Origin of the sequence: Bradyrhizobium sp. STM 3843 (assembly GCF_000239815.1) — a bacterium.
In the GTDB taxonomy this organism is placed as follows: domain Bacteria; phylum Pseudomonadota; class Alphaproteobacteria; order Rhizobiales; family Xanthobacteraceae; genus Bradyrhizobium.
The window spans coordinates 1-57,671 of sequence record NZ_CAFK01000314.1; the positions used below are offsets into that span (position 1 = coordinate 1).

Consider the following 57,671-nt stretch of genomic DNA (forward strand, 5'->3'; position numbering starts at 1 on the left):
CGGGGATGCGGTGGCCGTAACCGCCCTGGCAAGCGTGATCATTCGCGCGGACGAACAGGGTGATGCGGACGTGAAATCGTGTGGTCCTGGCGCCCCGACGCTGGCGCTAAGCTCTTGGGTGACGATGATCCCAAGGGCGACGGTGGCTAACAAGCCCGGCACACCGAGGAGAGCGCGACATAAGCGTTAAGACCATCGCGCGGGGAATGCCGGGTTGATCCGGCTGAACCTGTGGTACCTGCCGCCTGCTTTCTTTGATGCAGGCGGGCCATGGGTGAGGCCATCACCCGGCATTCCCTGCACCCTCTCGCATGCGAGCAGGGTGAACTCTCGATCAACTCGGGCGCATCGCGCGGCGAGAACGTATAGTCTCGCGCAGTGATGAAGGCTCCGGAGGCAGGCATGGAACATTTGCTGCGCCCGGACGTAACCCCGTCGGGAGGTGCCACATGGACGAGACCAGGTTTGCACAGCTGCTTGGGGCAGCCGCGATCAGCGTGTGGGGCGACATGCCGCGCGACATTCAGGAAGCGCTGTTCGAGACCGCGATGCGCAGTCACGAGGAGCTGCGTCACGACCTCGCAAAGCTTCTGCACGATCGGCACCCGCGTACCGAGCACCCGCCGCGCCCGGCATTTTGAGCAACCCGCTGCATCGGCGGAAACAGCGGGGCCGCTGGCCTCAGTCCCGGCGATCGTCCGAACGGAAATGCGCGGCTTCGTCATAGCCGCGGCGGCTGCTGTAGAACACCAGCGCCATCAGCCCGATGCCCACGATCAGCGAGAACACGACGCCGAGCGTCAGCGCGATCCAGCCTTGTGTCGGCATCGGCTCGCCCGGTACCGTCAGCCCGAGATAGGCGAAAGCCACCGCGCCTGCCAGAATGATCAACAGCGCCGCAATGGCCGCAATGGATCCTGCTCGCATGCTTTTGCGCTCCCTTTGAGCCCCAACCGGGCGCGATCCCGATCGTTCCTGATCGTATCACGTGCACTCTCCGACAGTTCCAAAATCCGAGCCGGCAACGAGGCTGCTGCGCTGCAGAAAGCGGCATGCTGCACAGCGCGATGCACAGCGCGTGCTCAAATTTGCGAATGCGGAGGCGGTCTCCTGGTGGCCCGCATGGCTGCTACTTGCGAGCGCGCTAGGCGCGACAAAGCGAAGCTGATAACCATGGCCTCCTCCAAAATGCATCACACTTCAGGGACCTAAGATGGACAACCGTAGCGACATCTGGCGCGGCGTCGACGCGATCAAACCCCGTTTCATCGAGCTCAGTGACAAAGTCTGGGGTATGCCGGAGGTCTGCTACACCGAGGCGCGCTCGGCCGCAGAGCACCTCGCCGAGCTGCGCCATCAGGGCTTTCGGATTACCGAAAAGGTCGCGGGCATTCCGACCGCGCTGATGGGCGAATGGGGTGAAGGCGGCCCGGTGATCGCGTTTCTTGGCGAATACGACGCCCTGCCCGGCCTGAGCCAGGAGGCCGGTGTTGCCGAGCATCGGCCGGTCGAGACCGGTGGTCACGGTCACGGCTGCGGCCACAATCTGCTCGGCTCCGCCGCGCTGCTCGCCGCCACCGCCGTCAAGGACTGGCTCGCGACCAACAAGGTGCCGGGGCGCGTGCGCTATTACGGCTGTCCGGCCGAGGAAGGCGGCGCCGCCAAGGCCTTCATGGTGCGCTCCGGCGCCTTTTCGGATGCCGACATCGCGATCACCTGGCATCCGTCGAGCTTCTGGGAAGTGGTGATGACGCCGTCGCTCGCCAACACCCGCGCCGATTTCACCTTCACCGGCCGCACGTCGCACGCCGCCGCCTCGCCGCATCTCGGCCGCAGCGCGCTCGACGCAGTCGAACTGATGAATGTCGGCGTCAACTACATGCGCGAGCACATGCCGAGCGACGCGCGCGTGCATTATGCGCTGCTGGATACCGGCGGCATTGCACCGAACGTGGTGCAGGCGCATGCGCGGGTACGCTATTCGATCCGCGCCCGCGACCTGCCCGGCATGAACGAGCTGGTCGGGCGCGTGCACAAGATCGCGCAAGGCGCGGCGCTGATGACCGAGACCAAGGTCGAGATGAAGATCATCTCCGCCGTCTCCAACATCATGCCGAATACGCCGCTGGAGCAGGCGCTCCACAGGATCATGGAAGAGCTCGGGCCGCCGCATTTCGACGACACCGATAAGAATTTCGCAGGCCAGATCCAGGCGACGCTGACCGACAAGGACATCTCGTCGGTCTACTACTCGATCGGCATGGAGCCGACCGACCGGCCACTTGCGGATTTCCTGGTGCCGCTCGATGCCAAGCGCAACCCGCAGATCGGCTCGACCGATGTCGGCGACGTCAGCTGGGTGGTGCCGACCGTGCAGGTGCACGCGCCGACGGTCGCGATCGGCACGCCGTTCCATACCTGGCAGGTCGTGGCGCAGGGCAAGTCGCCGGCCGCGCACAAGGCCATGGTGCAGGCGGCCAAGGCGATGGCGTCGCTCGGCGTCAAGGCGCTGAACGAGCCCGCGCTGATCGCCGCCGCCAAGGCCGACCTGAACAAGCGCACGGCGCGGACGCCCTATGTCAGCCCGCTGCCGGAAGAGGTCGAGCCGCCGCTGACCATGTCGGTGGCGTGAGCAAAAGGTGCAGGCGGCGGCCCGCGAAAATGGAAACGAAGTTTCCATCGGCAGCCGCTGCCTCACCTCGTCACGTGCACGTCGCGGGCGCGCGACGATGATGTCATGGCGCACGCCTATGTCGACTTGCAGCAACGAATATGCGTTGATGCGCGAGTCGAACGGGTGCAGCGGATTTGCCTGACATGAGCAATGAGGTCTTGATCGGTGACAGCGAGGTCGCGCGGCTCGCGCCGCACCCGCTGCGAACGGCCGTGCTTGGCGAGGTCCACGCCCGGCCGTCGCATCCGGTGACGGTACCGGCGCGCATCCTGCATTTCGGCTTCGAGACCTCCGGCCCGCGCGCCGCTGCCGACCGCGCGCACCTGATCGACCTGTGCAAGTCGCGCGGGCTGCCGCCGCCCCCGCCGCAGGACAAGCACTTCCGGATGTCACTCGGCGGCACCGTGCTGCGCTGGGAGCAGCATTCCGAGTTCACGACCTATACCTGGGACGTGCCGGTCGACCCGAATGCCGGCGCGTTTCATCCATCCGCAGCGTCGCTCGCCGCGCCGATGCGGCTCGTGCCGCAGCCGGGGCCGCTGCTGGTCGCCGTCGATCTCAACGTGCTAGCCGACGACGAGGTCAGGACCAGCCAGCTGGCGATGTTCGATTCCGTCAGCCTCGCAATGGCCGAGATCGCCGACGGCAACGGCCTCTATGCCACCGACTTCCAGGCCAATCCGGAAGGCTATGTGCGCATCCTGCTGCTCGATCGCGGCATGAGCCCGGCGCGGATCGGCAGCACGGTCCAGCATCTCCTGGACATCGAAACCTACCGGAACCTGGCGCTGCTCGGCCTGCCCGAGGCGCAGCGGCTGTCGCCGTCGATCAACGCTGCCGAGAAGCGGCTCGCCGAAGTCACCGAGCGCATGCGCAGTGCAACCGATCTTTCCGACAACAACCAGATGCTCAGCGAGCTGACGGCGCTCGCCGCCGAGGTCGAGGCTGGAGCCGCCGCCAGCCTGTTCCGGTTCGGCGCCAGCCGCGCCTATGACGAGATCGTCACGCAACGGCTCGACAGCATCGGCGAGCGCAAGACGCCGGGCTTTCCGACCTGGTCATCGTTCCTGGTTCGGCGGATGGCGCCGGCGATGCGCACCTGCATGGCGACCGAAGCGCGCCAGGGCGCGCTCTCGCTGCGGCTGGCGCGCGCCGCCAATCTGCTGCGCACGCGGGTCGACGTCGAGCTGGAGCAGCAGAACCAGGAGCTGTTGAAATCGATGAATGCGCGGACCCGGCTGCAGCTGCGGCTGCAGACCACGGTCGAAGGCCTCTCGGTCGCTGCGATCACCTATTACCTGACCGGGCTGTTCTCTTACCTGGTCAAGGCCGCGCACGAGACCGGCGCGCTGCATGTCGAGCCCGGCTATGCCATCGCCGTGTTCGTGCCGCTGGCGGCGTTGACGATCTGGCTCAGGGTGCGCCACATCCGTCGCTCGCACATCAACGAGCCGATGTGATCAGAGCATCAAGGCGCAAGTTCGGTGAGATCATCGACGACCGCAAGCGCACCGTCGAAAGCGTCGTCACCGAAATAACGGCTGCGGGTGATCAGCGCCGGAATGCCGGCGCGCGTCGCTGCGATCAGGCCGTTACGGGAATCTTCGATAGCCACGCAACTCGATCCCGAGAGGTCGAGCTGCGACAGCACCTCAAGATAGGCATCAGGCGCCGGCTTCTTGCGTGCGACATCGTCGGCCGCGACCACCGCAGCAAATTTCGCCTCCCAGGCCGGGCCCAGCGCCGGCGCGAGCAGCGCGTCGATATTGCCCCGTGTCGTGGTGGTCGCAATAGCCAGTGTCTGCCCGCGCGCAAGCGCGGCATCGAGCAGCGACCGAACTCCCGGCCGCAATGGACAGCCCTTCTCGGCCATCAGGACAGCGAACCGCTCGGTTTTGACATGGTGCAGTCTGGCAATGGCGGCATCGGTCAAGGGCGGGCCGGATCGCCGCCTCTGATCGAAGGCGCGGATGCGCTCCTTGCCGCCGGTCACACGCAGGAGCTCCTTGTAGATGCGCCGTCCCCAATGCCAGTCGAGCCCGAGCTGCACGAAGGCCTCGTTGAAGGCTTCGCGATGCAGCTCCTCGGTCTCGGCCAAGGTGCCGTCGACGTCGAAGATCAACGCGGCGGCCTCGGCGAGCCGGCGTCGAATCCTGTCGGTCGGTGTGATCGCCCTTACCAATGCGAGGCTCATGCTTACTGCTCCGCGTTGCGAAACACCCGGCTTGCCAGCACGTCGGCCGCCTCGATCGACATCACGTCGTTCGAGGTCAGCACCCGGTCGAGCCGCGAGACCAACCGGTTGGCCTGGCGCAGCCGGACGCGATCGAGCGCGTTGCGGATCGAGCGTGCGTTGGAAAACAGCGGCTGCGTCCTGCGCACCGAGATGTATTTCTCAAATGCAGCACGGGCCTCGGGAGTGAACCGATAATTCTGCCCTTCCAGCATCAGCTCGGCGATGGTCAGCAGCTCGCCTTCCGAATAATCCGGGAAATCGATGTGATGGGCGATGCGCGAGCGAAAGCCCGGATTGGACGAGAAGAATTTCTCCATCCGATCGGCGTAGCCGGCGAGAATGACCACGAGATCCTCGCGCTGGCTCTCCATGATCTGCAGCAGGATCTCGATTGCCTCCTGGCCGTAATCGCGCTCATTCTCGGGCCGATAAAGATAGTAGGCCTCGTCGATGAACAGCACACCGCCCATCGCCTTCTTCAGCACTTCCTTGGTCTTGGGCGCGGTGTGGCCGATATACTGCCCGACCAGATCGTCGCGCGTCACGCTGATGACGTGGCCGCGGCGGACGAAGCCGAGCCGGTGCAGGATGCCGGCCATGCGCAGCGCCACCGTGGTCTTGCCGGTGCCGGGATTGCCGGTGAACGACATGTGCAGGGTCGGGAACGTGGTCGTAAGCCCCATCTTCTGCCGGATGCGCTCCATCAGCAGCAGCGAGGCGATCTCCCGGATCCGCGTCTTGACCGGCGCCAGCCCGACCAGTTCGCGGTCGAGCTGCTCGAGCACCGGCGCGATCTCGACATCCTCGAATTCGCGACGCAGGTCGATGGTGTCGACCGGCGCCACCTGGTTTGCATCCACCTGCGCCGTCTGCATCATGAGGAATACCGCTCGCCTTCGGGTCGCTCGGTGGCATAGGCATGCGTGGCGTAGCGGAGGTTACGGCCGACAGTTTCCTGCCGGTCGAGCCGGAAGCCCGGCTCATGCTGCGGCCGGTTGACGATGAATGAGATGCGCAGCGATTCCCAGCCGTGGCTGGAATCGAAGCCGGAGATGCGGATATAGCGGTCGCCATAGATCTTCCGGCAATCCGCAAGCTCGCGCATGATGCCGGCCGCATCGCGCAGGTCGAACATCGGCAATCCCCACATCTCCCAATAGGTGTTGCGGGGATGCGGATCATCGGTGAACTCGATGTTCACCGCCCAACCTTTGTCGAGACAATATTGGACCTGCGCCGTGATCTGCTCGTCGGTCAGATCGGGGAGGAAAGAAAAGCAGCCCTGAGTGACGCGCATAGTGATCTCCTCTTACACCGCAGCCGTGACGGTCGGAACGAAGTCCGGCGTATCGGTCGATTCATAGTTGAAGGTGACGTCCTTCCAGACCTCGAGCGCCTCACGCAGCGGCGTGCAGCTCTGCGCCGCCCTGGCCAGGATCTCCGGGCCCTCATGCACGTAGTCGCGCCCCTCATTGCGGGCGAGGATCATCGCTTCCAGCGCGACGCGGTTGGCGGTCGCGCCGGCGGCGATGCCGCGAGGATGGCCGATGGTGCCGCCGCCGAACTGCAGCACCACATCCTCACCGAGCAGATCGAGCAGCTGGTGCATCTGCCCGGCGTGGATGCCGCCGGAGGCGACCGGCATCATCTTGTTGAGGCTGGCCCAAGGCTGGTCAAAGAACACGCCGTGCTCGAGCCGCATCGGGTTGAAATCCTCGCGACAGATGTCGTAGTAGCCGCGCGTGGTGTTCGGATCGCCTTCGAGCTTGCCGACCACGGTGCCGGCATGGATGTGGTCGACACCGGCGAGCCGCATCCATTTGGCGATGACGCGGAACGAGACGCCGTGCGAGCGCTGCCGCGTGTAGGTCGAATGTCCGGCGCGGTGCAGGTGAAGGATCATGTCGTTCTTGCGCGCCCACTTCGCCATCGACTGGATCGCGGTGTAACCGATCACAAGATCGATCATGACGATGCAGGAGCCGAGTTGCTTGGCGAACTCGGCGCGCTCATACATGTCCTCCATGGTCGCCGCGGTGACGTTGAGATAGGTGCCCTTCATCTCGCCGGTCGCCGCCTGCGCCTTGTTCACAGCCTCCATGCAGTAGAGGAAGCGCTCGCGCCAATGCATGAACGGCTGCGAATTGATGTTCTCGTCGTCCTTGGTGAAATCGAGTCCACCCTTCAGCGCCTCATAGACCACGCGGCCGTAGTTGCGTCCGGACAGGCCCAGCTTCGGCTTGACGGTGGCCCCGAGCAGCGGCCGGCCGAACTTGTCGAGCCGTTCGCGCTCGACCACGATTCCGGTGGCCGGCCCCTGGAAGGTCTTCACATAAGCGACCGGCAGCCGCATGTCCTCGAGCCGCAGCGCCTTCAGCGGCTTGAAGCCGAACACATTGCCGATGATCGACGCGGTCAGATTGGCGATCGAGCCCGCCTCGAACAAGTCGAGATCATAGGCGATGTAGGCGAAATAGCTGCCCGGCGAGCTCGGAACAGGTTCGACCCGGTAGCATTTGGCGCGATACTTCTCGGCCGCTGTGAGCCGGTCGGTCCACACCACGGTCCAGGTCGCAGTCGACGATTCGCCGGCAACCGCAGCGCAAGCCTCGGTCGGATCGACGCCATCCTGCGGCGTGACGCGGAAGAGCGCGATGACGTCGGTGTCCTTGGGCTGATAGGATGGCTCCCAATAGCCCATGCGCTTGTATTCCATCACGCCGGACTTGTAGCGATCCTTGCCGCGCACGGTGATCGACTGATCGTTCATGTGTTCCTCCTGTTCGTTGTGGGTCTACTTCACGCAGCCTCGGTCATTCCCCCGATCCGTGGGTCGAGCGCGCCGGAGCGGTATCGCTTGGCCATCTCCGCCTGGGGGATCACCCTGATCTTCGACGCGTTGCCGGCGGTACCGAACTGCTCGAACCGTTCGCGGCACAGCTCACGCATCTGGTCCATCGCGGGCTTTAGGAATTTACGCGGGTCGAACTCGACCCCCGACTGCGACGCCACTTTCCGGAATATTGCGGTCATGGCGAGCCGGCAGTCGGTATCGATATTGACCTTGCGCACGCCGTGCCGGATGCCGCGGACGATCTCCTCGACCGGTACGCCCCAGGTCTGCGGCATCTCGCCGCCGAAGGCGTTGAACATGTCCTGCAGGGACTGCGGTACCGAGGACGAGCCATGCATGACCAGATGCGTGTTCGGCAGCCGGCGATGGATCTCCTCGATCACATGCATGGCGAGGATGTCGCCATCCGGCTTGCGCGAGAATTTGTAGGCGCCATGCGAGGTCCCCATCGCAATTGCGAGCGCATCGACCTTGGTCGCACGGACGAAGTCGACGGCCTGCACGGGATCGGTCAGCAGCTGATCGTGGCTCACCTTGCCTTCGACGCCGTGACCGTCCTCCTGCTCGCCGCCGCCATGCTCGAGCGAGCCGAGCACGCCGAGTTCGCCCTCGACGGACGCCCCGACCCAATGCGCCATCTCGACGACGCGCCGCGTGATATCGACATTGTAGTCGTAATCGGCCGCGGTCTTGGCATCGGCCTTGAGCGAGCCGTCCATCATGACGGAGGTGAAGCCGTACTTGATCGCGGTCGCGCAGGTGGCCTCGTCATTGCCGTGGTCCTGGTGCAGGCAGAGCGGTATCTGCGGATACATCTCTTCCAGCGCGTCGATCATCTTCGCCAGCATGATGTCGCCGGCATAGGAGCGCGCGCCGCGCGAGGCCTGGATGATCACGGGGGCGTCGACGGCGGCCGCCGCCTCCATGATCGCAAGCCCCTGCTCCATATTGTTGATATTAAACGCCGGCACGCCGTAGCCGCGCTCGGCGGCGTGGTCCAGCAACTGCCTCAAGGTGATCCGCGCCATTTGTCCGTCTCCGTCCCGTGTTGTCTGAATCTTCAGGTCGCTTGCGCGCGGATGATGCTGCGCAAAGCTGCATCGGCGACCGCGGCGGCTGTAATGCCGAATTCACGGTAGAGGACGTCGGCAGGCGCCGATGCACCGAAGCCGTGCATACCGACGAACTCGCCGCTGTCGCCGAGCCAGCGCCCCCAATCGCCTTCGACGGCGGCTTCGACACCGATCCGCGGCGCCTCTCCGAGAACGCCAGCGCGATACTCGGAAGGCTGCTGACGGAACAGTTCGAAACATGGCGCCGAGACCACTGCGGCGCGCACGCCGTCGGCAGCAAGCAGCCTGGCGGCCTCACGCGCGATCGCGACTTCCGAGCCGGTCGCTATCAGCGTGACGTCGCGTCCGCTCTCGGGCTCATCGACGACGTAAGCGCCGAGCGCCACGCGATTGTGGTCGGACGGCTCTGTCCGGAACGGCGGCAGCGCCTGACGCGAGAGACAAAGCACCGAAGGCGAGGTCTCGGCCCGCAGCGCGCAATCCCACGCCTCGGCTGTCTCCACCGCATCGGCAGGGCGAAATACCAGCAGGTTCGGGATGGCGCGCAAGGCCGGCACATGCTCCACGGGCTGGTGGGTCGGGCCATCCTCGCCGAGCCCGATCGAGTCATGCGTCATCACATGGATGACCCGGATGCCCATCAGCGCCGCGAGCCGGATCGCGGGACGGCTGTAATCGGCGAACGCCAGGAACGTGCCCCCATACGGAATGAACCCGCCGTGCAGCGCGATGCCGTTCATCGCAGCCGCCATCGCATGCTCACGCACGCCGTAATGGATATAGTTGCCGTCCATCGTATCGGGCGTGACTGGCTTTTGCGTCTTCGCCTTGGTCAGGTTGGAGTGGGTCAGGTCCGCCGAACCACCCAACAGATTGGGCAACGCCTGGGCGATCACGTCGATCACGATCTGCGACGCCTGGCGCGTCGCGATCTTCGGTCCTTCGGTCGTGAGTTGCGCCAGCAACTGCGACATCTGCTCGACGTAGGCTGCGGGCAATTTCTTGTTCAACGCATCATGACAGGGCGATCGTCCACCCGCGCAGAGCCGCCGCGTTCGCTCCTTCCACGCCTCACGTTCGGCGCGGCCGCGCGCGCCGACCTCGCGCCAGCTCACCAGCACGTCGGCCGGGACTTCGAATGGTCGATGCAGCCAGTTCAAGGCTACGCGCGTCTTCTCGACCTCCTCCGCACCGAGCGGCGCGCCGTGCGCCTTTTCAGATCCCTGCCGTCCCGGCGAGCCGAAGCCGATCGTCGTTCGGCACGCAATCAGGCTGGGACGATCACTTTGTCGCGCCTGTGCGATCGCATCGGCAATCGCCGCGGGATCGTGGCCGTCGATCCGACGCGTCGCCCAGCCCGATGCCGCGAAGCGCGCCAGCTGATCATCCGAACAGGCCAGCGAGGTCGAGCCGTCAATCGAGATATGATTGTCGTCGAACAGCACGATCAGGCGGTTGAGCTTGAGATGTCCCGCCAGCGAGATCGCCTCATGGCTGATGCCTTCCATCAGGCAGCCGTCGCCAGCGATCACATAGGTGTGGTGATCGACCAGGTCGTCACCGTAACGCGCATTCATCATCCGCTCGGCCAGCGCCATGCCGACCGCGGTTGCAATGCCCTGGCCCAGCGGCCCGGTCGTGGTCTCGACCCCCGGCGTGTGGCCATATTCGGGATGCCCCGGCGTCTTCGCGCCCCATTGCCGAAACGATTTCAGCTCATCGAGCGTCACGGCCTCGTAGCCCGTCAGATGAAGAAGCGCATAGAGCAGCATCGAGCCATGGCCTGCCGACAGCACAAAGCGATCGCGATCCGGCCAGGTTGGATCGGCGGGGTCGAATTTGAGAAATTGCGAGAACAGCACGGTCGCGACATCGGCCATGCCCATCGGCATGCCAGGGTGCCCCGACTTTGCTTTCTCGACCGCGTCGATCGCAAGAAAGCGGATGGCGTTCGCCATCTCGGCGTGCCTGATCTCCGGCTTCGCAGCCACGGTTTGCAGGGCCATTGCGGTCATAGCGTGCGCCTCTTTCGTTCCATCAGTTGCAGGATCATCGGCGTCAAAATCAGCTGCATCGCGAGGTCCAGCTTCGCGCCGTGAATGACGATCGAATTGGCCCGCGACATGAAGCTCTGCGGGATCATCGAGAGCAGATAGGGGAAATCGATGCCGCGGGGATTCTTCAGGCGGATCACCACCATCGATTCGTCCGGAGTCGGGATCCAGCGCGCGATGAAAGGATTTGACGTGTCGACGGTCGGCACGCGCTGGAAATTGATGTCGGTCTCCGAGAACTGCGGAATGATGTAGTTCACGTAGTCCGGCATGCGCCGGAGGATCGTGTCGGTCACCGCTTCGGTCGAATAGCCGCGCGAGGCGCGATCGCGATGCAGCTTCTGGATCCATTCGAGATTGATGACCGGGACGACGCCGATCTTCAGATCGGCATATTTCGCGATATTCACCTTCTCGGTGACGACGGCGCCGTGGAGCCCTTCATAGAACAAGAGATCGGAGTCGCCGGGCAGCTGCGTCCATTCCGTGAATGTGCCTGGGCGCCCGTCATAGAGGCGCGCTTCCTCTTCATCATGCACGTAGTGGCGCGTCATGCCGGTGCCGGATTCGGAATAGTCGCGAAAGGTCCTTTCCAGCTCCTCGAACAGGTTGGTATCGGGGCTGAAATGGCTGAAATGCTTGTTGCCCCGCTCCTGCTCCTCAACCATCTTGCGCCGCATTTCCTCGCGGTCGTAGCGATGGAACGCGTCGCCTTCGATATAGGTCGCCTTGACGTTCTCGCGGCGGAAGATGTTCTCGAACGTCTTCTTGACCGACGTCGTGCCGGCGCCCGAGGAGCCTGTGATCGAGATGATGGGATGACGACGTGACATGGAGCCCTCCTCAGCGGAACAGGCCGCGGCGCGCGAACAGCGGCGCATCGCTGCTTTCGAACAGCGGCTCGACGCCCTCATGCAGGATGTCGAGGTCGCGCACCGCGCGTGCGTCGCCCATCATCAGCGGCGCGCGCTGGTGCGGCGAGCGGGCCGACAGTTCAAGGACGCGCGAGCGGCCGTTCGACGCTGCGCCTCCCGCCCATTCCATGATCAGGGCCATCGGATGCGCCTCATACACCAGCCGCAGGCGGCCTTCGCGATAGCCGGGACGCAGATCGGCCGGATAGAGGAACACGCCGCCGCGTATCAGGATGCGATAGGCTTCAGCCACCAGCGACGCGATCCAGCGCATGTTGAAGTCGCGGCCCCGCGGCCCGGCCGTGCCGGACAGACATTCGTCGACATAATTGCGGACCGCGCCGTTCCAGTGCCGCCGGTTCGAGGCATTGATCGCGAATTCAGGCGTATCCTGCGGAATGCGCACGTTCGTCTTGGCAAGCACGAACTCGCGCAGCGACGGATGGAGCACGAACAGATCGACGCGCCGGTCGATCGCCAGCACCAGCGATGTCTGCGGTCCATAGATGAAGAAGCCCGCCGCGCGCTGCGCGGTGCCCGGCTCGAAGAAGCTCGAGACGACGTCACGGCCACGTGGCCTGATCGAGAAGATGGTGCCGACCGAGACGTTGTTCTCGAGATTGGCCGAGCCGTCCAACGGATCGATCGCGACGCAGAGCGGCGCCAGCGCATCCACCGTTTCCGGCAGATCGACCTCCTCGGACAGGATGCCGGCCACCGGCGCCTGGCGCAGCGCCTCCCGCATCAGGCCGTCGGCGACGAGATCAAGCTGCTTTTGTCCGTCGCCGTCGGCATTGAACCCGGCGACGCCGTCATTTCCGTCCGAGAGGGGGGCAACGGCAATCAGCCGAGCGATATCGCGCACGGCTGCGGCCAGGGCTTCGATAACCGCAGCACAGGACGTTTCGGCGCCTTGCGCGGCGAGATGAGCCTGCAATGTCAGATGTTGGTCCATGTGCCCCCTCCCGTACCGCCCGCCCCTCTTGTTCGGGCTTGACGCTTGCGACGTTTCAGCATCGTCGCACGCCTATCAAGGCGCGAATTGCGCGATTAGGGAAATTTCTTTATCTTTGGATCGACAAAAGTTTTTTTTATGGGAGGAGGATCATGGCTAAGCGCTTTTCGCGCGATTTGACCATCCGGCAGCTCCGCGCGCTCGCGGCAGTCCAGACCTCCGGCTCGGTGACGTCGGCGGCCGGCCGCCTCCATTTGACGCAACCGGCCGTAACCCTGCAGATCCGTAACCTGCAGGAGCTTGCCGGCCTGCCGCTGATCCAGCGAACCGCGGACGGCATGGTCCTGACCGACGCCGGGCGCAGCGTGCTCGTGCTGACCGAACGTGTCGAAGCTGCAATGCTCGATTGCGAACAGGAACTCGAGATGATCGCCGGCCGCAGCGGCGGGCGCGTGTCGATCGGCGCCGTCAGCACGGCGAAATATTTCGTACCGTTCGCGATCGCTGAATTTTCCCGCCGCTTCCCGAAGATCGACGTGAGCTTGCGGGTCGGCAATCGCGACACGATCCGCGAGGCGCTACGGGGCTACGACCTCGATATCGCCATCATGGGGCGGCCGCCCGCTGACATCCAGGTCGATATGCGGCCGCTCGGCAAACACCCGCACGTCGTGATCGCACCGCAGGGGCACTGGCTCGCCAGGAAGCGGCGGATCGCGCCCACCGATCTCGCGGGCGAGGTCTTCATCATCCGCGAGGTCGGGTCGGGGACGCGCATGCTGATGGAGGATTTTTTCCGTAAGAACCGATTGCAGCCGAAAATCAGCATGGAGATGGACAGCAACGAGACCATCAAACAGGCTGTGATCGCGGGTCTCGGCATCGCCTTCATCTCACAGCACACGGTGTCCCACGAGCTCGAAGAGGGCCGGCTGATCGCGCTGAAGATTCCAGGACTGCCAATCATCCGCCAATGGCATGCGATCCGGCGGGCCGACAAGCTTTTGTTACCGCCCGCCCAGGCAATGCTGGATTTCCTCGGCAAGGAGGGGGCGCGCTATCTGCCGGATGCGGTCAAGGGCTGACCGCTCGCGCGCGATTGGGCCTGACGTCGGCAGTTTGTCGCATTTCCGACAGGCCGTCCGCTCGCCCGGACGGCCTTTCCGCAAGCCGCTTGACGACAACGATCGTTGACGCGCCCGGTCCAGGCCGTTTACCGTCATGTATACGGGATGATATAGCATATTGCGGGCAGAGCCGATGTGATCCATGGGAATGGAATGGCACTTGCACCATATCTTGGACGCAGATCGCACCGTCGGCTTTGCGACATCGGCGATGGAAGCGCCGGGCGGAGCGAACGGTCCTCTGGGCCGACGTCTGTCGGCGCGATGAAGGAATGAGGTTGAACGTGATGAAACTGATCCGCTCGGCGCTGGTCGCCGCTCTTTGCGCCACGGCCTGCCTGTTCAGCAGCGCAGCTGCATTCGCCGGCAGCGCGAACATTGCCGTGGCCGCGAACTTTACCGAGCCCGCGAAGGAGATCGCCGCGCTGTTCAAGGCCAAGACCGGCCACGAGGCCGTACTGAGCTTCGGCGCCTCCGGTCAGTTCTACACCCAGATCAAGGAAAATGCGCCGTTCGCGATCCTGCTCTCCGCGGACGATGAGAGACCGAAAAAACTGGTCGACGAAGGGCTGGGCGTGGCCGACAGCCGCTTCACCTATGCGATCGGCAAGCTGGTGCTTTGGAGCAAGGATCCCAATGCCGTAAAGGGTGAAGAGACCCTGAAAGCGGCCGCCTTCAACAAGATCTCGATAGCCAATCCGACCGCAGCACCCTACGGCGCCGCAGCGGTGGAAACCTTGAAGGCGCTCAAGCTCTATGACACGCTGCAGCCCAAGATCGTGATGGGCAACACCATCTCGCAGGCCTTCCAGTTCGTGGACACCGGCAATGCCGAAATCGGCTTCGTGGCGTTGTCGCAGCTGATGCCGAATGCCGGCGGATCACGCTGGCTGGTGCCGCAGGACCTCTATAGCGAAATCCGGCAAGATGCCGTGCTCCTGAAATCCTCGGCCGGCAACGAGGCCGCCACCGCCTTCCTCGCTTTCCTGAGAAGCCCCGAAGCCCGCGCCGTGATCGAAAAGTTCGGCTATGCGCTCGATCCGAAGTCGGGCTCGTAGGCGGAAATGGGTGTAGATCGGCTCGGAATCGTAAGAGCTGAGCTGTCACCCTCCCCTGGAGGGGGAGGGTCGAAAAAACATGTCCGCACGCCATGACTCTCTCCGGCGATATCTGGCAACCGGTCCGGCTGACGCTCGAGCTGGCCTCGCTTACGACGATCATCCTTCTGCTGGTGGGAACGCCGGTGGCCTGGTGGCTGGCGCGCTCGAAGCGCTGGTGGAAGGAGGCTGTCGCGGCGCTGGTGGCGATCCCGCTCGTGCTGCCGCCGACGGTGCTCGGCTTCTACCTTCTCGTTGCGCTCGGTCCGAACGGACCTGGCGGCCTGCTGGCCTCGCTTTGGGGCGCACGCACCCTAGCCTTCACGTTTCCGGGCCTGGTGATCGGCTCGGTCCTGTTCTCGATGCCGTTCGTGGTGCAGCCGATCCGCAACGCCTTCGACGCGATGGGCGACAGGCCGATGGAAGCCGCAGCCACCCTGCGCGCTTCACCCTGGCGTGCGTTCTGGACCGTCGCGGTGCCGCTGGCGAGCCCCGGCTTCCTGACCGGCGCCATTCTCGGCTTCGCCCACACCGTCGGCGAGTTCGGCGTGGTGTTGATGATCGGCGGCAACATCCCCGGAAAGACCAAGGTGCTGTCGATCGCGATCTATGATTACGTCGAGACCTCGCAATGGGCCGAGGCTTCCGTGCTCGCGCTCGGCATGGTCGTCTTCTCCTTCAGCGTCATTCTCGCCATGATGCTGATCGAGAAGAAGGTCACCCGAATAGCGCCATGACTGCCAACACGATCAAGGTCGATTTTCGCGGGCGCCTCGGACGCTTCGAGCTGAACGCGCAATTCGAGCTGCCGGCGCGCGGCGTCACCGCGATCTTCGGTCCCTCGGGCTGCGGCAAGTCGGCCGTGATGCGCTGCATTGCCGGCCTCAATCGCATGAAGACAGGCTTCTGTTCGGTGGCCGGCGATGTGTGGCAGGACGAAAAGACCTTCCGCCCGGTGCACCAGCGGCCGATCGGCTACGTATTCCAGGAAGCCAATCTGTTTCCGCATCTCTCGGTTCACCGCAACCTGATGTACGGGTATCCCGGGCAAGCCGGCGTCGGCGCGATTGCTTTCGACGAGGTCGTCGCCCTGCTCGGGCTTGAGAAGCTGCTGGAGCGCTCGCCGCGCAACCTCTCCGGCGGCGAACGCCAGCGCGTCGCCATCGGCCGCGCTCTGTTGAGCCAACCGAAGCTCCTGCTGATGGACGAGCCGCTCTCGGCCTTGGATCAGATGACCAAAGACGAGATCCTGCCCTATCTGGAGCGGCTGCATGCGGCGCTCGACCTGCCGATCCTCTATATCAGCCACGACATGGCAGAGGTTGAACGGCTCGCCGATCAGCTCGTGCTGATGCGAAGCGGCGGCGTGATTGCCGCCGGGTTGCTCACCGAGCTGCAGGCCGATCTGTCGCTGCCGCTCTCCGTGTCGCGCGATGCCGCGGTCAGCCTCGACGCAACGGTCATTGCCCAGAACGAAGCAGATGGCACGGCAACGCTCGCGGTCCCCGGCGGCCAGTTCCTGGTGCCGGCCGAACCTTTGCGGATCGGCGACAGCCGTCGCCTGCGCGTGCTGGCCGATGATGTCAGCCTGGCGCGCGAACAGCCGAGCCGGAGCACCATCGTGAACGTGCTCCCGGCCAAGATCCTCAGCATCCGCAGCCAGTCCGATCACCGGGTCACCGCCCTGCTCGGCTTGGGCGCAAACGGCGCAGGCGCAAGGCTGCTCTCGCGCGTGACCGAGCGCTCCTGGAACGAACTCGATCTCAAGACCGGCCTCGAGGTCTATGTCCAGGTCAAAGGCGTCGCGCTGGTCCGGCGCGAGCCTTCCGCCTGAGGCACCGCCTGCCCCTCTCATGAACAGTGCCGCTTCGCGCTGTTATATCCGCGACAATATAGGATGCATTGTTATATACTGAACAATATAGCTGAAAACCTTGCGAGCGGGGCAGAACTGGATTTTCTTGCAAGAACTCAAGTGGTTGAAATCGGTTCGGGAGACTGGCGCGCCGCTTGCTACGACGGTTCTCGCAACACGAGGACCCCCGATGAAGCCCGCGGCCATCACCTGGCATCCGAACGCACCCAAACCCCTCGCGCTTGTGCTTGGCACAAACGAGATCGCGTCCGCAGTCGCGAGCAAGCTGAGTGACGCGCGGTTTGCAGTCGTGATGTGTTACGACGCATTCCCGCCGGTGATCCGCCGCGGCATGGCGTTTCACGACGTGCTGTTCGGTGAGCATCGCGAGCTTGCCGGAGTCGTCGCCGTGCGCGCCGACGCAGTCGCCGACATTGCGCGGATTCACCGGGAGGGCGACCGCATTGCGGTGACCGAGATGCACCTGACCGACATCATCGCCTTCCGCTATCCCGCGGTGATCGTCGACGCGCGGATGCAGAAACATCTCACCACGCCGGACCTGCGCGGCGTCGCCGGCATCGCGGTCGGGATCGGGCCGCGCTTTGCGGTCGGTCTCAACTGCGACGTGGCGATCGAGACGCATCCCTGCGCAACCGGAACGGTCGTTTCGCATGGCACGACGCAGCTTGCGGATGGCAAGGCGCGCAGTCTTGGTGATGCGGGCCGCGAACGCTTTGTCTATTCGGATCATGAGGGCGTCTGGCATACGCCGGTCGATATCGGAACACGCGTCTATAAAGGGCTGCAGCTCGGCTCTCTCAGCGGCGCGCCGGTGTTTGCGCCGCTCGACGGCGCGCTCCGCGGCATCGTCCGCGATGGCTCGCGTGTGTCCGCAAATGTCAAGCTGCTGGAGATCGATCCGCGCGGACGCCACGCATCGTGGAGCGGCATCGACGAGCGCGGCCATGCCATCGCGACCAGCACGGTCGCGGCAGTCACCAGCATGATGCAGAACGATAAGGCGGGCCGCGTCTCCGCCCATGTATGAGGAGAACTGCCATGAGTATTGCCGAGATCGCGACGTGCCAGATCGTGGCGCTGCAAGGCGCTGCCTCCGCAATCATCCAGGGCCTGTTGCGCGACTTCGCCGCGCAACTCACCGACACCGGCCTGCGCGTCGCCGGCGTGGTCGAGAGTGCAGCCGATAGCGACCATCCCTGCAAGTCCATGGCCTTGCGCAGCCTTGAGGATGGCCGCCTGTTCTCGATCTCGCAGGATCTCGGTCCCGGCTCGCAGGCGTGCAATCTCGATCCGGAAGGGCTGGTGCTGGCTTGCGCCGCCGTGCAGGACCATATCGCGCGCGGCGCCGACATCGTCATCCTGAGCAAGTTCGGCAAGCAGGAAGCACTCGGCCGCGGCCTGAGCGACGCCTTCGGCGCCGCGATTGCCGCAGGGCTGCCGATCATTACGTCGGTCTCTCCCGCGTTGACGAAAGAGTGGCGAAACTTCGCCGGCGAGCTTGGCGAATGCGTGCAGGCAGACGTCGCGCAACGCCCCGGCTGGATCAATGCCTGGTCGCGCCAAGTGGTGACAGCCCCTCATGCACGTGACATGATCAAACCGGTCAATGACTGGATCGGCACGGGATGAAGGGCGCAGCGCAGATCGAACTGACGATCAATTTCAACAATGGCGGCCGCCTCACGCCGGAAGATCTGCTGCTGATCGAGACGATCAGGAAGGAACGCTCGATTCTCGGCGCGGCGCGGGCCAGCGGCATCTCCTACCGCAAATGCTGGCTGATGGTCGATGCGCTCAACCGCACCTTCGAGACGCCGGTGTTCGAGACCTTTCCTGGTCGGCGCGGCGGCGGCGCGGAAATCACCGCGTTCGGCGAGCGGCTGATCGCGCTGTACCGCTCGATGGAGCGACGCACGCGGACCGCCACTGCGGCCGCGCTTGGCGAACTGCAGAAGGCTACCGATCCGGACTATCAGAAGCGGGCCAGTGGCGCGGCCGAGGCAGCTCCGAAGGCCGAACCGCGCCGGGCCCGATCGCGACGCTCTTGATCATCGCCCAGGCCGACAAGCCTTTTTCCAGCGCCAGACGCTCGACCGATTCCAATGTCACCAGCGCATGCAGCCGGGTGGTTCCGAGATCGAAGGTGACACGGACATAAGGCGGCTCCAGTGGCAGGATCTCTTCGATCTGGCCGGGCAGCCGATTGGTGATCGAAACATCCATCGGCCGTGACAATGCGATCGAGACGTCGCGCGCTTCGATCGTGACGGAGACGCCGGCGTCGACCGGCGCATCAACCACCGGCACCCGCAATTCGCCATCGGCAAAGAACAGCGTCGACATCCCGTATTGCGGGTCGTGCCGCAGCACCCGCGCCGGCACGGTCGTCGAGAGAACCACGGAAGCCGATGGACCATGACCAGTCATCGCCATGGGCCTCGGGCCTCACGGCCGGTCGTGATCATACAGCACGCGGACCCGGATCGTGCCTTCGACGGCGCGCAGTTCGGCCAGCAGCGCCTCGCCTTCGCCGCCGACCACGTCGGTCTCCAGCACGACATAGCCGACCTCCGGATCGGTCTGCAGATATTGCGCCAGGATATTGATGTCATGGCGAGACACCGCTTCGTTGATCTGGCGCAGCACGCCCGGCACGTTGCGGTGGACGTGGATGAAGCGCGTGCCGGTCGGGCGCGCCGGCAGCTGCACCTGCGGGAAGTTGACCGCGCCGAAGGTCGAGCCGACATCGGAATAATCGATCAGCTTGCGCGCGACCTCGCCGCCGATCCGGTCCTGCGCCTCCTCGGTCGAGCCCCCGATATGCGGGGTGAGGATCACGTTGGGCAAGCCCTGCAGCGGCGAGACGAACGGATCAGCGTTCGAAGCCGGCTCGACCGGAAACACGTCGACCGCGGCCCCGGCGAGCTTGCCCTCGCGCAACGCGCTGGCGAGCGCGTCGAGATCGACGACGGTGCCGCGCGAATTGTTGATGAGATAAGCGCCGTCCTTCATGTGCCTGATCTGCCGCTCGCCGATCATGTTGGCGGTGGCCGGCGTCTCCGGCACGTGCAGCGAGACCACGTCGCTCTGCGCCAACAGATCATCGAGGCTTTCGACCGGCTCGGTGTTGCCGTGGCGGAGCTTGTCGGTGAGATCATGGAAGATCACGCGCATGCCCATGGCTTCGGCGAGGTTCGACAATTGTGAACCGATATTGCCGTAGCCGACGATGCCGAGCGTCTTACCGCGCACCTCGCGGCTGCCAGCCGCCGACTTGTCCCAGCCGCCGCCGTGCGCCGAGACCGAGCGCGGGAAGATCCGGCGGAGCAGCATCACCACTTCGGCGATGGTGAGTTCGGCCACGCTGCGCGTGTTGGAATATGGCGCGTTGAACACGGGGATACCGAACCGACGCGCCGCGTCGAGATCAACCTGGTTGGTGCCGACCGAGAAGCAGCCAACGACCATCAGCCGGTCGGCGGCCTCCAGAATCTCTGCCGTGAGATGGGTCCGCGAGCGAATGCCAAGCATATGCACGCCGGACAGCATCCGCTTCAACTCAGCCGCGCCAAGCGCCTTCGGCAGCCGATCGACCTCGGTATAACCGTTGGCCTCGAACATGCGGACGGCCGAGTCGTTCACACCTTCCAGAAGCAGGACGCGGATCTTTTGTTTCGGCAGCGATAGCGGCATGGGCGTACCTGAATCAGTCTTCGGTTTGCGACAGTGTAGCGATTCTGACGGGCGTGCGACGTTAAACTTCGTGAACGGCACCGCCGCAAGGCGCTTTCTGTCGCTTTCACAAGCGCTTGTCTACACGCGCGACCGATTTTCACCGGCAATGCAAAATCGACGCCGCAAGGATCAGATCGCAATGCAGCAATCATAGATTGCCCTTTCGGCTGATGACAAACCCGGCGCGCAGAACTAGCCTCCTATCAACCATAAAATCATCGGGAGGAATCGGATGTCTGACGCAATGGTCGCGGCACGTGCTCCGGAGTCCATCCACGGCGAGACCCAACAGGTCGACGTCGCGGTGGTCGGTGCTGGCTTTGCCGGTCTCTACACGCTCTATCGGCTGCGCAAGGCCGGTTTTTCGGCTGTTGCTCTCGATGCGGCCGACGATGTCGGCGGCACCTGGTACTGGAACCGCTATCCCGGGGCGCGCTGCGACATCCAGACCATCGATTACGGCTACACTTTCGACCCCGAGCTCGACACCGCCTGGCAGTGGTCGGAGAAATATGCCACCCAGCCTGAGATCCTGCGCTATTTCGGTTTCGTCGCCGACCGCTACGATCTGCGCCGCGACATCCGCTTCGGCACCAAGGTCGTCGAGGCCAAGTGGGACGAGACCAGCGAGCGCTGGCTTTTGACCACCGACAAGGGACCTGCCGTCTCCTGTCGCCACTACATCATGGCGACCGGTTGTCTGTCGCAGCCGAAGCCTCCGGAGATCGATGGCGTCACCGACTTCAAGGGTGAGATCTACTTCACCAGCCGCTGGCCGAAGCACGAGGTGCAACTCGCCGGCAAGCGCGTCGCCGTGATCGGCACCGGATCGTCCGGAATCCAGTCGATTCCCGTGATTGCAGAGCAGGCGGCGCAGCTGGTCGTATTCCAGCGCACGCCCAATTTCGCCATGCCCGCCCATAACGGGCCGGTACCGGACGATCGCGCCACTCAGTTCGCGCAGGATCGCGCCGCCTTCCGCGAACAGGCACGCTGGTCGCTCACCGGCGTGCCGTTGCCACCTGCAACCGAATATAGCTGGCAGATGAGCGAGGCCGAGCGCCGGGCTCGCTTCGAGAAGCTGTGGGCCTCCGGCGACCTCGTCGGCATGCTGACCCAGCTCTGGGCCGACCAGGGCGTCGATCCCGATGGCAATGCCCTCGCAGCCGAGTTGATCCGCGAGAAGATCCACGAGATCGTCAAGGATCCCGAAACCGCTGCCGCACTGACCCCGCACGATCATCCGTTCGGCGCCAAGCGGCCCTGCCTCGACACCAACTACTACGCAACGTTCAACCGGCCGAACGTCACTTTGGTCAATCTGCGCCAGGAGCCGATCACCGCGATCACCGCCACCGGCATCACGACAGAGAAGCGCAGCTTCGATATCGACATCATCGTGTTCGCAACCGGCTTTGACGCGATGACCGGCGCGATCAGGGCCGTGCATCCGATCACTGGGCGCGGCGGCCAGTCGCTGTCCGATCTCTGGGCGAATGGCCCCGAGACTTACCTCGGCCTGACCGTTGCCGGCTTCCCAAATCTGTTCCTGATCACCGGCCCCGGCAGCCCGTCGGTGCTGTCGAACATGGCGGTCTCGATCGAGCAGCATGTCGACTGGGTGGTCGATCGGCTGACCGCGATGCGCGAGTCTGGCTTCACCACGATGGAAGCAACCGAGGCCGCGCAGGCCGGCTGGGCGCGGCACATGGCGGATTGCTCGATGGTGACGCTGCATCGACTTGCCAACACCTGGTACACGGGCGCCAACGTGCCCGGCAAACCGCAGGGCGTCATGCCTTACACGGGCGGCGTCGGCCCCTATCGCAGCATCTGCAACGAGATCGTCAGCCGCGGCATGCTCGGCTTCAAGCTGACCGGCCCGAACGGCGCCACTCAATGCAACGACGGCGAGATCGTCCGGCTGCAACCGGACGTGCGGCTGGTGCTGAACATGTTGGCCGAGATGAACCTGCCGCCGCTGGAGTCGTTCGGCGCGCAGGGCGCACGCGATTTCGTGACGCAGTTCAATGCAGCACGCCCGCCGGGTCGGCCGGTCGGCGAGGTCCGGGATGGCGTATTGCAGGGCGCCGAGGGTCCCCTGCCCTATCGGCTCTATCGTCCAGCCACGCCGGGACCGCATCCGATCGTGGTCTATTTCCATGGCGGCGGCTGGGTGCTCGGCGACGAGCAGTCCGATGATCCGTTTTGCCGCGACATGTGTCGCCGCGCCAACATGATCTTCGTCAGCGTCGGCTACCGCCACGCGCCGGAGCACCGCTTTCCGGCCGCGGCGGAAGACGGCTATGCGGCGACGCGCTGGGTCGCCGAACACGCCGCTGAGCTCGGCGGCCGCGACGGCCCGCTGCTGGTGGCCGGCTGGAGCGCCGGCGGCAACATCGCCGCGGTGACCTGCCAGCTTGCGCGCGACCGCGGCGGACCGGAGATCGGCGGGCAGCTGCTGGTTTGCCCGGTGACGGATTGCCGCTTCGATCGTCCGTCTTACGAGGAGAACGCGACTGGCTACTTCCTGACGCGCTCCTTGATGTACTGGTTCTGGGACATCTACTGCTCGCCGGCCGATCGTACCGATCCGCGCGTCGCGCCGCTGCGCGGCGAGCTCGCTGGCTTGCCGCCGGCCTATATCGTCACTTGCGAGTTCGATCCGTTGCGCGATGAAGGCGTCGCCTATGCCGAGGCGTTGGCAGCGGCCGGCGTTCCCGTCGGACAGTTGAAGGCGCATGGTCACTTCCATTCGTCCTTCACGATGGTCGACGTCGTCATCACCGGCGTCAGCGGCCGCATCCAGATGGCCGAGGCGCTGGCCGTGTTCGCGCGATCGAAAGACGAGACCGCCAGCGCCGCGCCGGAAATCCACGCCGCGGCGAGCTGATAAGCGAGGCGCCCTGCAGGCTCTCAACAAACTGCAGGGCGCCGTCGTTCGCACGCATGGGCTCGACGGCGCTCAATGCTGTGATGCCTCCACCTGCGACAATGATTTGGGCCGTGAATGCAGACGATCGCGCGCGGCTCTGGAGGCTCCGGCCGCGCGGCGATGCATCGCCATCCGCCATTTCTGACGGGCCCACCAGGCGCAGACCGAAACAACGAGCCACGCGCCCGATGCGGCGACGAAGGCTGCGGCGATGCTGTGGCGGACTAGCAGCAGGAAACAAACGGCAAACGCCAACATGCCCAGACTGCCCAGCGCGGCGCCCACCGCGTCCAATGCGGCAGCCTGTTGCCCGCGTCTGACGCCGACCAGGCCGGCTTCGCGCTTGCGCCGGATCTCATGCGAGCAGATCAGCGTGGCGCTCGCGCAGAAGATCGCGGGCAGCGCCAGAAACAGGCCGCCGAGCGCGGGCCCGAAGCCGCGGGCGATCAGTCCGGTCGCAACCGTCGCGGCGCCGCCAAGGGCAAAGCGGACGACATGCTCGTACCAGCGGCCCTCCTTCAGCGATGACAGCGAGACGCCGACCAGCATCAGGCGCCTCCCGGAAACAACGCCTGCAGGCCGAGTGCAGCGATCAACCAAATGGCGATGGCGAGCAGGCTCGCCGAGAGTGCGCGCATGCGCGCGCGCATCAGGAGCTGACAGACCACGATGCAGTAGATCGCGAGCGCGATGGCGCCAAACATCATCGAGCGACTCTGGATGGCCGCGTAGTCGGTCCCGTGGATAGCAACTGCGATGCCGAGTGTTGCCAGCGCGACCGACGGCGCCGCGCCGAACAGGCCGGCAAAACTCTTCGGGCGCAGCACGTCGCCGAGCACCGCGAACGCGGAAACGACGAGACCGCCGATGACAAAGCGAATGAGATATTCGGTCATGACCGCCTCCCCGGCTTGCTCGGCGCCACGGTTGCCTGTCTCGATCGTGGAAGCTGCGACGGACAGCCGGTGAATGGCCGCAACAGGCGATCGAGCGCCGCGCCCATCAGGAAGCCGGCGACCACGTCGCTTGCCCAGTGCGCGAGAATGAGCACCCGCGTCAGCGACAGGCCGACCGCGATGCCGCGGACCAATGCGCGAGGTCGCGGCGGCAGCAGGCTAGCTGCGGAGGCGACCGCTCCCATATGCAGCGCATGGCCGGAAGGGAACGCATCCTCGCGTTTGCCGGAGAAGGACACCCCGTTGAGGTGGCCGAGCACGGTCTCGCGATCGGGGCGGGTCTGATTGATGTAGCGCTTCATCAGATGCGGCAGGGCTGATGCCGCAGCGATCAGCAGCAGCATGTGATCGGACACACGGCGGATGGATCGGTCCTGCCCGCGCGCACCAAGCCAGCCCACCAGGGCCAGCGCGAGCAGCACATGCTCGTCGGCGCCCCAAGAGAGAGCCCGCCCGAGCTTTTCGGGCACGGGCCGCGCGTGATGCGCGATCGCATCCGCAATGACGAGATCGGGCGCGGTGGGCTGCACCCGCAGCAGGGGCTTCGGGTGAGCTTTGGCAATCATGCCGCCGCGCGGCGAATCCTTCAGCTGCTTCAACAAATTCAACACAGGCACCGTGAGGGTTTCAGAGGTTCCCTTCCAACGCCCGCACGGCAAAGATGTTTCACAAAAATGTCACACAAGTTCCGCGCCGCAGCCCCTGCTCCGACGCCCAGCTCACCTCATTTGCCCTGCATCGCGGCGTCGTAGGCGCGCACCGAGGCGAGTGCCGTGTCACGCACCTGCTCGGCCGTCATGCCGGGCTTGTAGAGGCTGGAGCCGAGGCCGAACGCACGAACGCCCGCCGCAACATAGTCGGCCAGATTCTTGTCCGACACGCCGCCGACGGCGCCGACCACCACGCCCTTCGGCAGCACGGCGAGCTGCGCCGCGATGCCGGAAGGTCCCAGGACGGAGGCCGGAAAAAACTTCAGCGCGGACGCGCCAGCGCGCAGCGCCAAGAACGCTTCCGTCGGCGAGAACACGCCGGGCATGGTCACCATGCCGCGCGCGACCGCCGTCGCAAGGACGTCCGGATCGACATTCGGGCTGACCATCAGGCGGCCGCCGACGTCGGCGACACGGGCGCAATCGGCAGCACTGAGCACGGTGCCGGCGCCGATATAGACATCGCCACCGAAGCGTTTGCACAGACGCTCGATCGAGATGAAAGGATCAGGCGAGTTCAGCGGCACCTCGATCAGCTCGAAGCCGGTCTCGATCAAGGCCCCGACAATCGCCTCCGCTTCATCCGGCTTCACGCCGCGCAAAATGGCAACCAGCGCACGCTTCACGTTGGGCCAGGATACAGGCTGCGTCATATCTAGAACTGAGCTCCCCAGAGTTGCAAAGCGGCCTTGGCAAGGCCTTGCCGCGACGCCTGTTCGGCATCGAGGACGGTCACGTCAAGGCCGGCGCTGGTCAAGGCCTGCCGGTAGAGCTCGCCGAGCCCGCCTGTGCCGATCAGACGGACGGTTCGCGCGGCAGCAAATCGTTGCGCAACGTCGGCAAGCTCCGTGCCGATCAACAGGCCCGACAGCATCGCAGCGCCATCGGAGCGCTGCGCAAAGCCGAGCAGTTGCGCAGCCCGAACGCGAAACAGCGCAGCCGTCAGGCCGCTCGGCACGGCTCGCGTCGTGGCAAGGCCTTCGCGGAACGCTCCGCTCTCACTCGCAGGCGAAGCCGACGCCTCCACGGCATGCGCAAGAATGCTGTGCTGTGAGATCACCGCAAACAGCTCGCCAGTCATATAGGTCGTAAATTCGGCGACGCGTCCGGCCTCGATCCGGATCCATTTGCTGTGGGTGCCGGGAATACAGACGAGCCCGGTAAAATCAGCTTCGGTGACGCCGAGCAGTTGGGTCTCCTCGCCGCGCATCACATCCGGCTGCTCGGCCCGCGCCTGCGCAAGCCCGGGCAGGATGCGGACATCGCCGGGCGTGTCGACGCGGACGGCGCCTTCATGCAAAGCGTCGAGCCGCGTGGGGATCTTGAGGTATGACGCCTCGACCCAGCCTTGTTTCGCGCCCGCCATGCCGCAGATCAGCACCGGCAAATCGTCGGGCGCGCCAAGCTTGGCGCGATGATCACGCAAGACGGGCGCAAAGCCGCTGCTGGCACAATGCAGCATGCCCTCGCCGCTGCGGCTTTCCGCAAGCACGCCGCCCGCAGCCGACATCAACCAGGCGCGAAAGCTCGACGTGCCCCAATCGATGGCGAGAAAGGCGGGCTCGGCGCCGTCGGCCTGCTCTGCGATCACCTCAATTCTCCTCATCTGCTGCCGCCGGTCGGCAGCTTCCGCATCCAGCCTCATTTCGACGAAAGGTCAAGCCGCGCCTGCCGCGCGGCAGCCTTGGCGATCGAGTTCCGCTGAACGGCTGTTGCCTGCGGCGGCTGTGGCAGAGCGCCATATCTCCGCCGCATCCCTATCCCAGCAGCAATGATGCAAAGGGGTCAACCATGTCGCGAGACGGCATGGTCATAGGGTGCCATGGCTGGCGCATGCGCAGGGCGTCATATCCTTCATGGTCGCGGTAGCGGCAGACGTCATGCGTCATCATGTCAGCACCCGCGTGGTGTGCTGCGAGCGCGGGCGACGCCTGAAACGCCGCGGCTGCGGTAACGAGCAATACGTATCCGATCTTTTCGATTGTCATGTTCATGTCTCCTTGTTGGTTCGACCAGCGGTGTCATCACCGGGATGCCCCGCTCAACGGGAGAATACGAAGTGAGCCGCCGTGTTATTTCCGCCGTCGCATGAAGTTGAGAAGGCGCGCGCCGGCGTGACCGGAAGCAGGACGCGCCTCGTCGTCTTCGCGGCGCGTTGCGCGCCCGAATGATGGGTCGTGAGCTGCCCTCTGAAACGAGAGGGCGCAGGGAAGGCCGGGAGCTTGCCGCCCCCATGGCCCGCCTGCGGAAAAAAATGCAGGCGGCAGGTACCACAGGTTTGGCCAAGGCATCCCGACCTTCCCTGCGCGATGGTTTTAACGGCTGCTTCGCGTTCTCCCCGGTGCGCCGGGCTGTCTGGCCACCGTACGCGACAACGCGCTCTCGCGCGCTGCGCGGGAATCCTAGCGTCGGAGGATCAGGACCGCGCGACTTGACCGTGCATGTCGAACTGTTCGTCCGCGCGAGAAATGCGCTGCAATTCGACATGCCCACCGCTCCCCGCCTCCACGTTCGTGACGACCGCGATACGTCCCTCTGCACGAGGCGGGATGCCGCTAGACAACCACGTTTTCTGAAAAATAGAAATCGAAATCTTTTTCGCGGGAGGTCTGGACAGAGAGAATCAGGTTGGAACCAAAGACGAATTTTCTTTTTTTGCGCAACGCGTAGCGACATCGAGATTGAGCGCACGGGCGGCGGGGGACTATCTCCACCGCCGTTCGTCCTCGCGCGGAGACACATAAGGATTAGCGCTTGCGAACTAAGGCGCTGGGAGAATTTCTGTGTCCCCTTGATTTATGTCAAATCGGCATCGCCATCACTCACGTCCGTTCAGAGATCCTTGCGGACCTTGGAGACGTGCGACATGCGGTTCCTTCGAACGATCTGTTGGCTATGTGCCCTTGTTGGATTGTTGCAAGCAAGTACGCCCTCTCGAGCACAGACTGGGGATACGACGCCCCAGACACCAAGTAGCGCCCCCTCGCCAGTTCCCGAGCAGCAGACGCTCAAGCCCGCCGAACTCGACGCGCTGGTCGCGCCGATCGCGTTGTATCCGGATACTCTGCTGTCGAACGTGCTGATGGCATCGACCTATCCGCTTGAGGTGGTACGCGCAGATCGCTGGATGAACCAGAACAAGGACCTCAAGGGAGATGCCGTCAAGACCAGCGCGGAGAAACAGGACTGGGACGCGAGCGTCAAGGCACTGGTAGCGACGCCCTCAGTGCTCCAGATGATGCATGAGCACCTCGAATGGACGCAAAAGCTCGGCGAGGCATTTTTGGCACAGCAGCAAGACGTGATGGACGCTGTGCAGCGGTTGCGTGCGAAAGCCTACGACCGACAGAAGCTGGTCACGACGCAACAGCAGAAGGTGACCGTAAGGGACGAGCAGAGCCGACGGTTCATCACCATCGAACCCGCATCAGCGGACAGCATCTACGTTCCATATTACGAGCCGCAGGTGGTTTTCGGCGACTGGCCCTACTCTGATTATCCTGCCTATCCCTATTACTGGGGCTATCCCGGCTACATCGGCGCCGGCCTCATCGCAACCGGTGTGGCCTTCGGTGCGGCCTACGCACTGGGACGATGGACCACCGGCGGCTACTGGGGCAGCGGTGGATGGTGGGGCGGCAGCCGGGTCAACTGGGGTGGCGGCGCGATCGACATCAATCGCGGTGCGCGCGTTGAGCACTGGCAGCACAACGCAAGGCACCGACAGGGCGTGCGCTACAACAATGCAAACCTGCAACAGCGGTTTGGCAATGCCAATCAACGGCCCGGTGGCAACCGGCAGGGACTGGCGGCCGGCGCCAATCGTCCGAACGCAGGCGATCGGGCCCAACGCGGCGACCGCGGCCGAGCGACAAACAGGCAGGCAGGCGCTGGTCGAACGGCCGGCAATCGTCAAGCGCGTAACCGCTCGGCGGCCGCCAGGCACGCAAGGTCTGCTAGGTCAGGTGGTCGCGCGGCGCACCGCGGAGGCTCCAGAGCTGCGCATTTCAGACCCGCGGCGGGACGCGGCGGTGGAGCGCGGTTCGCAGGCGGCGGACATCGCGCGGCAGCCTTCCGGGGCGGCGGGAGCTTCCGCGGTGGTGGAGGATTTCGCGGCGGCGGTGGTTTTCGGGGCGGCGGTGGTGGTGGCTTTCGAGGTGGTGGCGGCCGTGGCGGCGGGCGCCGCTCGGACATCAACCTCAAGCATGATGTCATGCTGCTCGGTTGGCTCGATAACGGTCTTGGCTACTACCGCTTCGCCTACAATGGCAGCGACAAGTTCTATGTCGGGGTGATTGCGCAGGAAGTGCAGACAGTGCGACCCGACGCGGTCACGCAGGGCAGAGACGGCTATTTGCGCGTCCACTACGAACGGCTCGGTCTCAAGCTCCGGTCGTATGACGATTGGGTCGTTTCCGGAAGCCTGTTGCCAATGACGACGGGGCTGCCGCGAAGCATGACCCCATAGCCAGCCGCAGATTGGTCGGCTGTCATCGGCTGCTTGTCCACGACGGCATTCTTTCGGTCGCCGTGCGTGCTGAGGGGCGGCGTGCCCTGCGCGTCGGCCCTCCGCTTGCAGACGGGGCGATTTGGCTGCGCCTCGAAGGCGGCCCGCTCAATGCGCCGTCTGATCGCAGCCCACCGCGCGGCAGGCAATTCGACATGGCTGTGCGAATGACACCGGAAATTTCATCGATGAGCGCATCGACATCTCTCTGCGCACTAACTTTGTTGCTTCTCGGCAGGCAATGCTCAGCCGCAATGGATCGAAGCGGCCATTGCAGGACCGCTCGATCATCCGATCTTGAGCCAGAACGTGCCTACTACGAAAACAGCCGCGCGGATTGTCCGGAGTTTACGAGAGCCGCCCCGAACAGTCGTGTCGACTATTTCCTTGTGGTCCGGCGTTCTACGCCTCCGACAAGTTGGTCCATCTGTTGCGCTGTGCGCCTGTAGACTTCTACGATCTTCAAAAGGGCCTGACGTCTGGATGCGCTGTTTGCCAATTCAGCCAACTGTGCGGCTTCATCGGCTTTATCGAGAAATCGCTTCGCTTCCTTTGCAAAGTGTCTCGTCATTCGGTCATCGTGCCCCACCTCAGCTTCGCGACGTGCTGAGAGGACACCGCCCAACTCCTCCAAGGCAAGGCGGGCGTGGTGGGCAGCGTTCGGACGTCCGGCCCTTTCGATCTCCTCCAGCGCCCAGACCAGATACTGCGCTGCAGTTTCGACGTTGGGATTACGACGGTTGGTCATTGTAAGGTGTTCGTATCGCACACGGTCGGGTTCGTCATCACTCGCCGCACCAAGTGAGACACCACTTTGATGCTCAGCTGTAACAATTGTTAGGGATGGACGTTCCGGACACCCGTCCTGTGGGCGGCCCTAGCGTCCTGGTCAGAGCTTGATTGGACTGACTACGCGGTAATTGATTAGCGTTGATTTGAAATGTCGGGGCCAAAGCTTGTGTCGGCTGCGGCCCATTTTCGACCACGAAGCGGATCGACAGCGAGCGATGGGGACGCCTCGATCGGCAGCGGAGGCGTAGGGCCGGACGCAAGGGAGCCATGCATGTTTATGCACGTTGTTATTCTTGTTCGTGCATGATAGGCTCCCTCCATGTCAGAGCAAATTCCGATGGCGAGGCGGGACGTGATCGCCGACCGCCTGGCGCAAGGACAGGCCGTGGTTGCGGCAACGCTGGCCGCCGAATTCGACGTCTCCGAAGACGCGATCCGGCGCGATCTGCGCGCGCTTGCGACTGAGGGACGCTGTCGCCGCGTCTATGGTGGCGCACTGCCGATCACTCCCGGCCTGTCCCCAATGGCGGCGCGCATCGGTGAAGGCCGCGAGCGCAAGCGCGCGCTGGCCCGCGCTGCGGCAACAACGATCAAGCCAGCCGAGTTCATCTTTCTCGACAATGGCAGCACCAACCTGGCGCTGACTGAATTCCTCCCGGAGGAGGCCGAGCTCACGGTCGCCACCAATTCGATCGACATCGCAGCCGCGGTGCTGCGGCGGAAGGACCTTCGGTTGATCATGATCGGCGGCGCCGTGAATCCCGTGGTCGGCGGCTGCGTCGATGCCGGCGCGGTGCTGGCGATCACGCAACTCAACATCGACCGGTGCTTTCTCGGCGCCTGCGCGGTGTCACCGAAGGGCGGCGTCAGTGCGTTCGACCTGTCCGATGCCGCCTTCAAGCGCACCCTGCTCTCGGTCAGCCGCGAGAGTGTGGTGCTGGCTACGACCGACAAGCTCGACACGCGCGCGCCGCATCGCGTCGCTGCGAACAAGGATATCGCATGCCTCGTGGTCGAGCACGATGCGCCCGCCGCACAGCTCAAGGCCTTTGCCAAGGCCGGCGCCTCCATCCTGAAGGCGGAACCGCCGAGATGACAGCGATCGACCAGTGCTGCCGCACCGCGATGGCCTATAGCGCTTGTTCGCTCCAACCTCCCCCTACAAGCGCAGCGCGATCGCCTGAGAAACAAAGGCCAACGATCTCCTCCGCGGCCGTCCTTCGAGACGCTCGCCTCCGACGAGCTCCTCAGGACGAGGGCCTAATTCGCGGCAAAATGACAGACCCTCATGGTGAGGGCGCGGCGAAGCCGCGCGTCTCGAACCATGAGGCCCCGAAGCGCTATGGCCATCTGCGATTTGCCTGCACTGTGAGGCAGCGAACACATCCCACTCGCTGACACACCATATCACCCTGCGTTCTCCCGTGAGAGTTCATCATGTCGTCTCCTGATCAGCGCGCCGCCAAGCTCGCCACGCGGCTTGGATTTTTCGTCGCAGGCTTTGGCCTGGCGGGCTGGGCGCCACTGGTGCCGTTCGCCAAGCAGCATCTCGCGGTCGACGATGCGACACTCGGGCTGTTGCTGCTCTGCCTCGGCATCGGCTCCGTGGCGGCCATGCTGCTGACGGGCGTGCTGAGTGCGCGCTTCGGCAGCAAGCCGATCATCATCACGAGCGGCCTCGGGCTTGCCGCCATGCTGCCGCTGCTATCGGTTGCGGCGACGCCGGCGACATTGGGCACCGCGCTGTTCGCCTTCGGCGCCGCGCTGGGCTCGCTGGATGTCGCCGTCAACATCCATGCCATCGAGGTCGAGCGCGCGGAAGGCCGGCCGCTGATGTCCGGCTTTCACGCGCAGTTCAGCATCGGCGGCTTTGCCGGCTCCGGATTGATGACGCTCCTGCTCGCAATGCAGGTCGACGCCCTGGTCAGCGCGGTCCTCTGTTCGTGTCTCATGGGCGCGGCGATGGTGCTCGCCGCTCCGCGGCTCCTGCGCGCATCGCCGCAACAGGCAGGACCACTGATCGTGATCCCCCATGGCTTTGTCGTGCTGCTGGCTGCGCTGGCCGGCGTCATGTTTCTGGTCGAAGGCGCGATGCTCGATTGGGGGGCTCTGCTGCTCGCGGGCACGAAGCATCTGCCCGAGACGCAAGCGGGGATCGGCTATATCCTGTTCTCGATCGCCATGACGGCAGGCCGGCTCGGCGGCGATGCCGTGGTCAGCCGCATCGGCGACCGCGCCGCGCTGTTCTGGGGCAGCTCGATCGCAATCGCCGGTTTCGTCGTCCTGCTCACCGTTCCCGTCGCCGCGCTGGCCATGACCGGCTTTCTGCTCATCGGCATCGGCGCGTCGAACCTCGTGCCTATCCTGTTCCGCAGAGCCGGCACGCAGACGCGGATGCCGATTGAGCTCGCGGTCGCCGCAGTGACCATGGTCGGCTATGCCGGCGTGCTGCTCGGCCCCGCCGCCATCGGCTTCGTCGCCGAATTCACCAGCCTGCAGACGGCATTCTGGATGCTGGCCGCGCTGCTCACCATCGTGCCGCTGTCCGCGCATCGCGCCGGCGCCGCGCAGACCTGAGCGGAGCAGCCCAATGCATCTTGCGCATGTGGCGCTCTGGACGGCAGACCTCGATGCGGCCGCGGCGTTCTGGCAGCGCTATTTCAATGCTGCCGTCGGCCCAAGCTATCGCAGCGCACGTCGGCCAGGCTTCGTGTCGCGCTTCGTCACGCTGCCGGACGGCGGAGCTGAAATCGAACTCATGACCGCACCGTGGCTTGCCGGCGCGAGCCCAGCCGATCGCATCGGCTGGGACCATATCGCCATTTCGCTCGGCAGCGCAGCGGAGGTCGACGCACTCGCCGAACGCTGCGCCGCCGACGGTGCGCTGGTGTCGCCGCCGCGCCGAACCGGTGATGGCTTCTACGAAGCGGTGATTGCGATGCCAGACGGAACCCGCATCGAGATCACGACGTAGTCGGGATTGCGCGCGCACGCCACAAATCTGCAATGGCACAATGCTACTGTCGTCAGCAAAGGCATCGGGACAGTTCAGCGATGATAGGCCGACGAGATGGGATGCGCGCTCTGAGCGCGACGTCTCGAACGCTTGCGTGGACGTCGATTGCCACGATGATGTCCTCATTCGCAACGTTGGCACTCACAGCGTTGACAATGGCGGCCTCGTTCTTCGCAGCCTGTTCGCCCGTCAACGCCGCCGAATTCTCGATCGTCAACGCCTCCCCGGTCTTTCTCCAGCATCTCTATGTCTCGCCCTGCGATGCCGGACAGTGGGGTCCTGACCAGCTGGCCGAGCCGCTTCCGCCCTCAAGACTGGCAACGGTCTCGGGTCTCGCGCCCGGCTGCTATGATATCCAGTTCATCGTCGCGCCCTGGAACAATTGCGTCATCGCCGGTGCCAGCCTGCGCGGACGCACGGTCTGGAAGGTGACGCAATGGACCGTGTTCGGCTCCCAGAGCGGCGATTGCTCGCATATCGCCGGCTTTGTTCCGACCCGGCCGCGGCATTGGGCATGGCCCTCCGACTCGGCTGCGGCCATTTCGATCGTAAGGGCCCCGATCATCAGGAAAGACTGACGCGGCTCAGGTGCTCGCTCGCAGCTCTGCGAGCGTTTGCTCGAGCGCAGCGCTCTGCGCCGACAACGCGGAGCACAGCTCACGCGCTCGGCCGGCGCCAGAACGCATGCACCGTCAGCGTGACCTTCAAGACCGGGTCGGCGGTGTTGCGCTCGGTCGAGCCGCCGAGTTGCAGCGACAACGAGTCCACGAACACGTAAGGCGTTCCGCTCTCCAGCCGATACAGCAGCGCCTGCAGCGCGGGAATCGTCGCAGTCAGTGCGACCTGGAGCCGGATCGCGTCGCTCTTGTCCTCGCGCTCGGCCGGCTGAATCCCGGACGAGACCAGAACCGCTTTCTGATCCGTAATGAGTTGCGACAGATAGGCCTGGAACTGCGCGGTGGCCAGCCCGCTGGTGGCAGCATCAAGAAAGGCAGGCGCAGGCGCCGCAATGGTCTGCGTCTGCTGGCGCTGCTTGGCGACGCCGCCCACGCGCGACCGCAGGCTTGCGAGTTGGTCGCGCCGGTCGTCACGGGCTTGCGTCGCCTCCGCCCAGGCGAGCAGCGCATTTGCGATGACGAGCGCACAGATCACGAGCAGCGCGCAGAAGGCGCCTAGCGCCAGCAACTGCTCGCGGTTCAGATCGAGCTTCAGCCTGAGGTTCAGCTTCGGCATCCCCCTAACCTCCGCCTATTGTCTGGTGTGGCTCGACGCGCGCCTCGATGTGGAAGATGAAGCGAGCGCCGTCGGCGCTGCGCGTGGTCGGCGCGTAGAAATGGACGTCCTTGAACTGTCCCGATTGCTCGAGCGGCGCGATCAGCGCCGGCGCGTCCTGCGCGATCCCGGCGATCCGCACCGTCGCACCATCGATGTTGAGCTCCGTCAGATAGGCGCTGTCCGGCAGCGCCCGCGACATCGCCTCGATCACGATTGCCGAGACCAATGAGGTTTCCTTCAACGCCCAGGCGCGCTCGGCCGGCGGAAGCGCAGCGATCGACTGCGCCGAATAGGTGCCTTTGACCTGGCGTTGCAGCCTGGCGAACTCGGCGTCGATCTCCTCGCTCTCGGCGTCCGCCGCCGCTGACGTCATGAAGGCCCAGACGTTCACGACCACGGCGATGCAGACGGCGGCGGCCAGCAGGCCACCGATCGTCCAGCGCAGGCGCTTCACCCGCGCGCTGTCGGCATCCGCAAGTCGCGACCACAGGGTCATGCCCGCGGCCGGCGCCCCGGCCACCACGGCGTCGACATGGAGGCCCAGCGCCGCCAGCTGCTGACAGGATTCATCAACAGCCGCGCGGGGCGTGATCAGAATCCGCACGTCGAGACTGCCGGCATCGGCACCGTCCTGGATCTCGAACCCGTAATAGGCCTGAGCCGGACGCCAGGGCGACAGCCGTTCGATCTGGTTGCGAACAATGCCCGGCAGCAGGTCGCGGGCCTGCGCCGGAACGGTCATGTGGCGCGAGACGATCTCGTCGCTGCCGAGTTCAAGCATCACGAAGGCGCGTTGCGCCGAGCGGACGACATCACTCGGAAGGACCGCGCCTGACGACAGCGCGCCGGGGACGATCTGCTCTCTCCCGTCGCTCTGCCGTACGATCAGGCCGTCATCAGCCTGGCGAAGCCTGAGCGAGTTGCGGGCGCGGCGCCGGTCGCGCCAGCCAAGCCAAAGCCGCGCCAGCGCATCGATCCATCGCCTGGCGATCACCTCAACGTCCATCGTCGTCCCCCGACAGCATGGCGATGTCGCGCGCGCCCGCCTGTGCGCCAGGAGTCCAGGCAAGAACACGATAAGGCTGCTTGTCGCCCTTGAGCAGCACGATGAAGCCCCTCGCCTGCGCTGCGTATCCATCCGTGGTGCTCGCCGCGAGCGCGACCGCGATCACCGCCCTTTGCTGAACCTTCAGATAGGCTTGCGTGCGACCGAGCAGGAATGCGAGCCGCTCGGCGTCGACCAGCGGCGCCTGGCGCGTGGCGAGGAAGCTTTCCAGCCGTGCCTCCTCGAAGAATGGCAGCGCCCGGAGGACTGCGACCGGCGCCGTCAACGGGTTCACGGCCTCGCTGCCATAGACGGTGACCAAGGGCGCCATCGCGGTGATCCATTCCGTCCGCATGCCCGGGACTGCGGCGAGCTGGCGGATGTCGGTGAACGGCGGCTGCGCCTCGGGCGGCGTAGGCTGATCGGGCTTCTTGTCGGCAGCGGGCTGACGCGCGGCGCCGGCCTCCGAACGCGGCGCAGCATCATTGGGCTTCGGTGCCGGATGGCTCGGACGCGCAGCCTGGTCCGGCTCGCGCATTGCCACGATCGTTCTGGCGAGAGAGTCAGCCTCATCATCATCGGCGCCGACACGGCGGAGCAGCGAAGCCAGCATTTCGGCTGGCGCCCTGCCGATATCGATACGGCCGGTCTCGTCGCTGATGCTCACGCGCACCGCGCCCGTCGGCAGGGTGATGACGGTGCTGCGCGCCGTGAGCGGCGCATCCTTGAGCACGGCGACCATGCCGGCCGCAGCCTCCAGGCCGGCGCTCAACAGGGCATCCGCCTGCACGCGGTCGCGGTCGATCGCCACGATCCCGGCCAGGCTGCGGAAGCTCGCCGAGGTCGCCATCACCAGCACCGAGCAGAACGCGATCGCCCACAGCACGGCGAACAGAACCATTCCGCGCTCGCGGTCCCGGACGCTCATCCACGTGCTCCAGCGGGCTCGTTGCCCGGCTCGTTCGTCGGCTCATTGTTGGGCCGCACTTTTGCCGGCGGGGTTTGCTCCGGCGCGCCGCCTTTCAAACAATCCGCACTCGCGCCGGCACGGGCACAGCCGATCGGCGCGCCGGCGTGCAGCGCGAACTCGGTGCCCGGAAGCAGTTCGGCGCCGCTCGCTCGGTCGCGGATCGTGAGCCGTACCATCAGCGGCAGCAGCGGCTGACCGCGCCAGCTGTCGCTCCATGTCAGATGGCCATCCGTGCCGACGCCGGCAAATGCAAAACTGATATCGACCTGACCCTCGATCAGCTCGATCGGATCGCGCAGCGCGACACTTTCGAACAAGGTGCGCGGCCCGAGCCACGGCGCGCGGCGCCGGATCAGGCGCGCCGCCCCGTCGACGTCCTCGACCGTCAGGCTGACCACCTCCTCGCCCTGCGGTCCCGAAGCCGGACCGCCAGCGGCGATGAACTTCAGTTGGCCGGGCGCACCGACAAAGGCGGCGCCCGTTTTGACGCCGCGCCCCAGCGGCACTTGCCGCGCCGATCCCAGATCCGCCGCGATGCGCTCGACCGCCAGCAGCAGCTGGTCGGTCTTGCCGGCAAGCCCGGTGCCCCGATCGAAATTGAGCGCGACATTGTGGATCAGCGCCGCGGTGCCTGCGATCACGGCCGCCCCGATCGCGAGCGCCGCCAGCACCTCGATCAGGGTGAAGCCATGCTCGGCGGGACGGTCGACGCGGCGCCGGACGCTGGTCATCGGTCATCTCCGGGCAGACCGAGCCGCAAGGTGTCGGCGGTGACCATCCGCCCGGGCGCCCACGAGACCACAGCGGTGAGGTGATACGCGATCCAGCTCGGGCCCTTCTCGACCGGTTCGGTCGACTTGGTTGCCTTGACAGGGACCGGCGCTGCGGCGGGAGGGATCATCGCCTCGACAAACATCGGCTCGGCGCTGATGCTCCAACGCATCCCGCCGGTCTCGCCGCTGCGCGTGCCTTGCGCGAGCTGCGCGCGATCAACCGGCGCGTCGAGCAGCGCCCGCAGCAGCGTCTGCGCCGCGATGCGGCCATCGATACGATCGGCGATGCGACGCGCATGAAACAGCTGCGGCCCGACCACGGACATGAAGGCGAGCAGCAGCGTCATCGCCACCAGCGCCTCGATCAGCGTGAAGCCCGCGCGAGCGGCGCGGCGTTCACCGAACGTCGACCGCGACACGGCCGTTGTACCAGGAGACATCCACCTCATAGCGCACCTTGTCCCAGGAGAATTTGAGCGCGGCGCCGGTCGAGGCGCCGTCGGGCTCGAACCGCACCACCGCCTGGCGCCCCGACCAGATTTCATCCACGCCGACCACATCGACCACCACGTCGCGCGGAATCACAATCACCCCGCTGTCGCCGATGAGCTGGCGCGCGCCGGTATCGAGCGAGATCTGGCGGCTGGTTCCGGTGAGCACGGCCGCGAGACGCTCGCGCCGCATCATCGCGGCCGTCTGCAAGGTCAACACCTTCAGCCTGCCGCGGCCGGTGCCGGGCAGCAGCACACCAACCAACGACGCCAGCATCGCCATGATCACCATGACGGCCATCATCTCGATCAGGGTCGAGCCGGCGCGCGGATCGTTGCTGATAGGAGCTGTCATTTGGCGAGCTCGGTGATGCTCAGCAGCGCGCTCATGATCGAGACGATCAAGGAGCCGATGCCGATGCTGACCAGGATGATGGTAACAGGGCCGATTGCGCCCATCATGCGATCGAGGCCGATGGCGAGCCGCTGCTCGTAGAACTGGGAGGCGTGCTGCGCGATCGCGGACAGGTCGCCGGTCTCGTCGCCGACACGCAGCATGCGCACCGCGAGCGGCGGCACCAGCTTGCTGTCCGCCAGCGCCTCGATGAAGCGGCGGCCGTTGCGGACCTGCTCATGGACCTGCTCGACCGCGGCGACATAATCCGGCTCCGTCACGATATCGCGCAGAATTTTCAGCGCCGCCGGCAGCGCCACGCCGTTTTCCACCAACAGGCCGAGCGTACCGATGAAACGCGCCGCACGGCGATCGTGCATCAGCCCGGCGATCCCCGGAAGGCTGGCAAAGCCGGCCGACAGTCGGGCACGCGCGGCAGGCTGGCGCAGAATCAGCCAGCCGACCAGCAGCGCGCCGGTGCCGATGCCGAGCAGCAGATCGAGATGCGAGCGCAGCCAGGTCGACGCTGTCAGCGCGAAGGCCGCGCCCGTGTTTAGATGGCCCTGCATCTCGGTGAAGATGGGCTCGAACTGCGGCACCACATAGAGCAGGAAGAAGAACAGGATCACGATCGCCGATCCGACCAGGAACAGCGGATAGCGGGTTGCCGTGCTGATCCGTTGCGACATCTGCTCGCGGCGAGTGCGGTCCTCGACGATCGCGCGCAACACCACCTCGAGCTTGCCCGACGCTTCGCCGGCGCGGACCATCGCGACATACATCGGCTCGAGCGAGGTGGCCTGCCGCTCCAGCGCCTCGGCAAAACCATCACCGCCGGACACCGCGGACCGAAGCCCTGCGGCAAAGCGCGCGACCGATTTATTGGTGTCGTCCTCCAGCGTCTGCAGCGAGGCTTCGAGGTTCAATCCGGAGCGCAACAGAAGCGCGAGCAGCCGGAGAAAGGTCGTCAGCTCGCGCGTGCCCAGCGATCCGCGGCTGAGGAGACTGCTTCGCGTCGCGCTGTTGCCGGCCATCTCCGCCTCGACGGGAAGATGGCCGAGATATTCGATCCGCCGCAACACCTCCTCGCGCGAGGGCGCCTCGACATCGCCGAGGATGATCTCTCCGGCCCGGGTCAGCGCGCGATAGCGGTAATGCGGCATGGTCGCTACAGGCTCGAGGTGAGGCGAAAGATTTCGTCGAGCGTGGTCTGCCCGGCGCGGAGCTTGACGATGCCGTCCTCGGTCATCGTGCTCATGCCTTCGCGCCGCGCGGCCGCTTCGAGCTCACTGGCATCCGTCTTCGGACCAATTGCCCGGCGCAGCGCGGGGCCGATCTCCATGATTTCGAACACGCCCTTGCGTCCACGAAATCCGGTGAAGCCGCACCACTCGCAGCCCTTGGGGCGGCAGACGACCTCACCCGGTGCGATGCCGAGCGCGGCATAGCGCTCGTCCGCGCCGACCTCCGCTTCCGTCAAACGGTGAGGCTCCTTGCAATGGTCGCAGAGGATGCGCACCAGGCGCTGGCCCACGATCACCCGCGCAGAGGACGCCAACAGGAAGCTTTCGATCCCCATGTCGATCATCCGCGTGATGGCGCCGGCCGCGGTGTTGGTGTGCAACGTCGTCAGCACAAGATGCCCGGTCAGCGCCGCATGGACGCCGATATGCGCGGTCTCGGAATCCCGCATTTCGCCGACCATGATGACATCCGGGTCGAGGCGCATGAAGGAGCGCAGCGCCGAGGCGAAGGTCAGCCCGATCGCGGGATGGACCTGGGTCTGGTTGATGCCCGGGATCTGATACTCGACCGGATCCTCGATGGTCAGGATCTTGCGCGTCGGCTCGTTGATCACGGCAAGCGAAGCGGCCAGCGTGGTCGTCTTGCCCGAGCCGGTCGGCCCGGTGACGATGATCATGCCGTAGGGTGCGAGCAGCGCCTTGCGCAGGATGGCCTCGTCGCGCGGGCCGAGCCCGATCTGGTTCAGCGCGACCAGGCCGGACCCCTTGCGCAGCAGACGGATCACTGCGCATTCGCCATGCATCGTCGGCATGGTCGCGACGCGCAGATCGATCTCCGAGCCCCCGACAGCGATATGCGCCCGGCCATCCTGGGCAAGACGGCGCTCGATGATGTTGAGCCCCGCCAGGATCTTCAAACGCGACAGGATGCCCTTGGCCATGCTCATCGGCGGCGGCGGAACGTTCTTCAACATGCCGTCGATGCGCAGCCGCACCTGCAGGCCGTCGCCATTGGGTTCGATGTGCAGATCCGTTGCGCGCTGCTCGACTGCCAGGCGAAGAAGGTCATCCAGCGCGCGCACCACCGGGGCGCCGCGGGCGAGGTCACGAAGGTTGTCGAGGTCGTCCTCGCCCGCGCCGGCGGACGCCTGCGGCAGGGCGTTGTTCTGATCCGCCTCGCTCCGCAGCGACAGCGCCGCATCGATATCGTCGGCGGTCGCCGCCGCCAGCGCGATCGGCTTGCGCAATGCAATCTCGATCGACCGCAGCGTCTCGTCGTCGATCGGCGCGGCCACCGCCAGATTGCAGGCGCCGCCCGCGTCCTCATAAGGAAACAGCCGGCCTTCCCTCAGGAAACGCATCGACATGTCGCCGCCGGCGAAGCGGCTTTGGGTGAGATCGTCGCGCTTGACGCGGCGGCAGCCGTAGAAGCCTGCCAGTTCGTCGGCAAGGGCCGATGCGGTAAGCCTGGTCAATGCACTCCAATCGATGGGTGCGGACATTGCCTCGCCGTGGCGCGGCGTTCGTGCCGCGTCCGTGGCCTGGGCGTCCCGCAACGCGCCGCGCGCAGCGAGATGCGCCATGAAGTCGACCGGCAGAGGCCGTTGCGTCCGCGGTGTGATCTTCTCCTCGACGGAGCTCATGTCGATCCGATCCTTGCGCTGCGACCGGCCGATTGGCACCCTGCAACCAAGGCCGCCGGCCGACGGCTTGGCATCCCCCTGCGCAAGATCACACCGGCTCGTCGGGCGCTGCCATGCGCGGACAATCGTCGGCGGCAAGCGTCTGATTCCAATGCAACGCGCGTCTCGCCTGCGCCTGCTGATAGAGCTGGTTCTGCAACCGCGTCGAACGCGGCGCCTGCGTCGTCCGGTCGAGGCGCCTCGCGCAATGGACCAGAGCCTGCTTGAGCTCCACCTGCACCGTTCGCACGCTGACACCGAAGCGCTCCGCCGTGTCCCGCAACGGAACTTCGTCGACAAAGGTCGCCATGAAGATCTCGCGTCGACGCGACGGCAGTTCCTGGATCACCTGCTTCAACGCGCCGATCTCCGAACGCGCCTCGATCACGCGATCCGGCCCCGGCTTGTCGTCCACCATGTCGAACAGCGCATCGGTTTCCGGTATGGTGCGACGGCGACGTTCCGCAACGCGCCGATTGCTGACGATGCTCAGCGCCACCCTGAACAGATACGCCTTGAGATCGCGCACCGGCCCTATTCCGGTTGCGTTGGAGAGGCGCAGGAATGTGTCCTGGAGCGCTTCGTCCGCCAACTCTGCAGAGCCAGCGCGTCGCGCCAGACGCGATCTGAGGTCGTCGTAGCTCGCAACCAGAAGGCTGAGCAACGCCGCTCGATTGGTGTCGCTCATAGCAGGGACCCCATCCCCAGCTGCAGCGTTCTGCCCGCTTGATCTCAGCCGCGTTGTTCATAACCAAAGTTGATGACATCGCAATGAACTCATCCGCGAAACCAAAGCTGCACGGCACGCGCAACTAACAACGCATGCAACTCGGCGACCAATCCTGCGTTGCCCGATCAAGACTAAACTTCAATCTAGCAAATACAGACGTCAGCCTGATCGCCAAGCGGCGTTCGCAAGTCCGCCGTTCCTCGCGCGGAACTGCGCGCATGTCATGGCGCTCCGTCCGCTTCGAATCGGCGCGCATGGGCAGTCCGTTCGACGCCGCGCCTTGCTTGGAGATCGTTTGCGTCAAGAACAAGCGCCGCGCGAAAGGCAGCTTCCGCGTCGCCATGCCGGCCGGCTCCCAAATAAACTTCGCCGAGCGCACAATGGGCGCCGACGCACCGCGGATCGAGCGCAAGCGCGTGCTTCAGGCTGATTTCGGCACCTTGCGAATTGCCACGCGCAGCGCAGGTTCGTCCCAGAGCCTCGTAGAACCGTGGCGATTGCTGCTGACTGATCCTGGTCGCTGCGAGAAAATGCACCATTGCATCATCGAGATCACCGATCGCCTGCAAGGCCATCGCGTATTGCGCATGGACTGCATCGTTGCCGGGCGCGAGTTCCAGTGCCTTGCGATAGTGTGCCTGCGCCTGCTCGACCTTGCCGCCGGCCAACATCGCATCGGCGAGCGCGACCCGCGCCGGCGCAAGCTCGGGCGCCAAAGTCACGGCCGACTGCGCCAAGATCTGCGCGCGGGCCACGTCTCCGAGCGCGAGCGCGAGCGCGCCGAGATTGCAGAGCGTGCTGATATGCGCCGGATCGATCTCGAGAACGCGCTCGAAAAAGCGCTTCGACCGCTCGATCTTGCCGGCGCGATGATGACGACATCCTTCCATGAACAGGGCATCGCAAAGCGTCGCGCTTGCGACTCGCGGCGTCGCCGTCATACGCAATGCGCTGGCCATCACAGGGTCCGCCAATCCGCCCGGATTGAGCGAAACCTCTCCGGCTCTCGCCCCTGCCCCGACGCCGTCCGCAGCGTCGGTCATTTCGCGTGCGAGCCGCGCCAACGCTTCATGCTCCGGATGACGCGCGCGCATCTGATCCAGAAGCGCCACGGCCTCCTCGCGCCGACCGTGATCTTTGAGCAGCAGCGCCAGCTCCGCCGCTGCATCGACCTGTTCGGGATCGGCGATGAGCACATCGCGAAAGCCATCAATGGCCAGCTCCGGCAGATCCGAGCCGGCGAGCGCACGCGCAACGCCAAACCGCGCTGCGGCGTGGTCCGGCCGCAGGCTCAGCGCTGCGGCATACGCGGCCAGCGCCTGCGGATACTGCTCCGACTTCAGCAGCAAGGCGCCGATATTGGCGTGAGCATCAGCATCGGACGGCTCGAGCCCGATCGCCTCTTCCAGGAAATCGAGCGCGTCCTCGTCCTCGCCACGGCACAGCGCGATCACGCCGCGCAGGTGCATGACCCGCTGGCGCACCGTCGGCTGCTGCTCCACGGTTTCGAGCAGGACATCGGCGCTGTCGATCTGTCCGGCACCGAACAGCGCGAAGGCGCGGTTCAAGACCGCTTGCGCAAACTCGGCCTGTCGCTCGGTCGAGACCTGCTTCAACATCGGAGCCGCGCCTTTGTGCGCCTGCGCCTCGCTGCTCACCGCTCGCGCCATCGCCAGGTTCCTCCCGTGTTCGGTTCACAGCACGTCAATGATCGTGCGCCGTCACAAGCCGATGGATCGCCGGGTCACGCGGCGCTGCGCGCGGCACACCACTCGGTCCAGAGCTGCATCAGCGCACGCGACAGATGATCCGCAAAACGGGGCGCGTCGCAGAGCGGTGACGCTTCCAGCCGTCCGCGCAAGGAGCTCCGGAGCTCGGCGAGCTCGCCGCGCCGGCGCGTCCAGTCGACGGCAAGCGCGACATAGCCGTCGATGCTCCCGGTGCAGAACTGGCCGAGGCCAGCAGCAGTCAGATGCGCGGCAGAGTGGCGACCGGCAAATGTGTCGCCGACCAAGGTCACCGTCGGCACGCCCATCCACATCGCCTCGAGCGTGGTGACGCCGGCCGAATAAGGAAACGGATCGAGTGCGAGATCGACCTGGCCATAGGCTTCCAGCAGCTTGGCCTGCTCGCTCTCGCCGATCAATTCGACGCGCTCGCGCGACAAGCCGCCGCGCTCCAGCACCGCATAGACGGCCTCACGCGTCGAGGTCTCGCCGAGACCGCCATAGACCATCAAGATGCGCGCCTCCGGCACCTCCGCAAGAATGCGCGCCCAGGCTTTGCCGACCTCGGCGTTGAGCTTGGCTGGACGGTTGAAGCAGCCGAAGGTGAAGCGGCCGGCAGTCTCGCTCGGCAGCGGCGCCACGTCGGGCGCGCTGGTCGGCGGCTGGTAACAGACATAACAATCCGGCAGCCGGATCGGCCGTTCGACATAGCTCGCATCATGCTCCGGCGGAACCTCGACCAGATCGGCAATCAGGCCGTCATAGGTGTCGAGCCCGACCGTGCCGACATAGCCGGCCCAGCCCAGCTGGATCGGCGCGGCACGACCGGCAAACAGCGACAGACGATTGCCGGCGGTGTGCCCGGCCAGATCGAACAGGATATCGACGCCGTCCTCGGCAATCTGGCGCGCGAGCTCCGCATCGTTGCTGCTCGACACGTCGCGCCAGGCCACCGACACCGCCTTATAACGCTCGCTGAAATCGTCATCCTGCCGCTTGCTGTCGGTCTTGTAGCAGACAATCTCGTAGCCGAGCGCAGCGAGCTGCTCGACGGCACGCAAGATCAGGAACGACACGGCATGCCGATGCAGATCGGCCGAGACCAGGCCGAGACGCGGTCTTCGGCTCGGGTCCGGGATGTTGGAAAACGCCAGCCGATCATTCGGCGCGCTGGGACGGTATAGCGCCGCCCATCGCTTGTGCTCGCGCAACAGTTCGTCGCGGGTCACCCCCGGCTTGTGCTGAAGCGCAAACAGCAGCGTGCCGGCGACCGCGGCATTGGCGGGATCGAGCTCGCCGGCGCGCCGATAGGCTGCGACGGCGTCCTCGACGCGGCCCTGGCCAAGGAAGCCGAACCCGCGGGCGACATGATGCTCGACCTGCAGCGGGTCCAGCGCGAGCGCGCGGTCGACATAGCTGAGCCCACGTTCGAACTGGCGCTGATTGATCAGGAAATGGCCATAGAGATATTGCGGCAAGGCAACGCCCGGCGCGCTCTCGGCGGCAATCTCGAACAGGCGCGCCGCCTGCTGCTGACGCTCGGCGACGCCGAAATTCATGCCGAGTTCGAGGATCGCCTTGTAGTTCTGACTGTCGATGGTGGAGGCGGCCTGCAGATCCTCGACCGCCTTGTCGAACTGGCCATCCATCACGTAGGCCAGCCCACGCGTTCGATAGGCATCCGCGTAGCCGGCATCGAGCGTGATCGCCCTGTCGAGCGCCTCCAGCGCTTCGCTGCGCCGGTTCTCGGTGAGCAACGCGAGACCGAGGCTATATTGCGCGAGCGGCATGTTCGGCAGCAGCCGCAGGCCCTCCTGCAGGTAGGGAATGCCCTCACGGGGACGGCCGGTGCGCGCCAGACAGGTGCCGAGCTCGGCCAGCGCCGGCGCATGCGTCGGCGTCACGCGCAGCTCCGCCATGAACGCATCGCGTGCGTCGTCGAAGCGATCGAACCGGCACAGCGCCACGCCTTTGCAATAGTTGAAACTGGGCTGATCCGGTGCGAGCCGCACCGCCTCGTTGAAGGCACGCAGCGCCTGACGCCAGCGCTCGGCCCGCGCATGCGCGATGCCCTGCTGATGCAGCTCCTGCGCGCGCTTCACATTGGAAGGTCCCGAATGATGACCGCCATACGACGCGGGGCGAGCCAATAACGCATGACCGCCATGCTCCACTCGAATCGCGAGTCGCCCGCTCGAATTGTCTTCCATATGGAAGCCTCGCCCGCCAACTGATCGCTCTAAGGTTGTTCTCCATGGAACAGCATCCACAGATCACCATGATCGCGCCGCGATTCCATAGATCACATCGTCGGGTATTGCCAAGATTTTTTTCAACTCAATTCTGGAAATAATCTCTGCGCGAATCTCACGCTCGAGTTGTCTATCAGTCGTGAGCCAATCATCGACGAACGGAGACATTCCTTCGGCGCACGAGATACTTAGGCCTTACTGAAATAGATGAGAAATGGCCTAGAACAAACGGCACATAATACTTCAGGACTCCTGACGTTGACTTGTCCGTCTCGTGACGATGGGATGACGCCGCGCGCCGATGGTTCCAACCCTCAGGATGAGTGAGATGAACATGCAATCGACTACCAAGTATCTGCTCGGCACGTCGTCGGCGCTGGTGCTGTCGGCCGCTGCCCTGCTCTCGGCCGCGCAGCCGGCCAACGCGCAGGCGACCAACGGCCTCTACTTCGGCGGCTCCACGCTCGCCTCCGAAGCGTTCCGCCAGATCTTCGACTGCTACACCGGCGCGGCCGTCGGCAATGACGGCTTCACCTTCTCGTCGAGCTTCAATCAGAACACCCCGACGCCGGGTCTGCTGCCTGCAAGCTGCGCCGGCATCGACACGACCGTGCAGGGCATGTATGCCGGTGTCGGTTCGGGCAACGGCTTCCGCGGTTATATCAGCAACGCTCCGGCGCAGTGGTATGGCGGCACGGTGAACGCCGGCACGACGGTCGCCACGCCGTTCCCGGCTGCGCAGCCGCCTTACGTCGACACGGTCAACTCGGCCAATTTCGGCAGCTATCCGTATCCGCGCGTCGATGTCGGCATGTCCGACTCGCCGCTGGCGTCGACGCTGGCCTCGCTGACCACCGCGGCGTTCAGCTTCACCCCGTCGACCAACTGGGCGAGCGGTGCGACCACGGCGACCACCCAGGTTGCGGTCGGCAGCAGCACCCCGGCGAGCTACAACGTCACCGCCTGGGGCAATCCGGTCCAGCTCCCGGCCTTCGAGGTTCCGGTCGCCATCCCGGTCAACGTCAACAGCTCCTCGTTCACGATCAACTCGCAGATCCAGTCCGGCGGCACCATCGTGGCCGGCGGCGCGGTCCAGCTCTCGACCGCTCAGCTCTGCGCGATCTTCTCCGGCCTGGTCACCGACTGGAACAGCACGGCCACGATCCCGACGCTCTCCAGCACGGGCACCGTCGTGAACCAGGCGTTCGACTACACCAACGTCGGCAATGGCGTCGCGACTGCCCAAGCCTATGCCAGCGCCTCGCTGCCGATCTCGGTGGCGTTCCGTTCGGACGGCAGCGGCACCAGCTTCATCATCACCAACTACCTGAAGGCCGTCTGCCCCCTGATCGATCCGACCGACACCTTCAAGTACAAGACGATCTTCGGCGCCTCGAACCTGCCGAGCACCAGCTTCTCGAACCTGATCACCAACATCCAGAACGCTCGGGGCAACGGTCCCTGGACGCCCTCGACGACGGTGGCGGGTGCCTGGGTCGGCGCCAGCGGCAGCGGCGGCGTGCAGGCCGCGGTCGGCGTGACCACGGCGCAGGCGGGCCGCATCGGCTATGTCAGCGGCGACTTCGTCAAGCCGTTCGCGATCGCCAGCAACGCCCCCTATGCAGGGTCGGTGCAGAACGAAAACCAGCGCATTGCGGGCGTAACCACTCCGGCCCCGGCCGCGACTACGCTGACCTTCATCCCGCCGACGCCGGCGGCCGTGGACATCGCCTGGGGTGACTCCCGCCTGACGCCTCCAGTAGCCACCTCGACCTGGGCCAACTGGAACGTCTACGGCATCAACTTCGCGGCCAACGAACCGGCCCATGGTGGCGTCGTGGTGGCCGGCCTGTCGGTGCTGCCGCTCACCAACCAGACTGGTGCCTATCCGCTCTCGGGCACCACGTTCATGGCGACCTACAGCTGCTATGGCAACGACACCAATGGGACGAACCTGCTCAACTTCCTGAACTGGTACTACCAGAACTCCGGAAACGACGTGAACGTTCAGAACATCCTGAACAACAATAGCTTCTCGCCGCTGAAGCGGCAGTGGCTGTCGGCCGTTCAAAACACCTACCTGACTCAGGGCACGGGCGTCGCCATCGCCCTCGCCTCGGGCGGCAGCGTGGACGGCTGCACCGGCGTCACCGGTGGCGCCAATCCGTGATGCGCGGCAGTGTTGGATCACGCCGCCGCGCCTGATCCGGCAGCAACGCTCTGACGACAACGACCGGGCGCCTCCAACAAGGCGCCCGGCCTTTTTTTGCAGCCGAAGAAGCGCGTATCACACGGTGGGAACGTCACTGGATCAAGAACGAGACGATCGGTTCTATTAGTTGAAGAGATGACGGAAGACATGCTGAACAGCAATGAATCCGTCACGTTCGGTGATCGCGACAAAATCAGCAACAAGCGCTTCGCGCCGCGCCTGCTCACATTGTCTTAAGGATGTGAACCGCTCGCCGGCGTCAATGCCGCTACGACGCGCAAGGCCGCCTGCCTCGCGCGCCGCATAAGCTCGTTGTCTTGTTAGTTCCTGCAGGGTCGTCTTCATCGCATTTCCTTCATTACGAACAGGATCCCTGCCGGATCGCGAGATCATCCGAGGCGTCGGCGAACGCTGCATCACCATCTCAAACAGGGAGTATCACCATGACGACGAAATGCTTCGCCGCCCGCCTGCTGGGCACGACCTCGCTGGTCGTGCTGTCGGCTGTCGCCACCATCGCGTCTCAGACGCCGGCCGCAGCGCAGAGCACGATCTCGACCGGCCTCTATGGCGGCGGCAGCATGCTGCCTTCGCTGGCGCTGCGGCAGCTGTTCGACTGCTATGCCGGCACCACCGTCGCCAATGACGGCCACAGCTTCTCGCCGAGCTTCACCACCGCGGCGCCGTCACCGAACCTCTTGCCCACCAGCTGCACGCTGGTCTCCACCGCGGTCGAAGGCTTGTTCGCCGCCGTCGGCAGCGGCAACGGCCAGCGCGCCTTTATCGCCAACGATCCGCATCAGCTGTTTCGTGGCAATCCGAAATCGGCGCCCACCGTGGTGAAGAGGCCTTCGATCAATCCGCCCTTCGTGGACACCGCGAACTCCAACTTCGCAACCTATCCCTATCCGCGGCTCGATTTCGTCACCAGCGATGCGCCGCTCGCGAGCCCCGTCAGCAGCCTGACCACGATCTCGTTCGGCGGCTTCACGCCCTCGACCAACTGGCAGTCGGTGTTCGCGATCCTCGCCCGCACCAGCACGGCCGCGACCTACGACCCGACCACTGTCGGCGCCCCGATCCAGGTGCCGGCGCTGGAAGTGCCGGTCGCCATTGCCGTCAACACCAGCAATCCCGTGAACGGCGTCACCTGGACCATCCAGTCGGCGCTCTCGCCCAACACCCAGGCGGGCGGCGCCATCCAACTCTCGACCGCGCAACTCTGCGCCATCTTCTCGGCCACGGTGACCGACTGGGCTGACAGCGCAACGCTGATCCCCTATCTCGACAAGACCGGAACGCAGCAGCTCCAGCACTTCTACGACGACAACACCGACGGCACGGTCACGGCCACCGCTTATGCCAGCGGGCGCCTGCCGATCAAGGTCGTGTTCCGCTCCGATGAATCCGGCACGACCTTCATCCTGACCAACTACCTGGCCACGAACTGCCCGCTGCTCGACCCCACTGGCACCTATCAGTACAAGCGGATCTTCACCGGCGTCGGCGTCACCAAAGGCACGACGGTGACCACGACGGCGAACCTGCCGTCGGCCGACTTCTCCAACCTGATCGAGAACATCCGCGCGGTCAAAGGCGACACCGATCACGATCATCGCGACTCGCTCGCCGTCGAGGATGATTCGGATCGGCCCGATCCGCACTGGATCAGTGCCGAGGGCAGCAACCACGAGGCGTTGAAGGTCGGCACCGAGGCCTTCCGCGCCGGACACATCGGCTATCTCAGCGCCGACTTCACGCAGCCTTATGCGACGACGGTCAGCGAAGAGATCCTGGGCCAGACCTACGCGGCGCCGGCGCCGCTCTCGGCCAGCATCCAGAACCTGAACCAGCGCATCACCGGCGTCTATCATCCGGGCCAGGTCGCCGGCGGCCATGCGCAGAACTTCATCCCGCCGACTCCGGCCGGCGCCGAGAACGCGTTCCGCAGTCTCAACTTTCCGCGGCCGCCGGCAACCTATGACGCCTGGAACGTCTACGCCCAGGTGTTCGGGCCGAATGCGATCCTCGGCGGCGTCCACTATGATGGCCTATCCATCCTGGCAACGGCGCAGCGCGCAGGGGCCTATCCGATCACGGGCGCGAGCTTCCTCAACGTCTATAGCTGCTATGCGGATGCTTCAGGAACTCGCGTGCCGGCACTGAAGAACTGGCTGGCCTGGCTGTACGGCGGATCGCAGACCAACCTGCCGGCCTACAACCCGGCGACATCGAGCGCAGCCAGTCCGGGATACGATCCGGACGTGGCAGCGATCATCCGCAACAACGGTCTCCACGAGCTGGATCCGACCTGGGCTCAGGCGATCCAGAGCCAATATCTGCAGCCCGGCAATAGCGGCGGAAGCGCCACCGCGATCGCAGCCTCCAGCGCCTCCGGCAGCCAGGTCGACGGCTGCCAGGGCGTGACCGGCGGCGCGAACTAATATGTGGCCATCGGCGTGATCCGCTCGTCAGCACCGGATCGCGCCCCTCTTCGATGCGTCGAGGCGTTGAATGAACATGGCCTCTCCCGCTCGCGGGAGAGGCCATTGAATTTCGTGCTCAGGGCTGTTGTTGTCCGCCGCGACGGCGCTCGTCGTCCTTGTCGGCGGGCTTCTGCGAATTGACGTCCGTTCCGCTGGCGCCCGTCGGCGGCTGGGTGTCGACGCTCGCGCCGGCACTTCCACCGCCATAACCGACGACCTCGACGATGATAATCGAGGGCCGGTCGCTATTCTGCGGCTGCGTGGCCGGGGCCGCCTGCTTGGTCGCAGCGGTGGCGTTGGAGGCCGTGGTCAGCGCCGCCGTGTTCGGCGGTGGTGTGAAGGACAGGCCGGTGATGTTGGTCGCCTGGACGTTGTAACTGTTGAGCACGGTCAGCGCGGCCAGGGTCACACTGGTGCCGCGCAGGCCGGCCGAACCGAGGTCGATCGTCCCGTGCGGCGCCACCAGGGTCACGTTGCTCTTGGTCGGATCCTGTCCCGGCAGAGTCAGCAGCGCGGCGATGCCGGCGCCGGTGACCAGCCCCTGCGGATTGACATAGCAATAGCCGTCCAAGGTGCAGATCTCGCTGACGGCCGGGCTCGAGGCGTAGGTCTTCGGACCGGAGCCGGCGCTGATATCGCCATTGGCGACGAACACACCGATGTCGCCGCCCTGCTGGGTCATGATGCGGCTCTGGTTCACAACGACGGAGTCATCAGTAAAGATGCGAATGTCTCCACCGCCCAGCGTCAGGATGCCCTCCTGGTTCGGGAGCAGCGTATCGGTCGAGCTGCGGCCGACAGTGATGCCGCCGCCGGGCCCGATGATGTTGATGTCGCCGCCCTTCTGCGTCTCCAGCACCGATGAGGCGATGTTCATCTTGCCGGTTGCGACCTTCGCCGCCGCGCCGTTGCCGCTGCCTGTCGTGTTGTCGGTATAGCCGAGGCTTGGCGGGAACAGAGCCGAGATCGCTTGATAGGCGCGCGCATATTGGCCGAAATATTTGTTGGTCGGATCCTTGGCGTCCTTGCCGACCTGGATCAGCAGATCCAGCAAGGCGCGGTCGACCAGGAGATGCTGCCGCGTCGCCGGCAGGGTCTGGAAGGTGGCCCAAGCCTGGTCGCGCGATTGGCCCAGGGCGGCCGCGATGTCGGCTAAGAAATCAATGCCGCCGCTCCCGGCCCGAGTCGGATCGACATACTGCGCGATCGCTGCCGCATAGTCGATGCCGGATTTGACCCCGAACAGGACATCGAGCTCGGCGCCACTGGATGGCAGATAGGGCTTGACCGCCGGTTGACTGCCCGCGCCGTTAGCCGCCACCAGTGCGCTGCCATCGCCGACGGTGGCGATGCCTTGGCTGTTTGTTGTGAGCGGACCGAGATTACGTCCCGCCTGCAACAGGAAGGTGCCGGGGCCATAGAGCAGGTAGTTGCCGCCGATCAAGTCGTTGCCGGCAACGATGCTGGTGATGTCGCCCGCATTGTTATTCTGGCCGGTGAATTGGAAGCCTGTGATCTGCGGACCGCTGCTGGTCGTCGCCACCACATTTCCCGCAGCGGTCGCCGCGTAGACGTTGTTGCCGGCCTCGATCAGCGCCGGCTTGATCAGCGTCATGTTCGTGGGTACGCCCGTGGCGGGGTTGACCGCGTAAATGTCCTGTCCCGCGGCGATGATCACTGGCTGAGGATCGTTGGCATGCAGCGCCTGCGTCAAACCGGGCAGCACCAACCCGAGCGGGCTGATGTAGTTGCCGAGAGTCGATGGGTTGTTGATCGCGCTGCTGCCAACATACTGGGTCGACGTGGTGTTGAGATCAGGCATGTTGAGCGACGGCCCAAGGAAAATCGACTGCGCCGCGACGATACTGAGAGTGCCGGTATCGCTGCCGGTCCGGGTCGGAATCGGGACCAGGTTGGCCGCGGTCGCGCCGCTGAGATCGACGTTGCCCTGCAACGATACCACGTCGAGGGTGGCGGGCAGCAGCAATCCTATGCTTACTCCATTCGGGCTAAGTGTCGCGAGAGTGTGAAAGAACAGACCGCCCACATTATCGGAGTTCGTCGTATCGATGGTCAGGGCGGTCACGTTACCGGCAGTGCTCTCCAGCGCGATCCCGCTGCTGGGACCGAACGTGGTGAAAAGACTGCCCCAGCCGGGTGTACTGTTCTGTCCGCTGCCGTTGGGCCAGGAGCCCTTCGGCGTGCGCACGCTGCCATCCGGCAGAAGGGATGCGGGATCATAGACCCCGCCGAGAGTGATAGATCCACGCGCGCTGACGCTCACAAAGCCGTCCTGCACCGCCAGCAGCAGCGGCAGCGGGATTTGTCCAACGACGGCGGCGTTGAGGCTCGACCCCGGCCTCCCCACCTGCGACAACATCGTCTGTTGCCGGGTGATCGGGTTCGATGGATCGACCTGGACCGTGCCGCCGACCTGGATCAGCCCGCTCCCGCGGCCGACCAGGAAATCGCTGCTGAGGAGGTCGCGCCCGGCCTTCACGACCAGATTGCCGCCACCGTAATAGGTGGCTACCGGATTGATCAGATTGCCGCTGGCATCTTTGGTGCCCGTGCCTCCGCTGACCACCAGGGTTTCCGGCAGAGAGGCACCGACATCGACGATGTCAGCGCCCGATGTCAGCGAGATGTTGCCGCCCCCGAGCGCGCCGAAGCCCTGGAAGAAGGAGTTGAAATTGATCCAGGCCGAAGTCTGGCAGACTCTGCCCGAAAGGCAAGTCGAGGTGGCTGTAAACGGCGTCGCCGTTCCGTTCGAGCTCCCGTAGTGAATGTACCAGGAGCTCCAGAACTCGCCAGTCGGACCGTTCGGGACCCCGTACTGGCTGCCAATGGAGTTATCGGTGGGGGTCTCGATGCCGATGATGGAACCGCCCGCCGTCACCGTGACCGCGCCGCCGCCGCTCGACCAAGCGGGCAGGCCGACGAGGCCGGTCGGAGTGGTCTTGTAGTTGGCACCGGCGGCGGGCGCCGTGTAGCCTGCCGGCGTCACCACGCTTGCGCCTGCCGTATAGACGGCGCCCGGCGCCACCTGGTCGATGAAGGCGACGTTGTCGGCTGCGGCAACGTCGATCGATCCGGTGCCGGTCCGCACCAATGTCGGGATATTGATAGTCGCGAATGTGATACTCGTATTGCCTGTCGTGCCGCTCACCGGATCCAAGTAGGTCGTATGACCGTTGATAAGCACGCTGCCCGTCGTGTTGCTGGCGGTCGCGGGATCGGAAATCGCCACCACGGCGTTGGGATTGGCCGAAGGCGTGGTGCCGAGCGCGGCGCCGGCGACGAAGTCGTAAGAGAATGAGCCGTTGTTCGTCCCCTGGGTGATCGACATCAGGCTCGCCGCCGAGGTGGTGTTGGGGTCGTTGACGACCGTGCCCGAGACCGAGGTCTGCGCCGGGTTGTTGGCGATCAGGTTGGCGACCAGCCTGTAGCTCGTCGCCGCGGCCTTGCTGAAGCCGTCGAAGGGCTCGTAGAAGCCGTCGCTGATGGTGGCGTTGATGGCGACGTTGTTGGCGGCGCGCAGCGCCAGCATGCCGGCGTCGCCGGCAAAGGCGCTCACCGTGGAGCGATAGGCCGGCGTGTAGCTCGTCAACGGCGCGTTGCGGCTCGAGGTCGGGACGGTCGCCGTGGTGGGCACCATGCCGCCGAGATTCCAGTTGCTGGCGACCGTGATGTTGCCGCCGTTGATGGCGTTCGAGGGATTGACCAGCCCGATCTCGGGCCGCACGTGCAGCGTCTGCGGCGTGCCGGAAGCCTGCGCCACCGCGCTGTTCGTCAGGCTCTGGGCGACAGCGCCCGGCGCGTTGGTCTTGATCGCCGCGCCTGACAGATCATAGCCGGTCAGGCTGGTCTGCTGAACGAACTTCACCAGCGTATTCTGATAGAAATCCAGGTGCGCCAGATAGGCGCCCGCGACCGCGGTCGCATTGCCCGTCGCAGCGTTGTAGTACGACGTCGGATAGATACCCGTGGAGCCAGTCACGGCGGTGGGAGTGACGACCTGCGTGCCCGTCGCATTGAAAAAGCCGGCAGGATCGATGATGCCGTCGAAATGCTGGTCCATCTGCGCTTTTTGCGCCGCGGTCAGCGCGTTGTATTGCGCCACCGTGGTGATGGAGTTGCAGCCGGCGGGAATCAGCGAGCATCCGTCGGTGGTGCTCCACACCGCATAGGCGTCGAGCACCAGCCCGCCGCCGCTCGGCTTGCCATTGGCGTCCGCGCTGGTGACGATGGTGCCGTGGAATTGCGCATTGAAGCCGCTGCCGGTCAGGATCGGCGCGCGCAGGATCACCTGCCCGCCGGTGTTCGAGATGTTGGCGCCGCCGGGGCCACCGCTGACGTCGAACGTGGTGTTGGCGGCGACCGAAATCGCGCCCGAGGACGTGACGTTCTCATAGCCGTAGGTGTTGTTGAGCGTGCCGTCCGGCGTGCCCGAGGTGCCGAGCTTGATGGTGCCTCCATTCTGCACCAGCAACGAGCTGCCCTTGGCATAGTTGGGGTCGCGCGGATCATCCGCGACCCAGGCCGCGGTCAACCGCGTCCCGGCCCCGATGCTCACGCCGTTTGTGCCATAAAGCGAGATCAGGCCGTTGAGGCCACTGGCATCGAGCACGGTGAGCTGGTTTGCCGGATTACTCACGTCGCCGCTGCCATAGATCTGCACGTTGCCGTTCTGGGCATCGAGCATGATCTGGCCGGCACTCAGGGCCGACACCAGCGAACCGGCGTGTTGCCCAATGACGATGTCGCCCTGCTGCAAGGTCACCGCGATGCTGCCGGTGAAGCTGGTCGGCAGCAGGCTGCCGGGCTCGAGCGTGCCGACGTTGAGCGTGAAGTTGCCGCCGATATCCTTGAAGGCGGCGTGTCCGTCCAGCGTGCCCAACAGCCTCGCCTTGCCTTGGGCCTGGATGGTCAGAGATCCGGCAAAGCCGATGCCCACGCCCGAGACGTCGACGCTCGCCCCGCTGTCGATCAGCACGTTGCCGGTGTTCGACACCAGCTGGACCTTGCCTCCCGGCGCGTCCTTGACGATGTCGAGCACGGTCACCTCGGAGCCGGAGGCATCGATCACGGCGCCACTGTAGAGCTCGACGTCGCCGGAGGTCGCGATCAGACTGACATTGCCCGACAGCGCCTGGATGTTCGCGTAGTCATTGACCGATCCACCGGTGATGGAGAGCGCGCCGCCGATATTGCTGGCGACAGCGTCTGGCGCCGTCCCTGCACCGGTCAGAAGCGTGACGGCGCCCGCGGTGGTGACGGACTGGGTCGCGCCGCTGTTGACAAGGAGGACCGGGGCCGAGAGCTGCATGTTCGCGGCGCCGGCGTTCAGACTGCCGGTGCCGCTGAAGGCGATCGCCCGGTCGGCATTCAAGAACACCTGGCTGACGCCCCCGATGGTCTTGGTGCCAAGATCCTCGGTGAGAGTATCGGTGGCATGCAGCGTGACCGTGCCGCCGCTCCCGCTGATCGCGGTGCTGGTTGCCGTGACGCCGCGGCTGTTGGCGAGGCGGATGTTGGTCGCATTGACGGTGGTCTGGCCACCATGGCTGAACAGGCCGGCGCTGTCGAAGATCAGCGTGTTGATGGGATTTGCCGAAGCGACCCCAATTGTCAGATTGCCGCCGTCGCTGGCAGCGTCGTAAAGATTGATGACGGTCGCGCTGCGCAGCCGGACCGAATCCGCCCCATTGAAGTTGGCGAGCGCGGCCGCGTTCAGCGTGATGCCGGAGCTGCCACCGCCGATGTTGATCACCGAACCCGCGATATCGTAGTTCCGGGCGATCAGGGAAGCCGTCGAAGCGAGCGCGCCGCTGCCGCTGGTGTCGAGCGTCAGCGCGTTGCCGCCGTTGATCACCGCACCGGCGCCGATCGAGAACGCGCCTTGAGGCGATGTGGCGGTCGGCAGCGGACCCGGGCCGCTATATTGCCCCGGCACATAGTTGCGCGTGACGTTGACGAGCGTGCCGTTGGAGACCCGCAGCATCGCGCCGTCGCCGCTGACACCGGCGGTATATCCGGTCAAATTGCCTTGGTTGTCATGCAGCGCCACCGGATTGGCGCCGAACGAGATGTCGCGATCGGTGCCGCTCGGCACCACGCCTTTGGCTTGGATCACGCCGCCAGCATCGACGACGAGGCCGCTGCCGCCGCCGAGCGAGACCAGCAGCAATTCGGGCCCCGTCAGGGCATGCGCCGCGTCGGTCTTGATCTCGAGATTGGTCGCGGTGGCGGTGATGTTCTCGACGCCGCCCACGATCGATGCGGTGCCGCCGATCAGCACCGAGCTGGCGCCGAGATTGCTGATCTGGTCGGCATCGAGCACGAGATAGTTGATGCAGCCGGACGCGCTGCTGACGCGACAATCGCCAGCCGGCAGGGTCTGGTCGCTCGCGAGGACCACGATGTTGCTGCCGCCGATCTGCACTTGGCCGCCGCCGCCGACCAGTCCAGCCGCCAGGTCGCTGGTGCCAGGGCCGAACAGGTTGGCGCCCGCGAGGTTGAGGGAGTTGACAGCGCCGAGCACCAGCGTGCCGCCGTCGATCGGCAGCGGCGGCGGGGTCTGGCCGGCGGCGATGGCCTGGTTGCGGAAGAAAGTGGTGCCGGAGGTGATGTCGATGCGCGAATATTTCGACCACACCGACTTCGACTGCAGCTGGAACAACGCCGATTGCGACGAACTCGCCCCGGTGAGCGCATTGCCGAGCGTGCCGACGACATATTGCGAGCCATCCAACCCCGTCGCGCTCCGGGTCGTGCCGGGATTGACGTTGCTCGCCACCTGCACCACGCGGTACGCACCAGGCAAGGTCGCGTACATGCCGGGCAGCAGCACATAGGTGCCGGCGGGAATGCCGT

Annotated in this window: 49 protein-coding genes (1 of these 49 running past the window's edge); 18 read left to right on the forward strand and 31 right to left on the reverse strand. The window is 65.2% G+C overall.

From position 1 onward, the window contains the following. Positions 1 to 449 precede the first annotated feature (449 nt). A complete protein-coding gene (locus tag BRAS3843_RS33675; RefSeq protein ID WP_008973701.1) occupies positions 450 to 641 on the forward strand; it encodes a hypothetical protein in 192 nt (63 codons plus the stop codon). A gap of 40 nt (positions 642 to 681) precedes the next feature. Here BRAS3843_RS33675 and BRAS3843_RS33680 read toward each other — a convergent pair whose 3' ends face one another. Beyond that, on the reverse strand, positions 682 to 927 hold the full coding sequence (locus BRAS3843_RS33680; RefSeq protein WP_008973702.1) for a hypothetical protein: 246 nt from the start codon (positions 925 to 927) through the stop codon (positions 682 to 684). Between the two features lie 286 nt (positions 928 to 1,213). On the opposite strand from BRAS3843_RS33680, the gene BRAS3843_RS33685 reads away from it, so the two are divergent. Beyond that, a complete protein-coding gene (locus tag BRAS3843_RS33685) occupies positions 1,214 to 2,632 on the forward strand; it encodes a M20 family metallopeptidase (RefSeq protein WP_008973703.1) in 1,419 nt (472 codons plus the stop codon). A gap of 185 nt (positions 2,633 to 2,817) precedes the next feature. Beyond that, positions 2,818 to 4,134: a DUF3422 domain-containing protein gene (locus BRAS3843_RS33690; protein ID WP_008973704.1), complete on the forward strand. Its 1,317-nt coding sequence runs from the start codon at positions 2,818 to 2,820 to the stop codon at positions 4,132 to 4,134. 8 nt (positions 4,135 to 4,142) lie between these two features. Here the strand turns inward: BRAS3843_RS33690 and BRAS3843_RS33695 are convergent, their stop codons facing one another. From BRAS3843_RS33695 to BRAS3843_RS33730, 8 genes are read right to left on the reverse strand one after another with little or no spacing between them, the layout of a single operon-like run. Then, on the reverse strand, positions 4,143 to 4,868 hold the full coding sequence (locus BRAS3843_RS33695; protein WP_008973705.1) for an HAD-IA family hydrolase: 726 nt from the start codon (positions 4,866 to 4,868) through the stop codon (positions 4,143 to 4,145). Between the two features lie 2 nt (positions 4,869 to 4,870). Next, on the reverse strand, positions 4,871 to 5,785 hold the full coding sequence (cbbX, locus tag BRAS3843_RS33700) for a CbbX protein (protein ID WP_008973706.1): 915 nt from the start codon (positions 5,783 to 5,785) through the stop codon (positions 4,871 to 4,873). Beyond that, positions 5,785 to 6,207: a ribulose bisphosphate carboxylase small subunit gene (locus BRAS3843_RS33705; protein WP_008973707.1), complete on the reverse strand. Its 423-nt coding sequence runs from the start codon at positions 6,205 to 6,207 to the stop codon at positions 5,785 to 5,787. The genes cbbX and BRAS3843_RS33705 overlap by 1 nt, the downstream gene beginning before the upstream one ends. 12 nt (positions 6,208 to 6,219) lie before the next feature. Next, a complete protein-coding gene (locus tag BRAS3843_RS33710) occupies positions 6,220 to 7,680 on the reverse strand; it encodes a form I ribulose bisphosphate carboxylase large subunit (RefSeq protein WP_008973708.1) in 1,461 nt (486 codons plus the stop codon). A 29-nt stretch (positions 7,681 to 7,709) separates the two neighbouring features. Beyond that, complete coding sequence (gene fba / locus BRAS3843_RS33715; protein ID WP_008973709.1) at positions 7,710 to 8,792, reverse strand: class II fructose-bisphosphate aldolase; 1,083 nt, start codon at positions 8,790 to 8,792, stop codon at positions 7,710 to 7,712. Between the two features lie 32 nt (positions 8,793 to 8,824). Beyond that, entirely contained in the window at positions 8,825 to 10,852 is a 2,028-nt protein-coding gene (gene tkt / locus BRAS3843_RS33720; RefSeq protein WP_035983685.1) for a transketolase, read from the reverse strand. Next, positions 10,849 to 11,724: a phosphoribulokinase gene (locus tag BRAS3843_RS33725; protein WP_008973711.1), complete on the reverse strand. Its 876-nt coding sequence runs from the start codon at positions 11,722 to 11,724 to the stop codon at positions 10,849 to 10,851. The genes tkt and BRAS3843_RS33725 overlap by 4 nt, the downstream gene beginning before the upstream one ends. Before the next feature lie 10 nt (positions 11,725 to 11,734). Further along, positions 11,735 to 12,760 carry a class 1 fructose-bisphosphatase gene (locus tag BRAS3843_RS33730; RefSeq protein ID WP_008973712.1) on the reverse strand — a complete coding sequence of 342 codons (1,026 nt, stop codon included), beginning with the start codon at positions 12,758 to 12,760 and terminating at the stop codon, positions 11,735 to 11,737. Between the two features lie 152 nt (positions 12,761 to 12,912). On the opposite strand from BRAS3843_RS33730, the gene BRAS3843_RS33735 reads away from it, so the two are divergent. The 7 genes from BRAS3843_RS33735 (at position 12,913) to BRAS3843_RS33765 (ending at position 18,911) form a co-directional block, all read left to right on the forward strand. After that, positions 12,913 to 13,845 carry a LysR family transcriptional regulator gene (locus BRAS3843_RS33735; RefSeq protein WP_008973713.1) on the forward strand — a complete coding sequence of 311 codons (933 nt, stop codon included), beginning with the start codon at positions 12,913 to 12,915 and terminating at the stop codon, positions 13,843 to 13,845. Positions 13,846 to 14,174: 329 nt separating this feature from the next. Then, complete coding sequence (gene modA, locus BRAS3843_RS33740; RefSeq protein WP_008973714.1) at positions 14,175 to 14,945, forward strand: molybdate ABC transporter substrate-binding protein; 771 nt, start codon at positions 14,175 to 14,177, stop codon at positions 14,943 to 14,945. Between the two features lie 92 nt (positions 14,946 to 15,037). Then, positions 15,038 to 15,721: a molybdate ABC transporter permease subunit gene (gene modB / locus BRAS3843_RS33745; RefSeq protein ID WP_008973715.1), complete on the forward strand. Its 684-nt coding sequence runs from the start codon at positions 15,038 to 15,040 to the stop codon at positions 15,719 to 15,721. Beyond that, complete coding sequence (modC, locus tag BRAS3843_RS33750) at positions 15,718 to 16,818, forward strand: molybdenum ABC transporter ATP-binding protein (RefSeq protein ID WP_008973716.1); 1,101 nt, start codon at positions 15,718 to 15,720, stop codon at positions 16,816 to 16,818. The genes modB and modC overlap by 4 nt, the downstream gene beginning before the upstream one ends. A gap of 211 nt (positions 16,819 to 17,029) precedes the next feature. Then, positions 17,030 to 17,890, forward strand: a complete 861-nt coding sequence (locus BRAS3843_RS33755; protein ID WP_008973717.1) for a xanthine dehydrogenase — start codon at positions 17,030 to 17,032, stop codon at positions 17,888 to 17,890. Between the two features lie 11 nt (positions 17,891 to 17,901). Next, positions 17,902 to 18,492 carry a DUF2478 domain-containing protein gene (locus BRAS3843_RS33760; protein ID WP_035983687.1) on the forward strand — a complete coding sequence of 197 codons (591 nt, stop codon included), beginning with the start codon at positions 17,902 to 17,904 and terminating at the stop codon, positions 18,490 to 18,492. Continuing rightward, entirely contained in the window at positions 18,489 to 18,911 is a 423-nt protein-coding gene (locus tag BRAS3843_RS33765; protein WP_008973719.1) for a LysR family transcriptional regulator, read from the forward strand. Before BRAS3843_RS33760 ends, BRAS3843_RS33765 begins: the two co-directional genes overlap by 4 nt. Here the strand turns inward: BRAS3843_RS33765 and BRAS3843_RS40065 are convergent. Next, the gene (locus BRAS3843_RS40065; protein ID WP_008973720.1) at positions 18,820 to 19,290 is read right to left on the reverse strand and encodes a TOBE domain-containing protein; all 471 of its coding nucleotides are present in this window, start codon (positions 19,288 to 19,290) and stop codon (positions 18,820 to 18,822) included. The two genes, BRAS3843_RS33765 and BRAS3843_RS40065, sit on opposite strands and share 92 nt — an antisense overlap. Before the next feature lie 18 nt (positions 19,291 to 19,308). Beyond that, positions 19,309 to 20,556 (reverse strand): phosphoglycerate dehydrogenase, encoded by a 1,248-nt coding sequence (serA, locus tag BRAS3843_RS33775; RefSeq protein ID WP_008973721.1) that lies wholly within the window; start codon positions 20,554 to 20,556, stop codon positions 19,309 to 19,311. A gap of 274 nt (positions 20,557 to 20,830) precedes the next feature. Here serA and BRAS3843_RS33780 point away from each other — a divergent pair, with 274 nt between their 5' ends. Continuing rightward, positions 20,831 to 23,491 carry an alpha/beta hydrolase fold domain-containing protein gene (locus tag BRAS3843_RS33780; protein WP_008973722.1) on the forward strand — a complete coding sequence of 887 codons (2,661 nt, stop codon included), beginning with the start codon at positions 20,831 to 20,833 and terminating at the stop codon, positions 23,489 to 23,491. Between the two features lie 72 nt (positions 23,492 to 23,563). Here the strand turns inward: BRAS3843_RS33780 and BRAS3843_RS33785 are convergent, their stop codons facing one another. From BRAS3843_RS33785 to BRAS3843_RS33810, 6 genes are all read right to left on the reverse strand, one after another. Further along, positions 23,564 to 24,085, reverse strand: coding sequence for a DUF3147 family protein (locus BRAS3843_RS33785; protein WP_139025056.1), 522 nt, complete (start codon positions 24,083 to 24,085; stop codon positions 23,564 to 23,566). Then, complete coding sequence (locus BRAS3843_RS33790) at positions 24,082 to 24,429, reverse strand: DUF3147 family protein (RefSeq protein ID WP_008973724.1); 348 nt, start codon at positions 24,427 to 24,429, stop codon at positions 24,082 to 24,084. The genes BRAS3843_RS33785 and BRAS3843_RS33790 overlap by 4 nt, the downstream gene beginning before the upstream one ends. Further along, complete coding sequence (locus BRAS3843_RS33795; protein ID WP_008973725.1) at positions 24,426 to 25,106, reverse strand: phosphatase PAP2 family protein; 681 nt, start codon at positions 25,104 to 25,106, stop codon at positions 24,426 to 24,428. Before BRAS3843_RS33795 ends, BRAS3843_RS33790 begins: the two co-directional genes overlap by 4 nt. A 107-nt stretch (positions 25,107 to 25,213) precedes the next feature. Then, complete coding sequence (locus BRAS3843_RS33800) at positions 25,214 to 25,852, reverse strand: 2-dehydro-3-deoxy-6-phosphogalactonate aldolase (RefSeq protein ID WP_008973726.1); 639 nt, start codon at positions 25,850 to 25,852, stop codon at positions 25,214 to 25,216. A gap of 2 nt (positions 25,853 to 25,854) precedes the next feature. Next, positions 25,855 to 26,805, reverse strand: a complete 951-nt coding sequence (locus BRAS3843_RS33805) for a 2-dehydro-3-deoxygalactonokinase (protein ID WP_050886581.1) — start codon at positions 26,803 to 26,805, stop codon at positions 25,855 to 25,857. A 151-nt stretch (positions 26,806 to 26,956) separates the two neighbouring features. After that, complete coding sequence (locus BRAS3843_RS33810) at positions 26,957 to 27,187, reverse strand: hypothetical protein (RefSeq protein ID WP_008973728.1); 231 nt, start codon at positions 27,185 to 27,187, stop codon at positions 26,957 to 26,959. An 878-nt stretch (positions 27,188 to 28,065) separates the two neighbouring features. Here BRAS3843_RS33810 and BRAS3843_RS33815 point away from each other — a divergent pair. Continuing rightward, positions 28,066 to 29,667 (forward strand): DUF3300 domain-containing protein, encoded by a 1,602-nt coding sequence (locus BRAS3843_RS33815; protein WP_008973729.1) that lies wholly within the window; start codon positions 28,066 to 28,068, stop codon positions 29,665 to 29,667. Positions 29,668 to 30,085: 418 nt separating this feature from the next. Here BRAS3843_RS33815 and BRAS3843_RS33820 read toward each other — a convergent pair whose 3' ends face one another. Next, positions 30,086 to 30,454: a hypothetical protein gene (locus tag BRAS3843_RS33820; protein ID WP_035983694.1), complete on the reverse strand. Its 369-nt coding sequence runs from the start codon at positions 30,452 to 30,454 to the stop codon at positions 30,086 to 30,088. Positions 30,455 to 30,817: 363 nt separating this feature from the next. Here BRAS3843_RS33820 and BRAS3843_RS33825 point away from each other — a divergent pair, with 363 nt between their 5' ends. The 4 genes from BRAS3843_RS33825 to BRAS3843_RS33840 all read left to right on the forward strand — a co-directional run bounded on the left by BRAS3843_RS33825 (position 30,818) and on the right by BRAS3843_RS33840 (position 34,092). Continuing rightward, on the forward strand, positions 30,818 to 31,594 hold the full coding sequence (locus BRAS3843_RS33825) for a DeoR/GlpR family DNA-binding transcription regulator (RefSeq protein WP_035983695.1): 777 nt from the start codon (positions 30,818 to 30,820) through the stop codon (positions 31,592 to 31,594). A 341-nt stretch (positions 31,595 to 31,935) separates the two neighbouring features. Beyond that, positions 31,936 to 33,075, forward strand: coding sequence for an MFS transporter (locus BRAS3843_RS33830; protein WP_008973733.1), 1,140 nt, complete (start codon positions 31,936 to 31,938; stop codon positions 33,073 to 33,075). A gap of 13 nt (positions 33,076 to 33,088) precedes the next feature. Further along, positions 33,089 to 33,472 (forward strand): glyoxalase/bleomycin resistance/extradiol dioxygenase family protein, encoded by a 384-nt coding sequence (locus BRAS3843_RS33835; RefSeq protein ID WP_008973734.1) that lies wholly within the window; start codon positions 33,089 to 33,091, stop codon positions 33,470 to 33,472. 155 nt (positions 33,473 to 33,627) lie between these two features. Continuing rightward, on the forward strand, positions 33,628 to 34,092 hold the full coding sequence (locus tag BRAS3843_RS33840; RefSeq protein WP_139025053.1) for a hypothetical protein: 465 nt from the start codon (positions 33,628 to 33,630) through the stop codon (positions 34,090 to 34,092). Positions 34,093 to 34,171: 79 nt separating this feature from the next. Here the strand turns inward: BRAS3843_RS33840 and gspM are convergent, their stop codons facing one another. The 11 genes from gspM to BRAS3843_RS33895 form a co-directional block, all read right to left on the reverse strand. Beyond that, a complete protein-coding gene (gene gspM / locus BRAS3843_RS33845; RefSeq protein ID WP_008973736.1) occupies positions 34,172 to 34,747 on the reverse strand; it encodes a type II secretion system protein GspM in 576 nt (191 codons plus the stop codon). Positions 34,748 to 34,751: 4 nt separating this feature from the next. Beyond that, a complete protein-coding gene (locus tag BRAS3843_RS33850; protein ID WP_008973737.1) occupies positions 34,752 to 35,795 on the reverse strand; it encodes a PilN domain-containing protein in 1,044 nt (347 codons plus the stop codon). Further along, positions 35,785 to 36,762, reverse strand: coding sequence for a type II secretion system protein GspK (locus BRAS3843_RS33855; RefSeq protein WP_008973738.1), 978 nt, complete (start codon positions 36,760 to 36,762; stop codon positions 35,785 to 35,787). The genes BRAS3843_RS33850 and BRAS3843_RS33855 overlap by 11 nt, the downstream gene beginning before the upstream one ends. After that, positions 36,759 to 37,535: a prepilin-type N-terminal cleavage/methylation domain-containing protein gene (locus BRAS3843_RS33860; protein WP_008973739.1), complete on the reverse strand. Its 777-nt coding sequence runs from the start codon at positions 37,533 to 37,535 to the stop codon at positions 36,759 to 36,761. The genes BRAS3843_RS33855 and BRAS3843_RS33860 overlap by 4 nt, the downstream gene beginning before the upstream one ends. Further along, entirely contained in the window at positions 37,532 to 37,996 is a 465-nt protein-coding gene (locus tag BRAS3843_RS33865) for a type II secretion system protein (protein WP_008973740.1), read from the reverse strand. The genes BRAS3843_RS33860 and BRAS3843_RS33865 overlap by 4 nt, the downstream gene beginning before the upstream one ends. Next, positions 37,974 to 38,423, reverse strand: coding sequence for a prepilin-type N-terminal cleavage/methylation domain-containing protein (locus BRAS3843_RS33870; protein ID WP_008973741.1), 450 nt, complete (start codon positions 38,421 to 38,423; stop codon positions 37,974 to 37,976). The genes BRAS3843_RS33865 and BRAS3843_RS33870 overlap by 23 nt, the downstream gene beginning before the upstream one ends. Next, positions 38,420 to 39,625 (reverse strand): type II secretion system F family protein, encoded by a 1,206-nt coding sequence (locus BRAS3843_RS33875; protein WP_008973742.1) that lies wholly within the window; start codon positions 39,623 to 39,625, stop codon positions 38,420 to 38,422. The genes BRAS3843_RS33870 and BRAS3843_RS33875 overlap by 4 nt, the downstream gene beginning before the upstream one ends. Before the next feature lie 5 nt (positions 39,626 to 39,630). Beyond that, on the reverse strand, positions 39,631 to 41,349 hold the full coding sequence (locus BRAS3843_RS33880; protein ID WP_008973743.1) for a GspE/PulE family protein: 1,719 nt from the start codon (positions 41,347 to 41,349) through the stop codon (positions 39,631 to 39,633). Between the two features lie 88 nt (positions 41,350 to 41,437). Continuing rightward, positions 41,438 to 42,076, reverse strand: a complete 639-nt coding sequence (locus tag BRAS3843_RS33885; protein WP_008973744.1) for an RNA polymerase sigma factor — start codon at positions 42,074 to 42,076, stop codon at positions 41,438 to 41,440. A gap of 263 nt (positions 42,077 to 42,339) precedes the next feature. Then, positions 42,340 to 43,788, reverse strand: coding sequence for a tetratricopeptide repeat protein (locus BRAS3843_RS33890; protein WP_008973745.1), 1,449 nt, complete (start codon positions 43,786 to 43,788; stop codon positions 42,340 to 42,342). Between the two features lie 74 nt (positions 43,789 to 43,862). Next, positions 43,863 to 45,947, reverse strand: coding sequence for a tetratricopeptide repeat protein (locus tag BRAS3843_RS33895; protein WP_008973746.1), 2,085 nt, complete (start codon positions 45,945 to 45,947; stop codon positions 43,863 to 43,865). 478 nt (positions 45,948 to 46,425) lie between these two features. Here BRAS3843_RS33895 and BRAS3843_RS33900 point away from each other — a divergent pair, with 478 nt between their 5' ends. Further along, positions 46,426 to 48,267 carry a substrate-binding domain-containing protein gene (locus BRAS3843_RS33900; RefSeq protein ID WP_008973747.1) on the forward strand — a complete coding sequence of 614 codons (1,842 nt, stop codon included), beginning with the start codon at positions 46,426 to 46,428 and terminating at the stop codon, positions 48,265 to 48,267. A 165-nt stretch (positions 48,268 to 48,432) separates the two neighbouring features. On the opposite strand, the gene BRAS3843_RS41080 is transcribed toward BRAS3843_RS33900, so the two are convergent. Then, entirely contained in the window at positions 48,433 to 48,654 is a 222-nt protein-coding gene (locus BRAS3843_RS41080; RefSeq protein ID WP_139025054.1) for a hypothetical protein, read from the reverse strand. 98 nt (positions 48,655 to 48,752) lie between these two features. Between BRAS3843_RS41080 and BRAS3843_RS33905 the strand changes: the two genes are divergently transcribed. Beyond that, a complete protein-coding gene (locus BRAS3843_RS33905; RefSeq protein ID WP_008973749.1) occupies positions 48,753 to 50,753 on the forward strand; it encodes a substrate-binding domain-containing protein in 2,001 nt (666 codons plus the stop codon). Positions 50,754 to 50,871: 118 nt separating this feature from the next. Here the strand turns inward: BRAS3843_RS33905 and BRAS3843_RS33910 are convergent, their stop codons facing one another. Next, positions 50,872 to 57,671 carry the 3' portion of a filamentous haemagglutinin family protein gene (locus BRAS3843_RS33910; protein WP_139025055.1) on the reverse strand. Its footprint extends 5,245 nt past the window's final position, so 6,800 of the gene's 12,045 nt are visible here — the last part of the coding sequence; the start codon falls outside the window, past its right edge; it ends in the stop codon at positions 50,872 to 50,874.

Coding starts and splice junctions, on each gene's coding strand:
- BRAS3843_RS33765 (WP_008973719.1), top strand. CDS start 18,489: ATGAAGGGCGCAGCGCAGATCGAACTGACGATCAATTTCAACAATGGC.
- BRAS3843_RS33830 (WP_008973733.1), top strand. CDS start 31,936: ATGTCGTCTCCTGATCAGCGCGCCGCCAAGCTCGCCACGCGGCTTGGA.
- BRAS3843_RS33690 (WP_008973704.1), top strand. CDS start 2,818: ATGAGCAATGAGGTCTTGATCGGTGACAGCGAGGTCGCGCGGCTCGCG.
- tkt (WP_035983685.1), bottom strand. CDS start 10,852: ATGACCGCAATGGCCCTGCAAACCGTGGCTGCGAAGCCGGAGATCAGG.
- BRAS3843_RS33885 (WP_008973744.1), bottom strand. CDS start 42,076: ATGAGCGACACCAATCGAGCGGCGTTGCTCAGCCTTCTGGTTGCGAGC.
- BRAS3843_RS33705 (WP_008973707.1), bottom strand. CDS start 6,207: ATGCGCGTCACTCAGGGCTGCTTTTCTTTCCTCCCCGATCTGACCGAC.
- BRAS3843_RS33675 (WP_008973701.1), top strand. CDS start 450: ATGGACGAGACCAGGTTTGCACAGCTGCTTGGGGCAGCCGCGATCAGC.
- BRAS3843_RS33755 (WP_008973717.1), top strand. CDS start 17,030: ATGAAGCCCGCGGCCATCACCTGGCATCCGAACGCACCCAAACCCCTC.
- BRAS3843_RS33840 (WP_139025053.1), top strand. CDS start 33,628: ATGATGTCCTCATTCGCAACGTTGGCACTCACAGCGTTGACAATGGCG.
- BRAS3843_RS33695 (WP_008973705.1), bottom strand. CDS start 4,868: ATGAGCCTCGCATTGGTAAGGGCGATCACACCGACCGACAGGATTCGA.
- BRAS3843_RS33710 (WP_008973708.1), bottom strand. CDS start 7,680: ATGAACGATCAGTCGATCACCGTGCGCGGCAAGGATCGCTACAAGTCC.
- BRAS3843_RS33875 (WP_008973742.1), bottom strand. CDS start 39,625: ATGCCGCATTACCGCTATCGCGCGCTGACCCGGGCCGGAGAGATCATC.
- BRAS3843_RS33760 (WP_035983687.1), top strand. CDS start 17,902: ATGAGTATTGCCGAGATCGCGACGTGCCAGATCGTGGCGCTGCAAGGC.
- BRAS3843_RS33815 (WP_008973729.1), top strand. CDS start 28,066: ATGCGGTTCCTTCGAACGATCTGTTGGCTATGTGCCCTTGTTGGATTG.
- BRAS3843_RS33730 (WP_008973712.1), bottom strand. CDS start 12,760: ATGGACCAACATCTGACATTGCAGGCTCATCTCGCCGCGCAAGGCGCC.
- BRAS3843_RS33905 (WP_008973749.1), top strand. CDS start 48,753: ATGACGACGAAATGCTTCGCCGCCCGCCTGCTGGGCACGACCTCGCTG.
- BRAS3843_RS33900 (WP_008973747.1), top strand. CDS start 46,426: ATGAACATGCAATCGACTACCAAGTATCTGCTCGGCACGTCGTCGGCG.
- modA (WP_008973714.1), top strand. CDS start 14,175: ATGAAACTGATCCGCTCGGCGCTGGTCGCCGCTCTTTGCGCCACGGCC.
- BRAS3843_RS33800 (WP_008973726.1), bottom strand. CDS start 25,852: ATGACGCAGCCTGTATCCTGGCCCAACGTGAAGCGTGCGCTGGTTGCC.
- modB (WP_008973715.1), top strand. CDS start 15,038: ATGACTCTCTCCGGCGATATCTGGCAACCGGTCCGGCTGACGCTCGAG.
- BRAS3843_RS33780 (WP_008973722.1), top strand. CDS start 20,831: ATGTCTGACGCAATGGTCGCGGCACGTGCTCCGGAGTCCATCCACGGC.
- modC (WP_008973716.1), top strand. CDS start 15,718: ATGACTGCCAACACGATCAAGGTCGATTTTCGCGGGCGCCTCGGACGC.
- BRAS3843_RS33825 (WP_035983695.1), top strand. CDS start 30,818: ATGTCAGAGCAAATTCCGATGGCGAGGCGGGACGTGATCGCCGACCGC.
- fba (WP_008973709.1), bottom strand. CDS start 8,792: ATGGCGCGGATCACCTTGAGGCAGTTGCTGGACCACGCCGCCGAGCGC.
- cbbX (WP_008973706.1), bottom strand. CDS start 5,785: ATGCAGACGGCGCAGGTGGATGCAAACCAGGTGGCGCCGGTCGACACC.
- BRAS3843_RS33870 (WP_008973741.1), bottom strand. CDS start 38,423: ATGACAGCTCCTATCAGCAACGATCCGCGCGCCGGCTCGACCCTGATC.
- BRAS3843_RS33810 (WP_008973728.1), bottom strand. CDS start 27,187: ATGACAATCGAAAAGATCGGATACGTATTGCTCGTTACCGCAGCCGCG.
- BRAS3843_RS33685 (WP_008973703.1), top strand. CDS start 1,214: ATGGACAACCGTAGCGACATCTGGCGCGGCGTCGACGCGATCAAACCC.
- serA (WP_008973721.1), bottom strand. CDS start 20,556: ATGCCGCTATCGCTGCCGAAACAAAAGATCCGCGTCCTGCTTCTGGAA.
- BRAS3843_RS41080 (WP_139025054.1), bottom strand. CDS start 48,654: ATGAAGACGACCCTGCAGGAACTAACAAGACAACGAGCTTATGCGGCG.
- BRAS3843_RS33860 (WP_008973739.1), bottom strand. CDS start 37,535: ATGACCAGCGTCCGGCGCCGCGTCGACCGTCCCGCCGAGCATGGCTTC.
- BRAS3843_RS33805 (WP_050886581.1), bottom strand. CDS start 26,805: ATGAGGAGAATTGAGGTGATCGCAGAGCAGGCCGACGGCGCCGAGCCC.
- BRAS3843_RS40065 (WP_008973720.1), bottom strand. CDS start 19,290: ATGACTGGTCATGGTCCATCGGCTTCCGTGGTTCTCTCGACGACCGTG.
- BRAS3843_RS33820 (WP_035983694.1), bottom strand. CDS start 30,454: ATGACCAACCGTCGTAATCCCAACGTCGAAACTGCAGCGCAGTATCTG.
- BRAS3843_RS33880 (WP_008973743.1), bottom strand. CDS start 41,349: ATGAGCTCCGTCGAGGAGAAGATCACACCGCGGACGCAACGGCCTCTG.
- gspM (WP_008973736.1), bottom strand. CDS start 34,747: ATGCCGAAGCTGAACCTCAGGCTGAAGCTCGATCTGAACCGCGAGCAG.
- BRAS3843_RS33850 (WP_008973737.1), bottom strand. CDS start 35,795: ATGGACGTTGAGGTGATCGCCAGGCGATGGATCGATGCGCTGGCGCGG.
- BRAS3843_RS33855 (WP_008973738.1), bottom strand. CDS start 36,762: ATGAGCGTCCGGGACCGCGAGCGCGGAATGGTTCTGTTCGCCGTGCTG.
- BRAS3843_RS33735 (WP_008973713.1), top strand. CDS start 12,913: ATGGCTAAGCGCTTTTCGCGCGATTTGACCATCCGGCAGCTCCGCGCG.
- BRAS3843_RS33680 (WP_008973702.1), bottom strand. CDS start 927: ATGCGAGCAGGATCCATTGCGGCCATTGCGGCGCTGTTGATCATTCTG.
- BRAS3843_RS33725 (WP_008973711.1), bottom strand. CDS start 11,724: ATGTCACGTCGTCATCCCATCATCTCGATCACAGGCTCCTCGGGCGCC.
- BRAS3843_RS33890 (WP_008973745.1), bottom strand. CDS start 43,788: ATGGCGCGAGCGGTGAGCAGCGAGGCGCAGGCGCACAAAGGCGCGGCT.
- BRAS3843_RS33790 (WP_008973724.1), bottom strand. CDS start 24,429: ATGACCGAATATCTCATTCGCTTTGTCATCGGCGGTCTCGTCGTTTCC.
- BRAS3843_RS33835 (WP_008973734.1), top strand. CDS start 33,089: ATGCATCTTGCGCATGTGGCGCTCTGGACGGCAGACCTCGATGCGGCC.